Genomic DNA, 55,963 nt, shown 5'->3' with positions numbered 1-55,963 from the left:
ACCAGGTGCATGATCGCGAAGACGTAGCCGATGGGGCCGAGACCCGCGGCCAGCACCATGTAGCCGATCTGCGACATGGTCGAGCCGGCCAGCGCCTTCTTGATGTCGTCCTTGGCGCAACCGACGATCGCACCGAAGAGGAGCGTGACCGCACCGACCACCGTGACCGCGAGCTGGGCGTCCGGGGCGGCGTTGAAGATGGCTCCGGAGCGGACGATGAGATACACGCCCGCGGTCACCATCGTCGCCGCGTGGATCAGGGCCGAGACCGGGGTCGGGCCCTCCATGGCGTCGCCGAGCCAGGACTGCAGCGGCACCTGGGCGGACTTGCCGCAGGCGGCGAGCAGCAGCATCAGGCCGATCGCGGTGAGCTTGCCCTCGGAGGTGTCACCGGTGTGGCTGAGGACCGGGCCGAAGGCGAAGCTGCCGAAGGTGGTGAACATCAGCATGATCGCGATCGACAGGCCCATGTCGCCGACGCGGTTGACCAGGAAGGCCTTCTTCGCGGCCGTCGCGGCGCTGGGCTTGTGCTGCCAGAAACCGATCAGGAGGTACGAGGCGAGGCCGACGCCTTCCCAGCCGACGTACAGCAGCAGGTAGTTGTCGGCGAGGACGAGGAGCAGCATCGCCGCGAGGAACAGGTTCAGGTAGCCGAAGAAGCGGCGGCGCCGCTCGTCGTGCTCCATGTACCCGACCGAGTAGAGGTGGATCAGTGAGCCGACGCCCGTGATGAGCAGAACGAACGTCATCGACAGCTGGTCGAGGCGGAAGGTGACGTCCGCCTGGAAGCTGCCGACCGAGATCCACGTCCACAGGTGCTGGGTCAGGGTGCGGTGCTCGGCGTTCTTGCCGAGCAGGTCGGCGAAGAGGATCAGGCCGAACACGAAGGAGGCGGTGGACAGCAGCGTGCCGATCCAGTGGCCGACGGCGTCCAGCCGCCGGCCGCCGACCAGGAGGACGGCCGCTCCGAGCAGGGGCGCCGCGATGAGCAGCGCGATCAGGTTCTCCACGATTCTTCCGACCCCTTACAGCTTCATCAGGCTGGCGTCGTCGACCGAGGCCGAGTGGCGGGTACGGAACAGCGACACGATGATCGCGAGGCCCACCACGACCTCCGCGGCGGCGACGACCATCGTGAAGAAGGCGATGATCTGGCCGTCGAGATTGCCGTGCATCCGGGAGAAGGTGACGAACGCGAGGTTGCAGGCGTTGAGCATCAGCTCGATGCACATGAACACGACGATCGCGTTGCGCCGGATCAGAACTCCGGTCGCGCCGATGGTGAACAACAGGGCAGCGAGATAGAGGTAGTTGACGGGGTTCACTTCGACGCCTCCTCGGCCCGCTTGTACGTCGCCGGCTCGATCTGCTTGCGCTCCAGACGCTCCTCGGCGCGCTGCTCCAGCGCGCGGAGGTCGTTGAGCGCCTCCGCCGACACGTCACGGATCTGGCCACGCTCGCGCAGCGTCTTGTTGACGGTCAGCTCGGCGGGGGTGCCGTCGGGCAGCAGACCCGCGATGTCCACGGCGTTGTGCCGGGCGTAGACACCGGGGGCGGGCAGCGGCGGGACGTGCTTGCCCTCGCGGATGCGCTGCTCGGACAGCTCGCGCTGGGTCTTCGCGCGCTCGGTGCGCTCGCGGTGGGTGAGCACCATGGCGCCGACCGCGGCCGTGATCAGCAGGGCGCCGGTGACTTCGAACGCGAAGACGTACTTGCTGAAGATGAGGGAGGCGAGTCCCTGCACGTTGCCGTTCGCGTTCGCCTGGCCCGTGCCGTTGAACTCCTTCAGGGAGGCGTTCCCGATGCCCGCGAAAAGCAGGACGCCGAAGCCGACCCCGCACAGAAGGGCCAGCCAGCGCTGGCCCTTGATGGTCTCCTTCAGCGAGTCCGCGGCCGTCACGCCGACGAGCATCACCACGAACAGGAACAGCATCATGATCGCGCCGGTGTAGACGACGATCTGCACGATCCCCAGGAAGTAGGCGCCGTTGGCGAGGTAGAACACCGCCAGGACGATCATGGTTCCGGCGAGGCACAGCGCGCTGTGCACGGCCTTCCTCATGAAGACGGTGCCCAGGGCGCCGATCACCGCGACCGTGCCGAGGACCCAGAACTGGAAGGCCTCACCGGTGGAGGTGGTGTAGGCGGCAAGCTGCTGTGCGCTCATCGGCGGATCACCTTCTCCGACGCCGGCTCGGTCTCACCGAAGGTGGAGTCGGCCTCCTGCACCACCTCGCCCTTGGAGACGGCGACCTGCCGTACGGTGCCCGGCGCGGCCTCCGTCACCAGGCCCCGGTAGTAGTCCTGCTCGTCGGTCCCCGGGAAGATCGCGTGGGGCGTGTCGACCATGCCCTCCTCGAGGCCGGCGAGCAGCTGCTCCTTGGTGTAGATGAGGTTGGCGCGGCTGGAGTCGGCCAGTTCGAACTCGTTGGTCATCGTCAACGCGCGCGTGGGGCACGCCTCGATGCACAGGCCGCACAGGATGCAGCGGGCGTAGTTGATCTGGTAGACGCGGCCGTACCGCTCGCCCGGCGAGTAGCGCTCCTCGTCGGTGTTGTCGGCGCCCTCCACGTAGATGGCGTCGGCGGGGCAGGCCCAGGCGCACAGCTCGCAGCCGACGCACTTCTCCAGGCCGTCCGGATGGCGGTTGAGCTGGTGCCGTCCGTGGAACCGCGGGGCCGTGGTCTTCTTCTGCTCCGGGTACTGCTCGGTCAGCCGCTTCTTGAACATGGCCTTGAAGGTCACGCCGAAGCCGGCGACGGGGTTCAGGAAACCGGGCTTGGTGTCCTTCTGTTCCTCAGCCATCGGACGCCTCCTTTCCATCCGTAGATCCGTCACTGACAGTGTCGGGCCCACCACTGACAATCAGCTCCCGCTCCTGGCGCGAGCGGCGCCTGGGCACCGGGGGCAGCTCCTGTCCGGGCAGCGGCGGAACGGGGAATCCGCCCGCCATCGGGTCGAATCCGGCCGGCTGGGCGGGCGGTTCGGTCGTCTGCGCCTTCTCGCGGAACAGGTCGGCGACGAAGGAGATCAGCAGCAGGGCGAGGACCGCGCCGCCCACGTAGAGGGCGATGTCGGCGAAGTCGTAGTTCTCGTTGCGCAGGGCCCGGACGGTCGCGACCAGCATCAGCCAGGTCACGGAGACCGGGATGAGGACCTTCCAGCCGAGCTTCATCAGCTGGTCGTAGCGCACCCGCGGGAGGGTGCCGCGGAGCCAGATGAAGAAGAACAGCAGCAACTGGACCTTGATGACGAACCACAGCAGCGGCCACCAGCCGTGGTTCGCGCCCTCCCAGAAGGTGCTGATCGGCCAGGGCGCCCGCCAGCCGCCGAGGAACAGCGTGGTCGACACGGCCGAGACGGTCACCATGTTGACGTACTCGGCGAGCATGAACATCGCGAACTTGATGGACGAGTACTCGGTGTTGAAGCCGCCGACCAGGTCGCCCTCGGACTCCGGCATGTCGAAGGGGGCGCGGTTGGTCTCGCCGACCATCGTGACGATGTAGAGGATGAAGGAGACCGGCAGCAGGAGGATGTACCAGCGGTCATGCTGCTGCTCCACGATCGTGGAGGTCGACATCGACCCCGAGTAGAGGAACACGGAGGCGAACGCTGCGCCCATGGCGATCTCGTAGGAGATCATCTGCGCGCAGGAGCGGAGGCCACCGAGCAGCGGGTAGGTGGATCCAGAACTCCAACCCGCCAGGACGATGCCGTAGATCCCGACCGAGGCGACCGCGAGGATGTAGAGCATCGCGATCGGCAGGTCGGTGAGCTGCATCGTGGTGCGGTGGCCGAAGATCGAGATCTCGTTGCCGGCCGGTCCGAACGGGATCACCGCGATCGCCATGAAGGCCGGGATGGCCGCGACGATCGGCGCGAGGATGTAGACCACCTTGTCCGCGCGCTTGACGATGAGGTCTTCCTTGAGCATCAGCTTCACGCCGTCGGCGAGCGACTGGAGCATGCCCCAGGGGCCGTGCCGGTTGGGGCCGATGCGCAGCTGCATCCAGGCGACGACCTTGCGCTCCCAGACGATGGAGAACAGCACGGTCACCATCAGGAAGGCGAAGCAGAACACCGCTTTGACGACGACCAGCCACCAGGGGTCGCGGCCGAACATCGAGAGGTCTTCAGCGGCGAGGTACGGGCTCATGCCTCCACCTCCTTGGGGGCCTCTTCGGCGACTGCCGCCGGGCCGATGCGGACGAGGGAGCCGGGCACCGCTCCGGTGTCGGAGGCGACGCCCGAGCCGACGGAGTTCAGCGGGAGCCAGACCACGCGGTCGGGCATCTCGGTGATCTGGAGCGGGAGTTCGGTGGTGCCGGCCGGGCCGGTGACGGCGAGGACGTCGCCGTTCGCGACGCCCGACTCGGCGGCCGTCGCGGGCGACACACGCGCGCGTGCGGCGTGCCGGGTGCCGGCGAGCGCCTCGTCGCCCTCCTGCAGGACGCCGTGGTCGAGCAGCAGCCGGTGCCCGGCGAGTACGGCCTCACCGGCGGCCGGGCGGGGCAGCGCGCCCGCGGACTCCCTGGGCTCGGCGGCCCGCGGGCCGTCCCAGGCGCCGAGCCGGTCGATCTCCGCGCGCGTGGTGCGCAGGTCCGGCAGGCCCAGGTGGACGTCCATGGCGTCGGCCAGCATCTGCAGCACGCGTCCGTCGGTGGGGGCGATGCGGCGGGTCATCTGGTCGGGTTTGAGAGCGGCTTCGAAGAAGCGGACTCGGCCTTCCCAGTTGAGGAAGGTGCCCGCCTTCTCGGCGACCGCGGCGACCGGCAGGACGACGTCGGCGCGTTCGGTGACCTCGCTGGGCCGCAGTTCGAGCGACACCAGGAAGCCGACGCTGTCGAGCGCTTCACGCGCGCGTGCCGGGTCGGGCAGGTCGGCGACCTCTACACCGGCGACCACGAGAGCGGACAGTTCGCCGGTGGCGGCCGCCTCGACGATCTGGTGCGTGTCGCGGCCGTAGCGCAGCGGCAGTTCGGCGAGGCCCCAGGCGGCGGCGACCTCCTCCCGCGCGCGCGGGTCGGTCGCCGGGCGGCCGCCCGGCAGCAGCGAGGGCAGCGCGCCGGCCTCGACGGCGCCGCGCTCACCGGCGCGCCGCGGGATCCAGACCAGCCGGGCACCGGTCGCGGCAGCGGCCCGTACGGCGGCGGTGAGGCCACCGGAGACCGCCGCGAGCCGCTCGCCCACGACGATGACGGCGCCGTCGGTGCGCAGGGCCTCCGCGGCCTTGGTGCCGGGCTCCTCCAGGCCGACGCCGCTCGCGAGGGCGTCCAGCCACTCGGTCTCGGTGCCGGGGGCGGCCGGCAGCAGGGTGCCGCCCGCCTTCTCCAGGCCGCGAGTGGCGTGCGTGGCCAGGGCGTACACCTGCTGCTTGTGCTTGCGCCAGGCCTTGCGCAGCCGCAGGAAGACGCCGGGCGCCTCCTCCTCCGACTCGAATCCGACGAGCAGGACGGCGGGCGCCTTCTCCAGGGAGGTGTACGTGACGCCCGTACCGTCGAGGTCACGGCCGCGGCCCGCCACCCGGGACGCCAGGAAGTCGGCCTCCTCGCTGCTGTGCACGCGCGCGCGGAAGTCGATGTCGTTCGTGGCGAGCGCCACACGCGCGAACTTGCTGTAGGCGTAGGCGTCCTCGACGGTCAGCCGGCCGCCGACGAGGACGCCGGCCCGGGAGCGGGCGGCGGTCAGCCCGCGCGCGGCCGCTTCCAATGCCTCGGGCCAGGAGGCGGGCTCCAGGGCGCCGTCCGCGTTGCGTACGAGCGGGGTGTCGAGGCGGTCCTTGAGCTGTGCGTAGCGGAACGCGAAGCGTCCCTTGTCGCAGATCCACTCCTCGTTGACCTCGGGGTCGTTGGCGGCGAGCCGCCGCATGACCTTGCCGCGCCGGTGGTCGGTGCGGGTGGCGCAGCCGCCCGCGCAGTGCTCGCACACCGACGGCGAGGAGACCAGGTCGAACGGGCGGGAGCGGAACCGGTAGGCCGCCGAGGTGAGCGCGCCGACGGGGCAGATCTGGATGGTGTTGCCGGAGAAGTACGACTCGAACGGGTCGCCCTCGCCGGTGCCGACCTGCTGCAGCGCGCCCCGCTCGATCAGTTCGATCATGGGGTCGCCGGCGATCTGGTTGGAGAAGCGGGTGCAGCGGGCGCACAGCACGCACCGCTCGCGGTCGAGCAGCACCTGCGTCGAGATCGGCACGGGCTTCTCGTAGGTCCGCTTGCGGCCCTCGAACCGGGATTCGGCGTTGCCGTGGGACATGGCCTGGTTCTGCAGCGGGCACTCGCCGCCCTTGTCGCAGACCGGGCAGTCCAGCGGGTGGTTGATGAGGAGCAGCTCCATCACACCGTGCTGGGCCTTCTCGGCGACCGGCGAGGTGAGGTGGGTCTTCACCACCATGCCGTCCGTGCAGGTGATGGTGCACGACGCCATGGGCTTGCGCTGGCCCTCGACCTCGACGATGCACTGGCGGCAGGCGCCGGCCGGGTCCAGGAGGGGGTGGTCGCAGAACCGCGGGATCTCGATGCCGAGCTGTTCGGCGGCCCGGATGACCAGGGTGCCCTTGGGCACGCTGATCTCGGCGCCGTCGATCGTCAGCGTGACGAGGTCCTCCGGCGGGACCGCCGCCTCTCCCCCTCCTGTGGGGGCGCTGGTGGTCACGGTCATGCGTTCACCTCCGGGCGGTCCGCCCAGGCCGTCGACTTGGCCGGGTCGAAGGGGCAGCCCCGGCCCGTGATGTGCTGCTCGTACTCCTCGCGGAAGTACTTCAGCGAGGAGAAGATCGGGGATGCGGCGCCGTCACCGAGGGCGCAGAAGGACTTGCCGTTGATGTTGTCGGCGATGTCGTTCAACTTGTCGAGGTCGGACATGGTGCCCTTGCCGGCCTCGATGTCCCGCATCAACTGCACCAGCCAGTAGGTCCCTTCACGGCAGGGGGTGCACTTGCCGCAGGACTCGTGGGCGTAGAACTCGGTCCAGCGGGTCACCGCCCGCACCACGCAGGTCGTCTCGTCGAAGCACTGCAGGGCCTTGGTGCCGAGCATGGAACCCGCGGCGCCGACCCCTTCGTAGTCGAGGGGGACGTCGAGGTGCTCGTCGGTGAACATCGGCGTCGAGGAGCCGCCCGGCGTCCAGAACTTCAGCCGGTGGCCGGGGCGCATGCCGCCGCTCATGTCGAGGAGCTGGCGGAGCGTGATGCCGAGCGGGGCCTCGTACTGGCCGGGGCTCGCGACGTGGCCGCTGAGCGAGTAGAGCGTGAAGCCCGGGGACTTCTCGCTGCCCATCGACCTGAACCATTCTTTCCCGTTTTTCAGGATCGCGGGAACCGACGCGATGGACTCGACGTTGTTCACAACAGTCGGACAGGCGTAGAGGCCTTCCACCGCAGGGAAGGGGGGACGGAGCCGCGGTTGACCACGGCGGCCTTCGAGCGAGTCCAGCAGTGCGGTCTCCTCACCGCAGATGTACGCGCCCGCACCCGCGTGCACGGTGAGCTGGAGGTCGAGTCCGCTGCCCAGGATGTTCTCGCCGAGGTAGCCCGCCGCGTAGGCCTCGCGCACGGCCTCGTGCAACCGCCGCAGCACAGGGACGACTTCACCCCGCAGATAGATGAAGGCATGCGACGACCGGATGGCATAGCACGCGATCACAATGCCCTCGATGAGGCTGTGCGGGTTCGCGAAGAGGAGCGGGATGTCCTTGCAGGTCCCGGGCTCCGACTCGTCGGCGTTGACAACTAGATAGTGCGGTTTTCCATCCCCCTGGGGAATGAACTGCCACTTCATCCCCGTCGGGAATCCCGCGCCGCCGCGCCCGCGCAGACCCGAGTCCTTGACGTACGCGATCAGGTCGTCCGGCGACATGGCGAGCGCCTTGCGGAGTCCCTCGTACCCTTCGTGCCTCCGGTAGACGTCCAGAGTCCAGGACCGGTCCTCGTCCCAGAAGGCCGACAGCACGGGTGCGAGCAGCTTCTCGGGGCTCGTGTCCTTCAGGTCGGGTGCCACGGTCATCACTCCCCCTCCTCGGCGGTAGGCCCTGCCGGGTGGGCGGGGTCGGAGGCCGATGTCTCCTGCGGCGCGTCATGAGAACTGAGGTGCTCGGCCGGCGACGGCTCGTGCACCCGGTCCCGCGGTTCGTCATGCGGACCGCCGTCGCGCGGATGGACCACGCGCGCGGGTGCGGCCTCTCCCCTTGCCAGGCGAAGGCCCACCAGTGACGCGGGTCCCGCACTGCCGCCCTCCTCGACGGCCCCGGGCCGCTCGTCGGGGAAGCCGGCCAGAATCCGCGCGGTCTCCTTGAAGGTGCACAGGCGCGCCCCGCGCGTGGGCTCCACGGGCCTGCCCGCGCGCAGGTCGTCGACCAGGCGCTTGGCGCTGCCCGGCGTCTGGTTGTCGAAGAACTCCCAGTTGACCATCACGACGGGCGCGAAGTCGCAGGCCGCGTTGCACTCGATGTGCTCCAGGGTGATCTTGCCGTCGTCGGTGGTCTCACCGTTGCCGAGGCCCAGATGCTCCTGGAGCTCTTCGAAGATCGCGTCGCCGCCCATCACCGCGCACAGAGTGTTCGTGCACACACCCACCTGGTAGTCACCGGAGGGCCTGCGCCGGTACATCGAGTAGAACGTGGCGACGGCGGTGACCTCGGCCGTGGTAAGGCCGAGCATGTCCGCGCAGAACTGCATCCCGGTGCGCGTGACGTGGCCCTCCTCCGACTGCACGAGGTGGAGCAGCGGCAGCAGGGCGGACCGGGAGTCGGGGTAGCGCGCGATCACCTCGCGCGCGTCCGTCTCCAGCCGGGCGCGTACGTCGTCCGGGTACGCGGGGGCGGGCAGTTCGGGCATGCCCAGGCTGACGCCCCGCTCCGAGGAACTGGTGGTCACCGGTCGACGCCTCCCATCACGGGGTCGATGGACGCGACGGCGACGATCACGTCGGCGACCTGGCCGCCTTCGCACATCGCCGCCATGGCCTGCAGGTTGGTGAAGGACGGGTCGCGGAAGTGGACCCGGTAGGGGCGGGTGCCGCCGTCGGAGACGGCGTGCACACCGAGTTCGCCCTTGGGCGACTCGACAGCCGCGTACGCCTGTCCCGGCGGGACGCGGAATCCCTCGGTCACCAGCTTGAAGTGGTGGATCAGGGCCTCCATGGAGGTGCCCATGATCTTCTTGATGTGGTCGAGGGAGTTGCCCAGTCCGTCCGGTCCCAGGGCGAGCTGGGCGGGCCAGGCGATCTTCTTGTCGGCGACCATGACCGGGCCGGGCTGGAGCCGGTCCAGGCACTGTTCGACGATCCTGAGCGACTGGCGCATCTCCTCCAGGCGGATCAGGAAGCGTCCGTAGGCGTCGCAGGTGTCGGCGGTCGGGACGTCGAAGTCGTACGTCTCGTAGTCGCAGTACGGCTGTGCCTTGCGCAGGTCGTGCGGGAGGCCGGTGGAGCGCAGGATGGGGCCGGTCGCGCCGAGGGCCATGCAGCCGGCGAGGTCGAGGTAGCCGATGTCCTGCATGCGGGCCTTGAAGATGGGGTTCCCGGTGGCGAGCTTGTCGTACTCCGGGAGGTTCTTGTTCATCTTCTTCACGAACTCGCGGATCTGGTCCACCGCGCCGGGTGGCAGGTCCTGGGCGAGTCCGCCGGGCCGGATGTACGCGTGGTTCATCCGCAGGCCCGTGACCAGCTCGTAGATGTCGAGAATCATTTCACGATCACGGAATCCGTAGATCATGATCGTGGTGGCGCCGAGCTCCATGCCGCCGGTGGCGATGCACACCAGATGGGAGGAGAGCCGGTTCAGCTCCATCAGGAGCACCCGGATGATCTTGGCGCGCTCGGTGATCTGGTCCTCGATGCCGAGGAGCTTCTCGACGGCGAGGCAGTAGGCGGTCTCGTTGAAGAAGGACGTCAGGTAGTCCATGCGCGTGACGAAGGTGGTGCCCTGCGTCCACGTGCGGTACTCGAGGTTCTTCTCGATGCCGGTGTGCAGGTAGCCGATGCCGCAGCGGGCCTCGGTGACCGTCTCGCCCTCGATCTCCAGGATCAGCCGGAGCACCCCGTGGGTGGAGGGGTGCTGGGGACCCATGTTGACGACGATGCGCTCGTCGTCGGCGCGGGCCGCGGACTGGACGATCTCGTCCCAGTCGCCACCGGTGACCGTGTAGACGGTGCCCTCGGTGGTCTCGCGTGCCGAGGCGGCCGACGCGGCGGATTCGGCGGATGCTGACTGCGTGCTCACGAGTACGACCTCCGCTGGTCGGGAGCCGGGATCTGGGCGCCCTTGTACTCGACGGGGATGCCGCCGAGGGGGTAGTCCTTGCGCTGCGGATGGCCCTGCCAGTCGTCCGGCATCATGATCCGCGTCAGGGCCGGGTGACCGTCGAAGACGATCCCGAAGAAGTCGTAGGTCTCGCGCTCGTGCCAGTCGTTGGTCGGGTAGACGGAGACCAGGGACGGGACGCGCCGGTCGCTGTCGGGGGCGCTGACCTCGAGGCGGATGAGCCGGTTGTGGGTGATCGAGCGCAGGTGGTAGACGGCGTGCAGCTCGCGGCCCTTGTCGTGCGGGTAGTGGACGCCGCTGACCCCGGTGCACAGCTCGAAGCGCAGGGCGGGGTCGTCGCGCAGGGTGCGGGCGACGCGGAGCAGGTGCTCGCGCTCGATGTGGAAGGTGATCTCGCCGCGGTCGACGACCGTCTTCTCGATGGCGTTGTCCGGGAGGAGTCCCTGTTCCTCCAGGGCGCCCTCCAGCTCGTCGGCGACCTCGTCGAACCAGCCGCCGTAGGGCCTGCTCGCCGGTCCCGGGAGTCGGACCGAGCGGACCAGGCCGCCGTAGCCGGAGGTGTCGCCGCCGTTGTTGGCGCCGAACATGCCGCGCTGGACGCGGATCTCCTCGCCGCCCTGGCCGCGCCGGCCGGGGAGGTTGGAGGCGGCGAGGTCCTTCTCGGGGTTGACCCCGTTCGCGGACCCGTTCACGCCGTGGGTGCCGTTCGCGTCGCTCACCGCAGCAGCCCCTTCATCTCGATCGTGGGCAGGGCCTTGAGCGCCGCCTCCTCCGCCTCGCGGGCCGCTTCCTCGGCGTTGACGCCGAGCTTGGAGGACTGGATCTTCTGGTGGAGCTTGAGGATCGCGTCCATCAGCATCTCGGGCCGGGGCGGGCAGCCGGGGAGATAGATGTCGACCGGGACGATGTGGTCGACGCCCTGGACGATCGCGTAGTTGTTGAACATGCCGCCCGAGGAGGCGCAGACGCCCATGGAGATCACCCACTTCGGGTTGGGCATCTGGTCGTAGACCTGCCTCAGGACCGGCGCCATCTTCTGGCTGACCCGGCCTGCGACGATCATCAGGTCCGCCTGGCGCGGTGATCCGCGGAAGACCTCCATGCCGAAGCGCGCGAGGTCGTAGCGGCCTGCGCCGGTGGTCATCATCTCGATGGCGCAGCAGGCCAGGCCGAAGGTGGCCGGGAAGACGGACGCCTTGCGCACCCAGCCCGCGGCCTGCTCGACGGTGGTCAGCAGGAAGCCGCTCGGCAGCTTTTCTTCGAGTCCCATGTCTTATTGGCCCCTCAGTCCCATTCCAGGCCGCCGCGCCGCCATACGTACGCGTACGCGACGAAGACGGTGAGCACGAAGAGCAGCATCTCCACGAGCCCGAAAATCCCCAGGGCGTCGAAGGTGACGGCCCAGGGATAGAGGAAGACGATCTCGATGTCGAAGACGATGAAGAGCATCGCCGTCAGGTAGTACTTGATGGGGAAGCGCCCGCCGCCGGCCGGCGTGGGGGTCGGCTCGATACCGCACTCGTAGGCCTCGAGCTTGGCGCGGTTGTACCGCTTCGGACCGATCAGCGTGGCCATGACCACGGAGAAGATCGCAAAGCCTGCCCCGAGGGCTCCCAGTACGAGGATGGGCGCATACGCGTTCACCGCTCCTCGCTCCTCTCAGTCGGCACTGACTGCTGGCGGTTGCACTGGGCTCACGTCCGCCTCACGGGTCCCACGAACCCCGCTCGTCCCGGCGAAGATCGAGAACATGTGAAGCAGGTCACAAGCCCAACTGCCTCGCATCTTATGCCCGACGCTCTGTGATCTGCGACACGGGGTATTCCACAAGCTTTGTGATCTCCACCACCTGACGAAGGATCATGAAGTCGGATGATGGGTGATCTTCGTACGCGAAGCGTCCAGGTGATCACCAGAAGTGACAATTTCGCTTGTCATCGCAGGCAGGAGGGGTCGTCTCCATATCAAGAGGGTTCCGTTGCATGCAAATTGGCGCTGGACGCCGAGGCTTGGTAGGGGGGCGCATTCACACATCAGAGGGAGGCGCGGGGCGAGGTGTGGACGCGGGGCGGGCGCGTGCACGCGTTCACGAGCTGCCGCGCACGCGGGACGCCGCCCTTCCGGTAACCGTTCCGTGACCTCCGCCACATCCATGAGGGGTGCCTGAGAACGGGGCTTGGCCATCCACCCCAACCAGTGGTAGGTGCGGGGCAATCCGGACGAAATGATCAAACACCGTGATCAACGGCTTGATCGCGAGCGTCCGCAATGTCCGTTACGGCGTCAATAAAGAACGACGCGCCCGGGATTCCGGGTCTCGATTGAGCAACTGTGGCGGAGCACACGTTTCTTGAAGATATGAAGGAGCCCCTGGTACCGGTTGTTCCCATGTCCCACACCGCTCACATACGCAGCCACCGGAAACCCCGCCGCAGCGCGTCGACCCTCGCGATGCGGGCCGGAGTTGCCGGTGGCGTCCTCGGCACCCTGGCAGTCGCCGGGGCGTCCGGCTCGGCGAACGCGGCCGAGCCGGTGACGCAGACCCTTGAACTGCCCACCCTGACGGCCGACCTGGCCGCCCAGGTCGCCCAGTCCGCGGACGCCACGCAGCAGGCCGCCGCGAACTACGAGCTGCAGGCCGAGCGTGACGCGGCCGCCGCAAACGCCGCGAAGCAGGCGAAGGCGGACCTGGCGGACGCCAAGCAGAAGGCGGCCGAGGCGAAGAAGAAGGCCCAGGAGGCCGCCCGCAAGGCGGCTGCCGCGCGGGCCTCGCGCAACGCGGAGCGGACGACCCTCTCCACCACCGCGAGCACCAGCACCTCCACGAGCACCTCCACCTCCACCTCCACGGCGACGGGTTCGGCCGCGGCCGTCATCTCCTTCGTGAAGGCGCAGATCGGCAAGGCGTACGTCTCCGGGGCCACCGGCCCGTCCGCCTACGACTGCTCCGGCCTGGTGCAGACGGCCTTCAAGCAGGTGGGCATCAGCCTGCCGCGCGTCTCCCAGGACCAGTCCACGGCCGGCACCCAGGTGTCGCTGAGCAACCTGCAGCCGGGCGACATCCTGTACTGGGGCAGCGCGGGCAGCGCGTACCACGTGGCGGTGTACGTCGGCGACGGTATGTTCGTCGGCGCGCAGAACCCCTCCAGCGGCGTCGTGGAGAAGCCGCTGTCGTACGACCCGCCCACCGGCGCCGTGCGAGTGCTCTGAGCGCTCCGCACACCTCTCACGCGCGCAGGGCCGCAGCCGCTCGGGGGCAGCGGCCCTCGCGCCTTCCCCGGCGCCCGTTGCGTCTTCCCTGACCCCTCGCGTCTCCCCTGGCATGCTCGGCGCGGGCCGTCGTACGGCGGTCCGTCCACGAGCGAAGGAGACCGCGCGATGCCACGCGTGTTCGTCCAGGGAAATCCCGTCGGCCACTACCCCCGCCACGCGCCGGGGGCCGGGCGCGGGGCGGTGCGCCGGATCACCGAGGTGGGGGAGGACGTCCTGCACCGGCCCTGCCGGGACGTCACCGAGTTCGGGCCCGACCTCGCCGCACTGATCGACGACATGTTCTGCACCTTGTACGTCGCCGAGGGTGCCGGCCTGGCGGCGAATCAGGTCGGGGTCGATTTGCGGCTGTTCGTGTACGACTGCCTCGATGATGACGGAATCCGGCATGTCGGACACATTGTCAATCCGGTGCTGGAGGCACCCGTACCGGCCCGGCGGCGGCTGATCGACGACGGCGAGGGGTGCCTGTCGGTGCCGGGCGCCGTCATGGCCGTGGCGCGCCCGGAGCGGGCCGTCGTCCGCGGACAGGACAAGGACGGCACTTCACTCATCATTGAGGGAACGGGGTATTTCGCGCGCTGCCTCGCCCACGAGACCGACCACCTCGAGGGCTTCCTCTACCTGGACCGGCTCTCCCACCGGGAGAAGAAGGACGCGCTACGGCAGATGGCGGCCCGGCGGGACGAGGTGTACGCCCGCCGGGCCGCCAACGCTGCGGCGCTCAGTGCCTAGTCACGCCTTCGGCGCCACCTTGCTCAGGCCGTTGATGATGCGGTCCATCGCGTCGCCGCCGGTCGGGTCGGTGAGGTTCGCCAGCAGCTTCAGGGTGAACTTCATCAGCACCGGGTGGGTCAGGCCGCGCTGGGCGGCGATCTGCATGACCTTCGGGTTGCCGATGAGCTTCACGAAGGCGCGGCCGAGCGTGTAGTAGCCGCCGTAGGTGTCCTTGAGCACGCGCGGGTAGCGCTGCAGGGCGATCTCGCGCTGGGCGGGCGTGGCCCGCGCGTGGGCCTGGACGATGACGTCGGCGGCGAGCTGGCCGGACTCCATGGCGTAGGCGATGCCCTCGCCGTTGAAGGGGTTCACCAGGCCGCCGGCGTCGCCGACGAGCAGCAGCCCGCGCGTGTAGTGCGGCTGGCGGTTGAAGGCCATGGGCAGGGCGGCGCCGCGGATCGGCCCGGTCATGTTCTCCGGGGTGTAGCCCCAGTCCTCCGGCATGGACGCGCACCAGGCCTTGAGGATCTCGCGCCAGTCCAGCTCCTTGAAGGCGGCGGAGGTGTTGAGGACACCGAGGCCGACGTTGGAGGTGCCGTCGCCCATGCCGAAGATCCAGCCGTAGCCGGGCAGCAGGCGGTCCTGGGGGCCGCGGCGGTCCCACAGCTCCAGCCAGGACTCCAGATAGTCGTCGTCGTGGCGCGGGGAGGTGAAGTACGTGCGCACCGCGACGCCCATCGGGCGGTCCTCGCGGCGGTGCAGGCCCATCGCGAGGGACAGGCGGGTGGAGTTGCCGTCGGCGGCGACGACGAGCGGCGCGTGGAAGGTGACCTCGCGCTTGTCCTCGCCGAGCTTCGCGGTCACGCCGGTGATGCGGCCGGTGCGGTCGTCGACGACGGGGCCGGAGACGTTGCAGCGCTCGTAGAGGCGGGCGCCCGCCTTCTGGGCGTTGCGGGCGAGCTGCTCGTCGAAGTCGTCGCGCTTGCGGACCAGACCGTAGTCCGGGAAGGAGGCGAGATCCGGCCAGTCGAGCTGGAGGCGGACGCCGCCGCCGATGATGCGCAGGCCCTTGTTGCGCAGCCAGCCGGCCTCCTCGGAGATGTCGATGCCCATGGCCACGAGCTGCTTGACCGCGCGCGGGGTGAGGCCGTCACCGCAGACCTTCTCGCGCGGGAACTCGGTCTTCTCCAGCAGCAGGACGTCGAGTCCGGCCTTGGCGAGGTGGTACGCGGTGGTGGAGCCGGCCGGCCCCGCGCCGACGACGATCACATCGGCGGTGTTCTCGGAGAGGGGCTCAGTCACGACGGTCACGGCGGGATCTCCCCAAGGTTCGGAATGTGCGTGCCGACCGGCACTGGACATGGGCAGTCTATTCAGCAGTATTGATCACCCGGCTGAAGGGCTGCCCTGTGAACCGAGCTCTCCCCGCAGTACGGCTGCGTGTGCCCACCGACGAGGACGCGTTCACCTGGCACCGGGTCTTCGCCGACCCCGAGGTCATGGAGTTCCAGGGAGGCCGCGCCGCCGAGTTGTCGGCCTACCAGGAACTGACCGCGCGCCAGCGGCGGCACGACGCGGAGCGCGGCTTCTGCCTCTGGTCGGTGCTGGACGACGCCGGTGAGGTGGTCGGCTTCGCCGGGGCCCAGCCGTGGCCGCACGCGTGGGGGCCGGCGGGCGAGATCGAGATCGGCTGGCGGCTCGGCCGGCCGCACTGGGGGCGGGGGTACGCCACGGCCGCCGCCGAGGAGACCCTGAAGCGGCTGCGGGCGGCGGGAGTGCCGCACGTGGTGGCGATGGTCGACGCGCGCAACGCTCGCTCCATCGCGGTCACCCAGCGCCTGGGGATGCGGCTCGTGGAGACCTTCACGACGCCCGCTTCGGCGCGGGAGGGGCACTGCTACCGGCTGGAGTTGCAACCCGCGTAGCCAGTACCGAGCAACCCGGCAACCCGCACCCTGTAACCGTGAGTAATCAAGTGCTACAGAACGCGACATGACGCTTCCGGGGTGCCCAGCGGCGGAGTTACCCTGCACCTACCGCTGGGGGTGACATCTGTGCGCATAACACCCAAGACACCCGATGTGCGCGTTCCTCGTCTGGTCGGCCTGATGGCCGTGGACGCGCGCGAGACGGCCCGGGCGCGTGGCCTGTTCCTCAACGCGCCGGACCGCCCGGACTTCCACCACACGGTCGTCGACTACGTCGTACGCCAGTATCCGCAGGCCGGCGCCGAGGTTCCGCCGGACTCCATGGTGTACGTGTGGTTCGACTTCGGTGAGGGCGAGGGGGGCGGGGGTGTGCGGGAGCCGCGCATCCCGCGGCCGCCCACGGGCGGGCTGCAGCGCGAGCTGGGCGAGCCCGGGGACGCCTTCGAGATGATCAACCGTTGAGCGGCGGCGGGCTCAGCTCTCCTTGAAGCCGCGGTGCAGCGCGACCACACCGCCGGAGAGGTTGCGCCAGGCCACCTTGGACCAGCCCGCCTTGCGCAGCCGCTCGGCGAGCGCGGGCTGGTCGGGCCAGGCGCGGATGGACTCGGCGAGGTAGACGTAGGCGTCCGGGTTCGAGGAGACCGCGCGCGCGACCGGCGGCAGCGCCCGCATCAGGTACTCCGTGTACACGGTCCGGAACGGCGGCCACGTCGGGTGTGAGAACTCGCAGATCACCACGCGCCCGCCGGGCCGGGTCACCCGGTACATCTCGCGCAGGGCCGCGTCCGTGTCCTGGACGTTGCGCAGACCGAAGGAGATCGTGACGGCGTCGAAGGTGTCGTCGCGGAACGGCAGCCTCGTCGCGTCGCCCGCCGTGAACGGCAGCCACGGGTTGCGCTTCTTGCCGACCTGGAGCATCCCGGTGGAGAAGTCGCAGGGGACGACGTACGCGCCGGTCCGCGTGAAGGGCAGCGAGGAGGTCGCCGTACCGGCCGCCAGGTCGAGGACCTTCTGCGCGGGACGCGCGTCGACCGCCTTCGCCACCTCCTTGCGCCAGCGCCGGTCCTGGCCGAGCGACAGCACGTCGTTCGTCAGGTCGTACCGTTCCGCCACGTCGTCGAACATCGAGGCGACTTCGTGCGGCTGCTTGTTCAGGGAAGCGCGGGTCACGCCGCCATTCTTGCAGCCCGCCCGCGCGGAAGGGGCTTCGGCCCGACGAGGACCGGGATGCGGGAGAGCAGCAGTACCCGCGTTCGGTCAACGGCGGCGGAACAGGAGGCGGCCGTCGATGAGGGTCGCCACGCACGTACCGGCTCCGCGTTCGACGAGGGTCGCCTCGTCCGGCACGTCGAACACGGCGAACGTGGCGTCCAGGCCCTCGTACGGGAGCGGGGTGAGGATCGCCTCGGTGAGGGACCGCCGCCCGGCCAGCGGGTCGAGGTCCGGCGGTCCCACGGGGTCCTCGAACCGCTCCTCGCTCGTCATCCCGACGCGGTGCACCGCGTCCACCACGGCGGGCCGCCACAGGCACCCGGCCACCGCCACGGTGCCGTGTGCCAGCATCCGCTGCACGCCGCGCCGGGCGCTGGCGCCCCACCGCGCGTCGGTCATGCCGAGCCCGGCCAGGGCCTCGCCCGTGATCGGCGCGGTGCCGAGTTCGGCGGCCTCGCGCGGGTCGGGGTGGTAGGCCTGCTCCAGGAGTTCGGGGCCGCAGGGGTTCAGCAGGCCGGGGGTGATGAGCCCCGGCCAGCGTCGCACCCGGGCCCGCGGGTGTGCGGCTGCCAGCTCCTCGTACGGGCCGACGGAGGCGATCGCCCGGCCCTCGACGAGGATCGCGCCCCCGGGTATCGGCGACCGCCGCGGGTCGCCGGTGACCAGCAGGTCCGCGGTGTGGATGGTCAGCAACGCGCGCTCAGTTGGAGGCCAGCAGCTTCAGTTCGGGGTGAGCCGTGCCGCCCTCGATGGCCGTGGAGGAGATGTGGGAGACCACGCGGTCGTCGACGGGGTCGTCGGCCGGGTCGTCGTGGACGACCAGGTGCTCGTACGTCGTCGAGCGCTGCGCCGGGACGCGGCCCGCCTTGCGGATGAGGTCGATGATCTCCAGCCGGTTGGAGCGGTGCTTGGCGCCGGCGGAGGAGACGACGTTCTCCTCCAGCATGATCGAGCCGAGGTCGTCCGCGCCGTAGTGCAGGGACAGCTGACCGACCTCCTTGCCGGTGGTCAGCCAGGAGCCCTGGATGTGCCGGACGTTGTCGAGGAACAGACGGGCGATCGCGATCATCCGCAAGTACTCGAAGAGGGTCGCCTGGGTGCGGCCCTTCAGGTGGTTGTTCTCGGGCTGGTAGGTGTACGGGATGAAGGCGCGGAAGCCGCCCGTGCGGTCCTGGACGTCGCGGATCATGCGCAGGTGCTCGATGCGCTCGGCGTTGGTCTCGCCGGTGCCCATGAGCATGGTGGACGTCGACTCGACACCGAGGCGGTGCGCGGTCTCCATGATCTCCAGCCAGCGCTCGCCGGACTCCTTCAGCGGGGCGATGGCCTTGCGCGGGCGCTCGGGCAGGAGTTCGGCGCCGGCGCCGGCGAAGGAGTCCAGACCGGCCGCGTGGATACGGGTGATGGCCTCTTCGACCGACACGCCGCTGATCCGGGCCATGTGCTCGACCTCGCTCGCCCCCAGGCTGTGGATGACGAGCTGCGGGAACTCCTTCTTGATGGCGGCGAAGTGCTTCTCGTAGTACTCCACGCCGTAGTCCGGGTGGTGACCGCCCTGGAACATGATCTGGGTGCCGCCCAGCTCGACGGTCTCCGCGCAGCGGCGCAGGATGTCGTCGAGGTCGCGGGTCCAGCCCTTCTCGGTGTCCTTGGGGGCGGCGTAGAAGGCGCAGAACTTGCACGCCGTGACGCACACGTTCGTGTAGTTGATGTTGCGCTCGATGATGTACGTCGCGATGTGCTCGATGCCCGCGTACTTGCGGCGGCGTACGGCGTCGGCGGCGGCACCCAGCGCGTGCAGGGGCGCGTCGCGGTAGAGGACCAGCGCCTCCTCGGGCGTGATGCGTCCGCCCGCCGCCGCTCGGTCGAGCACGGCTGTGACATCAACGGAAGCGAGGTCGGCCTTCTCGGTCACCGGGCGTCCCTTTCGTCAAGGGTTGTGGACGGACCGAACCAGCCTACGCCAGCGGGTTCGGGCGGCCGCCGTCAGGCCGTGTACGCGCCGATCAGGAGTCCGGCGAAGGCTCCGGCGAGGAGGAACGGCCCGAAGGGGATCGCCGTTCCACGGTTCGCCCGCCGGGCCAGCACGAGCGCGCCGCCGTACAGCGCGCCCAGCAGGAACCCGGCGAAGGTGCCGAGCAGGACCGTCGGCCAGCCGTACCAGCCGAGGACGGCGCCCGTGCCGAGGGCGAGCTTCACGTCGCCGAAGCCCATGGCGCCCGGGTTGACGAGGTACAGGACGAAGTAGCCGGCGCCGAGGGCGAGGCCGCCGTACAGGGCGGTGAGCCAGTCTCCGGCGTGTTCGGGGAGCAGTGCGGCCAGGCCGAGCAGGGCGGGTGCGCCGGCCGCCAAGGAGAGGGTCAGCGGATCGGGCAGCCGGCGTACCCGCAGGTCGACGGCGGCCAGCAGCACCCACACCGGGGCGAGCAGCAGCCAGACGGCCAGCTCGGGACGGGTACCGGTGGCGACGGCGAGGAGGGCGCAGGTGAGGGCGGTGGCGGTGGCGAGGAGGGGTACGGAGACCGAGGGGGCGTGCGGCCGGCGGTGGGCGCACTCCGTGCAGATCCGGCGGCCGAGCCAGCCCCGCAGGGGGTGGCCCTCGGGGCAGTGGGAGTGCCAGGGGGCCTCGTCGGGGGCGGCGAAGCGGTAGGCGGCGCGGGGCAGCAGGGTGCCGGTGGCGGCGCCCCACAGGGCGGCTACGGCCAGTACGAGCAGGTCGGGCGGGGCGGTCACCTAGCCGACCTTCGACATGCGTGACTCCGGGTTGCCCTCCGCCGCGCTGTCGGAGGTGTACCGGAGGTCGTCGCCGACGGGGGTCAACTCCACGGGGTGCGGGGCGGGGTCGCAGCCGGCGTGGTTGTCCTTGGCGCCGGTCGAGGTGGCGACGATGCCGGTCTTCGTCACCTGCTTGAGGACGAGGATGTCGGTGCAGATGCCGCCGAGCTGGTCGGTCTGGGTGAGCCGGCCCAACTCCTCGCCGGTGGACGCCCGGTGGACGGTGAGCCGGAAGGTGCCCATGGGCAGGCTGCCGTCGAGGCCGGTGGCCTGGCCCTCCCAGGTGCCGAGGTAGCGGGCCGGGACGGCAGTCCCGGCGCCGCCGGTGGTGGTCGGCGCGGGAGACTCCTCTCCTCTCGTCGCACCGGGGGCCGGGGAGGTCGAGCCGTCCGTGGGGTCCGCCGAGTAGGCGTCGGCGGGGGAGGACGGGCCGGGCGTGCGGGTGGCGGCCGGTGCGCTGCCCGCCGTGTCGTTCTCGCTTCCGAACCAGGGGCGCAGCAACGCCCCGAGTCCTACGGCCCCCACGGCCAGGGCTCCGGCCACGGCCAGCGCGACGGTGCAGCTCACGCGTCGGCCCCTGCCGCTCTCCCCCGGCGCCGAGGCCGCCGCCACACTGACGCTCAGCTTGCCGCGGGGCGAGGAGTCGTGTGGGGAGGCGTCGTGAGGGGAGGCGTGGTGGAGGGGCGCGTCGTGGAGGGACGCGTCCCTGGGCGCGGGTACCGCGTCGGAACCGACGCCTGAGCCGGCTCCTGCCGGGCCGACGCCTGGACCGGCCCCGGCCGGACTCATCACGGGCGCGGGCCCGAACTCCCCGCTCACCGAACCGCCGGCAACTGCCTCGAACCTCCCGGCTGCGGAGCCCCCGGGATCGGACCCCCCGGGCAGCGCCCCGGAACTCGCCACGGCATCCGAGCCGGGCACCGCTTCCAAGGCAGCAGCACCCGCAGCAGCAGAAAACGCAGAGCCGGCAACCGCCGCAGAAGCAGGCACCCCCGAGCCGGCCCCCGCACTCGAGCCGGGCACCGCCTCGTGGCCGGACACCGCCGCCGAGCCGGCCGCCGGCTCGGCCGCCCCCGCCGGCTCGGCGCCGCCCACCGACCCGGGCACCGCCGCCCGGCTGAACGGCACCACCCCCGAAGGCGCCACCTCCCCCGTGTCCAGGTTCAGGAGGCTCACGGCGGCGCGGCTGACCTGTTCGACCAGGGGGCCCGGGAGCCAGCCGCCGGTGATGAGGTGGGCGGCGCCCTCCGGGGCGAGGCGGCGGGCCAGGGCGGCGGGGGTGGGGCGGGCCGCCGGGTTCTTGGCCAGGCAGGCGTCGGCCACCTCGCACAACTCGCCGCTCAGGGAGCCCAGTTCCGGCTCCTCGTGGACGACCTTGTAGAGCAGCGCGGCGGAGGAGTCGCCGGGGAAGGGCGGCTCACCGGTCGCTGCGTGGACCAGTACCGCACCGAGGGAGAAGACGTCGGCCGCCCCGGTGACGCCCTTGCCGAGGATCTGCTCGGGCGACATGTAGCCGGGCGAGCCGACCGAGACGCCGGTCGAGGTGAGGGAGGCGGTGCCGTCCGTCGCCCGGGCGATGCCGAAGTCGATGAGAAGGGGGCCGTCCAGGGTGAGCAGGACGTTGGACGGCTTGACGTCCCGGTGGACCAGTCCCAGTTCGTGGACCGCCGTCAGCGCCTCGGCGAGACCCGCGCCCAGGGCCCGTACGGTGTGCGCGGGCAGTGCGCCGGCGTCAGCGACGGCCGCCGCGAGCGAGGGGCCGGCCGCGTAGGCGGTGGCGACCCACGGCACGGCGGCCTCCGGGTCGGCGTCCAGGACGGGCGCGGTCCAGGCGCCCCCGACCCGGCGCGCGGCCTCGACCTCGCGCCGGAAGCGGGCGCGGAACTCCTCGTCCAGCGCGAAGTGCGGGTGGACGATCTTCACGGCGACCGTACGGCCCCCGGCGCTGCGGCCCAGGTAGACCCGGCCCATGCCGCCCGAGCCGAGCCGGCCGAGCAGCCGGTAGGGCCCGACGGCGACCGGCTCATCGGCTCCGAGCGGCTGCATGGCGTCCACCTCTCCCCCCAACGCCTCTCCCCCGTATGCCTATGCCTCTCCCCGGCGGGCGCTCCCCCGTAACGCCTCACCGTCCGCAGCGTAGTGCCGAGGTGACTACGGCTGGAGCAGATCCACCCGTACGTCCGCCGGGAAGCCCGTCGTCGGGCCGACGCGGCGGGCGAACTCGGCGACCGCCTCGAGTTGGGGCGTGCCGAAGCTGAAGTCGAGGGTGGTGAAGTACCGCTCCAGGGTGGCCTCGTCGAAGTCCTCCCAGCGGGCGGCCTGCTCGGCGACCTTGCCGACCTCCTCCAGGGAGAGGTTGCGGGAGGCGAGGAAGGCCTCGTGGACCGTGCGGGTGATGAGCGGCTCGCGCTCGACGTAGTCCCGCCGGGCGGCCCAGACCGCGAAGACGAACGGCAGGCCGGTCCACTCCTTCCAGAGCGCGCCGAGGTCGTGCACCTGGAGGCCGAAGCGCGGGCCGTCGACGAGGTTGGCGCGCAGGGCCGCGTCGCCGATGAGGACGGCGGCCTCGGCCTCCTGCATCATCAGGCTGAGGTCGGGCGGGCAGGTGTAGTAGTCGGGCTCGACGCCGAAGCGTTCCGCCAGCAGCAGCTGGGCCAGCCGGACCGAGGTGCGGGAGGTCGAGCCGAGGGCGACGCGGGCGCCGTCCAGCCGGTCGAGGGGGACCTGCGAGACGATCACGCAGGACATCACCGGGCCGTCGCAGCCGACGGCGATGTCCGGGAAGGCGACCAGATCGCCGGCGTTGCGCAGGAACTCCACGAGGGTGACCGGGCCGATGTCGAGGTCGCCGCGCACGATCTGCTCGCTGAGCTTCTCCGGGGTGTCCTTGGTGAGCTCGAAGTCGAGGAGGGTGCCGGTTCTCGCGAGCCCCCAGTAGAGGGGCAGGCAGTTCAGGAACTGGATGTGGCCGACGCGCGGCCGGGTGCGAGAATTGTCCACATCGCGAGACTAGACCCCGTGCGGTACCGTGCTGGGACCGGCCCCACCGTCAACGCACCCATCCGGGGTTCAAACATTCGGGTGACGTGATCTTGACCTCTATTGCTTTCGGCTGCCCGCGTGCTAGGCTCGCCGCAAGTTGCAGTTTGGTTTCCCTTGCAGTACAGAGCCTGCGGAGCATGTGACCGCGGGCTCTCGTCGTTTTCAGACGAATGCAGTTGTGCAGCACTTGGTTCGCACGTGCAGGTTCTGGAGCAGGGCAACCCTTTTGAGCCCAAGGAGGGCTTATGGCTACCGGAACCGTGAAGTGGTTCAACGCCGAAAAGGGCTTTGGCTTCATCGCCCAGGAGGGCGGCGGCCCCGACGTCTTCGTTCACTACTCCGCGATCAACGCCTCCGGCTTCCGCTCCCTCGAGGAGAACCAGCAGGTGAGCTTCGACGTGACCCAGGGCCCGAAGGGCCCGCAGGCGGAGAACGTCACTCCCGTCTGAATCACTGCCTGATCGCAGAACCTGAGTGCAGTACCCAAGGAGCCCCGCGCCTGCCGGCGACGGGGCTCCTGCCTTTTGCGCCGGAATTCATCTCCGGTTCACTTGCTGTCCCGCCGAACGATCCCAGTCGGCTGATTCCGGCCGGACGCGGGGAATCTCCGGCCGAGAAGTCGCCCCAGCCGGCGCTCGTCCGGCGGTCAGCGGGCGTACAGGCCCTCCACCTCCTCGGAGAAGTCGCGCATGATCTGTTCGCGCCGGAGTTTCATCGAGGGGGTGAGGTGGCCCGCCTCCTCGGTGAAGTCCACCGGCAGCACGGTGAAGCGGCGGATGGACTCGGGACGGGAGACGAGTTTGTTGGCCTCGTCCACGGCCCGCTGGAGGACCGCCTCCAGCTCGGGGTCGCCGAGCAGCAGCTCCGGCGGCACCGGATGCTTGCCGTTCATCAGGCGCCAGTGGGTGATGCCGTCGGGGTCCAGGGTGAACAGGGCGGCGACGTAGGGGCGGGCGTCGCCGACGAGCATGCACTGGGAGACGAGGGGGTGCTGGCGCAGCCAGTTCTCCAGCGGAGCCGGGGCCACCGACTTGCCGCCCGCCGTGATCAGCAGCTCCTTCTTGCGGCCGGTGATGGTGAGATACCCCTCGTCGTCCAGCTCGCCGAGGTCGCCGGTGGCCAGCCAGCCGTCCTGGGTGGCGGGGACGACCCCGCCGGCCTGCGGGTCCCAGTAACCGCGCAGCACGTGGTCGCCGGCGATGAGGATCTCGCCGTCGGCGGCGATGCGCACCCGGGTGCCGGGCAGGGGCCAGCCGACGGTGCCGAGGCGGGGTTTGAGGGGCGGGGTGACGGTGGAGGCGCCGGTGGTCTCCGTGAGGCCGTAGCCCTCGAAGATCTCGATGCCGGCGCCGGCGTAGAAGGCGGCCAGGCGCCGGCCGAGGGGTGAGCCGCCGCAGATGGCGTACCGGACGCGGCCGCCCATGGCGGCCCGGATGCGCCGGTAGACGAGCGGGTCGTAGAAGGAGCGCTGGGTCTTCAGCGCCCGGCTGGGCCCGCCGCCCGAGCCGGTCTGCCGGGCCTCCAGCGCCTCGCCGTACCGTACGGCCACCGAGGCCGCGCGGTCGAAGACGCCGGCCCGCCCGCCGGCCTCGGACTTGGCGCGGGCGGAGTTGTAGACCTTCTCCAGCATGTAGGGGATGGTCAGCAGGCAGGTGGGCTTGAAGGCGGCGAGGTCCGGGAGCAGATCGTCGGCCGCGAGGCTGGGCGCGTGGCCGAGGCGGACCCGGGCGCGGATGCAGGCGATCGCCACCATGCGGCCGAAGACGTGGGACATCGGCAGGAAGAGCAGGACGGAGGGCTCGTCGTCCTTCGCCTTGAAGATCGGGTAGAGCAGCTCGATGGCGTTGTCGACCTCGGCGAAGAAGTTGCCGTGCGAGAGGGCGCAGCCCTTGGGGCGGCCGGTGGTGCCGGAGGTGTAGATGAGGGTGGCGAGGGTGTCGGGGACGAGCATGCCCCGCCGGACGCCGACCTCGCCGTCGGGCACCGGGGCGCCCAGCTCGGCCAGCCGCTCCACGTGCCCCTTCTCCATCACCCACAGGTGGCGGAGGTCGGGGATGTGCTCGAGTTCCGGGCCCATGGCGGCGGCCTGGCCCTGGGTCTCGGTGACCAGGGCCACCGCGCCGGAGTCGTGCAGGATCCAGCGGGTCTGGAAGACCGAGGAGGTGGGGTAGACCGGGACGGTGACCAGGCCGGCCGCCCAGGCGGCGAAGTCGAGCAGCGTCCACTCGTACGTCGTGCGGGACATCACGGCGATGCGATCGCCCGGCACCAGGCCTTCCGCGATCAGCCCCTTGGCCACCGCGAGCACCTGCGCGGCGAACTCGGCCGCCGTCACGTCGGTCCAGCCGCCGTCGGGCAGCCTGCGGCTGAGCACGGTGGCGCCGGGGTCCGCCTCGGCGTTGTCGAACGGCAGGTCCGCGAGCGAGCCGTGGGTCACCGGCGGCGCGAACGGCGGGACATGCGCCTCGCGCACGGCGCCGTCCAGCCGCCGGGTCTCCGGCTCGATCAGGACCGGGTGGCCGTCGTAGTCGGTGGCCACGACCGGCGTTCCGGGGGAGGCGGGGGTTCCGGAGGAGGCGGGGGCATTCGGGTACGGGGTGGACACGGGCGGCTCCTCGGGCGTGCAGCGGTGAACTGCTTGCTGCATGAACTACGTGCCTCGAGTGGCGAGGCGTTCACCGTCGGTGGCCGAAGAAGAGGTTACCGACGGTTAGTCAGGAGATCGTACGAGGCCGCTGTGGGGGCCTTGTGCGCGTTCCGGGATGGTACGGGGCCGGGGATGTGCAGCCTCGGGGGTTTGGTGAGTGGTGCTCACCTTCGTCCGGCCTCGTACGGACGGGCAGGTCAGAGGCGTTGACGGTGTGTCAGGGCCGTTCCAGGACCGCCGTGACGCCCTGACCGCCCGCCGCGCAGACGGAGATCAGCCCGCGCCCCGGCCCCTTCCGCTCCGCCAGCAGCTCGGCGAGGGTCGCCACGAGCCGGGCGCCGGTGGCGGCGAAGGGGTGCCCGGTGGCTAGCGAGGAGCCCGCCACGTTCAGCCGGTCCCGGTCCACGGGCGACAGCCCCCGCTTCTCCCAGGCGGCCAGCGTGGCCAGCACCTGGGAGGCGAAGGCCTCGTGGATCTCGACGAGGTCGAAGTCGGCCAGGTCCAGTCCGGCGCGCTCCAGCATGCGCGGCACCGCGTACGCCGGGGCCATCAGCAGGCCGTCCTCGCCGCCGGTCACGTCGCCGTGCACGAAGTCGACGGCCGCCGTCTCGTACGCCGTGAGGTACGCAAGGGGTTCAAGTCCACGCGCCTCGGCCCACGCCTCGCTCGCCAGCAGGACCACGGCGGCCCCGTCGGTCAGCGGCGTCGAATTGCCCGCTGTCATGGTCGGATTCGGCGCGCTGAGCCCGAACACGGGCTTCAGCCGGGCGAGTTTCTCGGGAGTCGAGCCCGGCCGCAGGTTCTGGTCCCGCTCCAGGCCCCGGAAGGGGACGACCAGGTCCCGGAAGAAGCCCCGCTCGTACGCCGCCGCCAGCCGCTGGTGACTGGTCGCGGCCAGCTCGTCCTGCGCCTCCCGGGTGATGCCCCAGGCGCGGGCGGTCACGGCCGCGTGCTCCCCCATCGACAGCCCGGTGCGCGGCTCGGCGTTGCGCGGGATGTCGGGGACGAGGTGGGACGGGCGGATCCTCGCGAGGGCGGCCAGCCGGGCGCCTGCCGACTTCGCCCGGCGGGCCTCCAGCAGGATGCGGCGCAGCCGGTCGTTGACGCCGAGGGGCGCGTCGCTCGCGGTGTCGGCGCCGCCGGCGACCGCCGACTCGGTCTGGCCGAGGGCGATCTTGTTGGCGGCGGCGATGATCGCCTGGAGTCCGGTGCCGCAGGCCTGCTGGATGTCGTAGGCGGGGGTGCGCGGGTCCAGGCGGGAGCCGAGGACCGTCTCGCGGGCGAGGTTGAAGTCGCGGCTGTGCTTGAGGACGGCACCGGCGACGAACTCGCCGACCGAGCCGGGCTCGTGCAGGTGGTGGCGCTCGGCGAGGCCGTCCAGGGCCGCCGTCAGCATCTCCTGGTTGGAGGCGGTGGCGTACGGGCCGTCGGAGCGGGCGAAGGGGATGCGGGTGCCGCCGATCACCGCGACCCGACGCGTCCGGGGTGGCTCAAGGGGACTCATCTCGACCTGCTCCTCACCGGTGACATCCATGGGATTACCGCTGGTAACCTTACTCCAGAGTAAGGACTTCGGACCGAGTCGCGCGGGAGTTGGCACATGGCGGACCGCTACCTGAGCTTCACCGGCACGGCACCCGGCCGGTTCCTCACCCGGCGCCTGGGCCTGCCCCAGCCGGCCGCGCTGAGCCGGTGGGCGCCCGAACAGCGCTGTCTGCGCGGCCACTTGCTGCACCTCACGGCAGGGAGGCCGACCCTCGGCCTCTCCCCCGTCCTGGCCCGCACCGGTCTCGCCCAGGGCGAGACCGACCCCGCCGCCGTCGTCCTGGACGCGACCGGCGTACGGGACCTGGACGCGCTGGCCGAGGTGCACGCGGCCCTGCACCCGGTCGTCCGCTCCGTGACTCCGAGCGGCCGCGTCGTCGTCCTCGGCGCCCCGCTCGACCCCGCCGACCACCACCAGTCGGCCGCCCAGCAGGCCCTGGAGGGCTTCACGCGCTCCCTCGGCAAGGAGATCGGCCGGGGCAGGACCGTCAACCTGGTCCGGGTGAGCGACGCGGCCGCCGCCGAGTCCACCCTGCGCTTCCTGCTCTCCCCCCGGTCCGCCTACGTCAGCGGCCAGGTGATCGAGGTCGGCAGCAGCCCGGTCACCGCCCCCGCCGACTGGGAGGAGCCGCTCGCCGGCCGCACCGCCCTGGTGACCGGGGCCGCGCGGGGGATCGGCGAAGCGGTGGCCGAAACCCTGGCCCGGGACGGCGCCCATGTCGTCGTCCTCGACGTACCGGCCGCCGAGGCGGACGCGCGCCGGGTCGCCGAACGGCTCGGCGGCACCGCCCTCGCCCTCGACATCACGGCCGACGACGCGGGCGAGCGCATCGCCGACGCGGTGCCCGGCGGCCTGGACGCCCTCATCCACAACGCGGGCATCACCCGGGACCGCCGACTGGTCAACATGCCTGCCGAGCGCTGGAGTCCGGTCCTGGAGGTGAACCTCGGCAGCGTCCTGCGCACCACCGACACGCTGCTCGCCAAGGGCGCGCTGCGCCCCGGCGGCCGGATCGTCGCCACCGCCTCGATCGCGGGCCTCGCGGGCAACGCGGGCCAGACCAACTACGGCGCCGCCAAGGCGGGGGTGGTGGGCCTGGTCCGGTGCCTGGCGCCGCGCGCGCTCGCCGAGCACGGGGTCACCGTGAACGCGGTCGCGCCCGGGTTCATCGAGACGAGGATGACAGCCGCGATCCCGCTGTTCATCCGGGAGGCCGGGCGCCGGATGAACTCCCTGGCACAGGGCGGGCTGCCCGTCGACGTCGCCGAGACCACGGCCTGGCTCGCCCACCCGGCCTCCGGCGCGGTCAACGGCCAGATCGTCCGCGTCTGCGGCCAGAGCCTGCTGGGGGCGTGATGGCCGCCGTCATCCCGACTCCCGCACCCGCGCCGATGCACCTGCCGGCCGGGCGCCCCTGCCGCCACCTGGAGGCCCGATGACCGCCCTCACCCTCACCTCCGCCCCCGCGCTGGCACCCCTGCTGGCCCGGGGTGCCCTGCGCTCGCCCTTCAAGCGGCCCTCCGCGCAGGCGGACTTTCCGCACACCCGTCTGGTGCTGCCCGGCCTGCGCGCCGACTCCGCCCGGCTGGCCGCCTACGAGAGGGTCTGCGGGTTCGCCCCCGCCCCGGCCGCCGACGGCACGGACACGCTGCCGGTCACCTACCCGCACGTCCTCGGCTTCCCGCTGGCCATGCGGCTGATGAGCGCGCGGGACTTCCCGCTGCCGCTGCTGGGGCTGGTGCACACGTCGGTGCAGATCGTGCAGCGGGGTGCGGTGCCGTCGGCCGGGGAGTACGAACTCGCCGTGCACATCGCCGGCTTGGCCCCGCACCGCCGCGGGACCGAGGCGACGGTGGTGACGGAGCTGCGCGGCGGAGGTGAGGTGCTGTGGGAGTCGCGGAGCACGTATCTGGCGCGGCATCGCACCGAGCGGCCCGGCGAGGAGCCCCGGGAGGAACCGCCGCCCGTGCTGCCGGTGGTGGCCGAGTGGCGGCTGGCCGAGGATGTCGGGCGGCGGTACGGGGCCGCGTCCGGTGACCGCAACCCCATCCATCTCCACCCCCTCACCGCCCGCCTCTTCGGCTTCCCGCGCGCCATCGCCCACGGCATGTGGACCGTGGCCCGCTGCCTCGCCGCCCACGGCACGGACGGCCCCACCGCGGTACGCGCCCGGTTCCGGGCACCTGTGCTGCTGCCGGGGACGGTGACCTACGGCGCGGACGACACCGGCCGCTTCGAACTGCGCGGCCGGGACGGCAGACTGCACCTGACCGGGGAGGCAGGGGCGCTGCCCGGTGCGGGGCAGGGCGAGGCGCCGTAGGGGATCGTCGCCGTGGCCGGGTGCGCGGGGCGGCCACGCCCACACGGCGGAGCCGCGCCTGGATACGGCCCCGCGCCCCTCAGGCGCGTCCTGCCTGCGGTGTCCATGAGTTGCCGCTCATCAGGTTGCCCAGGCCCGACCAGGCGAAGTTCATCAAGGTGGTGGCCGCCTGGTGGGTGGTGACCGCGGGGGTGGCGTTGGCCCAGGCGGCCAGGGACTCGGCGGCGCCGACCAGGGCCTCGGCGAGGCCGGCGACCTCGTGTTCGGGGAGGTCGGGGTCGCGGTGGGCCTCGCGGGCGGCGATCGCGATGAGCTGGGTCACGAACGCGACGATCTCCTCGCGCATCGCGGTGACCTCGGCGGCGAAGCTCTCCCCGTGGGTACGGGCCTGCAGGTGCAGCACGGACCAGCCGTCGGGATGCTCGGCGGTGTGCGCGAAGAACGCCTGGAGCCCCTCCCACAGCTGCCGGTCGGCGGGCAGCCCGGGGCGGACACCGGCGCGGACGGCCGCCGTGAGGGCCGCGGCCTCGCGGCGGATGCAGGCGGTGAAGAGGTCTTCCTTGGAATTGAGGTACAGATAGACCAACGGCTTGGAGACGCCCGCGAGTTCGGCTATCTCGTCCATGGAGGCGGCCATGTAGCCACGCTGGCCGAAGATCTGCACGGCGGCGTCGAGCATCTGCTGCTCACGGACCGCCCGCGGCATCCGTTTGGTCTTCACGGCACCCATGGGGCAAGCCTATTGGCCCCGAAGCCGGCCGGAGTCCGTCAGGAGGGCCGGCCGTGGGCGCGGGCGGTGTCGTCGGCCTCGTCCTCCTGGCTGCGGTTGGCCTCCAGGTTGGCCTTCATCCGGTCGACCCGGGTCACGATCCGCACCGAGGCCCGGTCCCGCTCCTTGCGCAGCGCCACCCAGCTGATCGGCGCCGAGAGCACCAGGGCGAGCAGCAGCACCCACAGGCCGTTGGAGTTGCCGAAGCCGCGCGGGAAGATGCCGGAGTAGACGGCTCCCCAGACGACCACGAGGCAGCCGGCGAAGATGCCGAGGCGCATCAGCGTGTAGCGGAGCATCTCAATCCACTCGTCCGATTCCAAAAGGGGTCATCGTCCAGTGAAGCACGAACGGAGGGCGATCTTGCATGGGGGTCAGCGCAGCGGCAGCAGCATGAAGACGTCGTCGCGGTGGTCGTCGGGGGCGACGCGGATGGCGTCGGGCACCCGGCCGACCTCCTGGTAGCCGCAGGAGCCGTAGAACCGCTCCAGGCCGAGGCCGCCCCGGCAGGTGAGCCGGATCGCGTCGATGCCCTCGAAGCCCCGGGCCGCGTCGGCGGCGGCCGCGAGCAGGTCCCGGCCGTAGCCCCGGCCCTGGTGCTTGGGGTGGACCATCACCGTGTACAGCCACACCCAGTGCGTCATCAGCCGGTGGGCGTTGAAGGCGAAGAACGCGGTGGCGGCGACCCGCCCCTCCTCGTCGTGCCCGACCAGCAGGCGGTGGCGCCCCTCGGCCATGCCGACGAGGTGACGGACCAGCTCGGGCCGCACGTCCTCCTGGGTCACCGGCGGTACGAAGCCGACGGCTCCGCCCGCGTTGGTGACGTCCGTCCAGAGGTCGAGTATGCCGTCGCGCAGGGCAGGGCCGACGGAGGGGTCGAGCGTGAAGGTAAGGGGCATGGGGTGATGTTATGCCTTACCCGAGCGCGTGTGCAGCCACTTCCAGGTCGGCCAGCAGCCCCCGGTACGCCCCGTCACGGTCCTCCGCCCGCAGCACCGCCGACGGATGGACCGTGGGCACGACCCGCTCCGGCCGCCCGTGGATCTCCCGCTCCAGCACGGTCCCGCGCACCTCGGTCACCCGGAACGAGGACCCGAACAGCGCCTTCCCCGCGGTGGCGCCCAGCACCACGATCAGTTCGGGCTCGACCAGCGTCAGCTCGGCCGCCAGCCAGGGCGCGCACGCGGTCATCTCCCTCAGGCTCGGCGATTTGTGGATGCGCCGCTTGCGGGGCTCGGCCCGGGTGAACTTGAAGTGCTTGACGGCGTTGGTGACGTAGGTCTCCGACGGGTCGATGCCGGCCTCGGCGAGCGCCCTGTCCAGCAGCTTGCCCGCCGGGCCGACGAACGGCCTGCCCTGCCGGTCCTCCTGGTCGCCGGGCTGCTCCCCCACGAGCATCACGCGCGCGGTCGCGCTGCCCGCGCCGAACACGGTCTGGGTGGCGTCGCGGTGCAGGGGGCAGCCCCTGCACCCCGCCGCAGCGCTGCGGAGGGCGTCCAGGTCGGCGCCGTCCGGGACGAAGGGGGCTGCTGTGTACCGGTCCTCCGGGGCCTTTGTCTCAGCCATGCAGGACGAGTACCCGTTTCAGACCCGCATCGGCTGGGGCGACTCCCGGCGCGACGGGTCGGGGCCCTCGTACTCGCGGATGATCTCGTACCGCGTGTTGCGCTCCACCGGCCGGAACCCCGCGTCGCGGATCAGCTCCAGCAGGTCGTCCCGCGTCAGCTTGTTCGGCGTGCCGAAGTTGTCCGCGTCATGGGTGATCTTGTATTCGACGACCGAGCCGTCCATGTCGTCGGCGCCGTGCTGCAGGGCCAGCTGGGCGGTCTGGACGCCGTGCATCACCCAGAACACCTTGACGTGCGGGACGTTGTCGAACAGCAGCCTCGACACCGCGAACGTCTTGAGCGCCTCCGCGCCCGTCGCCATCTGCGTGCGCGCCTGGAGCCGGTTGCGTACCTTGCCGTCCTTCATGTCCACGAAGTCGTGCTGGTAGCGCAGCGGGATGAAGACCTGGAAGCCGCCCGTCTCGTCCTGCAGCTCGCGGAGCCTGAGCACATGGTCGACGCGGTGCCGGGGCTCCTCGATGTGGCCGTACAGCATGGTGCACGGGGTCTTCAGACCCTTCTCGTGCGCCAGCCGGTGGATGCGGGACCAGTCCTCCCAGTGGGTGCGGTGGTCCACGATGTGCTGCCGGACCTCCCAGTCGAAGATCTCGGCGCCGCCGCCGGTCAGGGACTCCAGACCGGCGTCGATCAGCTCGTCCAGGATCTCCGACGCCGACAGACCCGAGATCGTCTCGAAGTGGTGGATCTCGGTCGCCGTGAACGCCTTCAGGGAGACGTTCGGGAGGGCGGCCTTCAGTTCCCGCAGGGAACGCGGGTAGTAGCGCCAGGGCAGGTTCGGATGCAGCCCGTTGACGATGTGCAGCTCGGTGAGGTTCTCGCTCTCCATCTGCCGGGCGAGCTTCACCGCCTCCTCGATGCGCATCGTGTACGCGTCCTTCTCCCCCGGCTTGCGCTGGAAGGAGCAGTAGGCGCAGGAGGCCGTGCACACGTTGGTCATGTTCAGGTGGCGGTTGACGTTGAAGTGCACGACGTCGCCGTTCTTGCGCGTCCGCACCTCGTGCGCCAGGCCGCCGAGCCAGGCCAGGTCGTCCGACTCGTACAGCGCGATGCCGTCCTCACGGGTGAGGCGGACGCCCGCCCTGACCTTCTCCTCCAGCTCGCGCTTGAGCCCGACGTCCATGCCCTCACCTTTCTACGACAACTCGCCCAACCCTATGCCTAGACCTCTTCGGGAAGCTCCCCGACCCGGTTCTCCCACTTGGTGGAGAGCACGATGGTGGTACGCGTCCGCGAGACGCCCTTGGTTCCGCTGAGCCGCCGGATGATCCGCTCCAGGCCGTCCACATCCGTCGCACGCACCTTGAGCATGTACGAGTCGTCGCCGGCGATGAACCAGCAGTCCTCGATCTCGGGCAGGTCCCGCAGCCGCTGGGCCACGTCCTCGTGGTCGGCGGCGTCGGAGAGCGAGATGCCGATCAGCGCGGTCACGCCGAGACCGAGGGAGGCCGCGTTCACGGTCGCGCGGTAGCCGGTGATGACACCGGCGGCCTCCAGCCGGTTGATGCGGTCGGTGACGCTGGGCCCCGACAGGCCGACGAGGCGCCCCAGCTCGGCGTAGGAGGCCCGGCCGTTCTCCCTCAGGGCCTGAATGAGCTGCCTGTCCACCGCGTCCATGCGATCGAAGCCTTCCGCTGAAGAGTTGCCTGAGTCCTGAAGTGCTGAAGTGCTGAAGTGCTGAAGTCTGAGGTGCCGAAGTCTGAGGTGCTGAAGTCTGGAGTCCGAAGTGCTGAAGTTCTGCGGTGCCGAACTGCTGAAGCGAGCAAGTGGTGCCGGGCCGGGCCCGGGCTAGCTCGGTGTTCCGCCGCCCAGTTCGCCCCTCCAGCGCCGGTACAGGCCGTGCCCGACACCCGCCGCGTCCAGCACCCGCCCGGCGACGAAGTCGACCAGGTCCTGGATGTGGGTGGCGCCCGCGTAGAAGGCCGGGGAAGCCGGCACCACGCTTGCGCCGGCGTCGTCCAGCGCGACGAGGTGGCGCAGGGTCTGGCCGTTCAAGGGGGTCTCCCGTACGGCCACGACGAGCGGCCGGCGCTCCTTCAGTGTGACGCCGGCCGCGCGCTGCAGCAGATCCTTGGACAGGCCGAGCGCCACACCGGCCACGCAGGCCGTGGACGCCGGCACGATGAGCATGCCCTTCGCCGGGTACGACCCCGAGGACGGTCCCGCGGCGAGATCCCCCGCGCTCCAGTACCGCACCCCGCTGACGTCCGCGTCGAAGACGCCGGGCTTGCCGTCGGCGCCTCGGCCCAGCCATTCCCGCAGGTCGTCCTGCCAGTGCGCGTCCCGGAACGAGATCCCCGTCTCGTCCAGCAGCGTCAGCCGCGAGGCCCGGCTGACCACCAGGTCCACCGCCTCGCCCGCCCCCAGCAGCGCCCGCAGCACGGCAGCCGCATAGGGCGTCCCGGACGCTCCGGACACCCCCACGATCCAAGGCACGCGCTGCGTTTCTCCTGCGTTCACACCTTGAGCGTACCGGTGGGTCGCCTGCTCCTCAGGCCGGGTGGCCAGGGGCCGCTCACACGGTCAGACCGCGAACCAGCAGATCCAGCAGCGCGCACACGAACAGGGCAATGCCGATGAACCCGTTGACACTGAAGAACGCCCTGTTCAGGCGGGACAGGTCGTGCGGGCGGACGATGCGGTGCTCGTAGCCGAAGGCGGCCGCGACGATCAGCAGACCCAGCCAGAAGAAGACGCCGGCGTGGGTGGCCACTCCGTACCAGACGAACAGCGCCGTGGTGAGGGTGTGGCAGACGCGGGCGCCCCGGATCGCGGCCGGGATGCCGAAGCGGGCCGGGACCGACATGACGCCGATCTCGCGGTCGGTCTCGACGTCCTGGCAGGCGTAGATCAGGTCGAAGCCACCGATCCAGATGCCGACGGCGAGGCCGAGGATCACCGCGTCCCAGGACCAGGAGCCGGAGACGGCGAGCCAGCCGCCGACCGGGCCCATCGCCTGGGCGAGGCCCAGGATGGCCTGCGGGAAGTTCGTGAAGCGCTTCCCGTACGGATAGACCACCATCGGGATCACGGCGACGGGGGCGAGGGCGAGGCAGAGGGGGTTGAGCAGGGCGGCCGAGCCCAGGAAGACCGCGACCGCGATCAGCGCGCCGGTCCAGGCGTGCTTCACCGACATCGCGCCGGTCACCAGCTCCCGGTGCGCGGTGCGCGGGTTGCGGGCGTCGATCTCGCGGTCGATGATCCGGTTGACCGCCATGGCGAAGGTACGCAGGCCCACCATGCAGATGGTGACCAGCAGCAGCCGGCCCCAGTGGATGTTCCTGTCCTCCTGGTACATCGCGGTGAGGGAGGCGATGTAGGCGAAGGGGAGCGCGAAGACCGAGTGCTCGATCATCACCAGGCGCAGGAACGCCCTGGTGCGTCCTGGCTGCGGAAGTGCCGCGGAGGCGCTGGTCACAGGCCGTACTCCTTCCAGCGGCGGTCCACCAGGGCCGCCGTGCCGGGGTCGGACAGGACCATGTCCGGCCAGCCTCCGTCGCGGGTGTAGCCCTCCTCGGGCCACTTCTTCGTCGCGTCGATCCCCGCCTTGCCGCCCCAGAACTGCTGGTAGGACGCGTGGTCGAGGTGGTCGACGGGGCCTTCGACGACCGTGAGGTCTCGGGCGTAGTCGGTGTTGCCGAGGGCGCGCCAGGCGACCTCGTGCAGATCGTGGACGTCGCAGTCGGCGTCCACGACCACGATGAGCTTGGTCAGGGACATCATGTGTGCCCCCCAGACCGCGTGCATCACCTTCTGCGCGTGCTTGGGGTACTTCTTGTCGATCGAGACGATCGCGCAGTTGTGGAAGCCGCCGGCCTCGGGCAGGTGGTAGTCCACGATGTCCGGGACGATGATCTTGAGGAGGGGCAGGAAGAAGCGCTCCGTCGCGCGGCCGAGCGGGCCGTCCTCGGTCGGGGGTCGGCCGACGACGATCGACTGCAGCAGCGGGCGCCTGCGCATCGTCACGCAGTCGATGGTCAGCGCGGGGAACGGTTCCTGCGGGGTGTAGAAGCCGGTGTGGTCGCCGAAGGGGCCCTCGGGCAGCATCTCGCCGGGCTCCAGCCAGCCCTCCAGCACCACCTCGGCGTGGGCCGGGACCTGGAGCGGGACCGTCTTGCAGTCGACCATCTCGATCCGCTTGCCCGCGATGAAGCCGGCGAAGAGGTACTCGTCGATGTCGCCGGGCAGGGGGGCGGTGGAGGCGTAGGTCACGGCGGGCGGGCAGCCGAAGGCGATGGCGACCGGCAGCCGCTCGCCCCTGCGGGCGGCCACCTGGTAGTGGTTCCGGCTGTCCTTGTGGATCTGCCAGTGCATGCCGATGGTCCGCCTGTCGTGGCGCTGCAGCCGGTACAGGCCGAGGTTGCGGATGCCGGTCTCGGGGTCCTTGGTGTGGGTGAGTCCGAGGTTGAAGAAGGAGCCGCCGTCCTGGGGCCAGGTGAACAGCGCCGGGAGCCGGTCGAGGTCCACGTCGTCGCCGTGCAGGACGACCTCCTGCACCGGAGCCTCTTTGACCTTCCTGGGCGGCACGTGCGCCATGGCGCCGAGCTTGCCGAACGCCTCGCGCACGCCGACGAACCCGTGCGGCAGCTCGGGCCGCAGCAGCCCGCCGATCTTGTCGCTGATCTCGCCGTACGACTTCAGGCCCAGCGCCTTCAGCAGCCGCCGGTCGGTGCCGAAGACGTTCATGGCCAGCGGCATCGCCGAGCCCTTGACGTTCTCGAAGAGGAGCGCCGGTCCGCCGGACTTCTGCACCCGGTCGACGATCTCCCCGACCTCCAGATACGGGTCGACCTCGGCCTTGATGCGCTTGAGGTCGCCCTCGCGCTCCAGCGCCCGCAGCAGGGAGCGAAGATCGTCATAAGCCATGCGGTCAAGTATCGCCGACGTGCCGCCCGGGACCGTGGCCGGGTGCGGTGAGCCGTGGCGGCTCGTGCCGTTCCCCGCGCCCTTCCGAATGCGGGCACCCGCTACCCTGGCCCGGTCACCGGGGCCGTCTCACTTCGTCGGGGGATCGCACGCCATGCTCAGGTATCTGCCGTTCCTGCTGGTACTGGCGGTGTGGATCTACGCCTTCGTGGACTGCCTGAACACCCCGGAGGACGAGGTGCGCCACCTGCCGAAGGTGGCGTGGATCATCATCGTCCTGCTGTTCGGCGAGGTGCTGGTCGGCCCGGTCGCCTGGCTGCTCACCGGCAAGGTGCGGCACGCTCCGGCGGGTGGCTCGACGCCCTCGCAGTGGCACCGCGACGCGGCCGCGCGGTGGGTCGCCCCCGACGACAACCCCGAGTTCCTCAAGTCCCTCGACAAGGACGACCCCGAGAAGGGCTGATGGAACTCCGGCTGCTCGTCACCTTCGACAAGGTCGCCGCCGTGCTGAGCTTCACCCGGGCCGCGGCCGAGCTGTCGTACGCGCAGTCCAGCGTGACCGGTCAGATCCGGGCCCTGGAATCCTCCCTGGGCGTCGAGCTGTTCGACCGGCTCGGCGGGCACATCCGGCTCACCGAGGCGGGCGAGCGGCTGGTGCCCTACGCCCGGCAGATCATCGAACTGGCCGAGGAGGCCCGGGCGGTGGTCACGGAGCCGGAGGAGCCCTCCGGGACGCTGACCGTCGGCACCATGGAGTCCCTGACCTCCTACCGGCTGCCCCCACTGCTGGAGTACTTCCACCACCGCCACCCGAAGGTCCGGCTCGCCCTGCGCACCACCATCGGCGACGAGACCCGGCAGGCGCTGCGCCAGGGGACGTACGACGTCGGCTTCCTGATGGAGGAGGAGACCGGGCACCCGGGCCTGGAGTGCGCGGTGCTCGCGGTGGAGCCGCTGGCGCTGGTGGCCGAGCCCGGGCACGCCCTGGCGGGACGGCCGTTGGTCACCGCCGACCTGACGGAGCAGTCGCTGCTGGCGACCGAGCCGGGGTGTGCGTACCGGGACCTGTTCGAGCGGGAGCTGACCGCGCTGCAGCCGGTGGAGTTCATGGAGTTCGGCACGATCGAGGCCACGAAGCGCGCGGCGGCGGCCGGCCTCGGCATCGCGCTGCTGCCCGAGGTGACGGTCGCCGCCGAACTCGCGCGGGGCACTCTCGTACGGCTGGGCTGGGAGCCGCCGTTCACGCTTCGGACGCAGCTGGCGTGGCGGGCCGGGAAGCGGCTTCCGGCGCATGCCCGGCTGTTCGTGGAGCGGGCGATGCGGCTGGTCGCCGAGCAAGGGTGACCTTGAGGCTCGCGGTCACGATCAGCGGGACGCCGAGCGCCTGGACGAGCCCGATGTGGTGGCCGTAGACCGCCCAGTCCATCACCATCGCCACGGCCGGGTAGACGAAGGCCAGGACGGCGATCTTCGTGGTGGGCAGCTTGGCGTAGGCGGCGTACATCAGGACGTACATGAGCCCGGTGTGGATCAGGCCGAGTCCGGCCAGCCAGCCCCAGCCGGCGCCGGTGCCCCGCATGGCGCCGAAGTCGGCGAAGGGCAGCAGCAGCGGGATGCCGACCAGGACCTGGACCAGGGCGATCAGATGCGGGCGTACGCCGGTGATCCGCTTGGTGACGACGGTGGACAGGCCGTAGAGCAGCGCGGCGAGGAGGGCCTGGCCGATGCCGGTGAGGTAGGTGCCGCCGCTTCGGAAGTCGGCGGGCGTGACGCCCGACACCAGGATCAGTCCGGCGAAGGCGAGGCCGATCCAGCCGATCCGCGCCGCGGTGAGGCGCTCACGGAACAGCAGGGCGCCGAGGAGGACCACGTAGAACGGCTGTGTGTGGTAGACGACGGTGGCGACCGAGATCGAGGTGTTCTCGTACGACTGGAAGAGCAGCACCCAGTTGAAGACGATGAACACCCCGCCGAGCACGGCGAGTCCGAAGGTGCGCGGGGTGAATCCGTGGTCGCGCAGCCACCCGCGGGCGAGGACGTAGCCGCCGAGCGCGAGGGCGCCGAACAGGACGCGGAAGAAGACGACGTCGAAGGGCGGGGCGCCGGACTCGACGACGAAGACACCGAGGGTGCCGGACAGCATCATCGCGGCGGTCAGCTGGGCGGTGCCCGTGCTCTGTGAGGTCATGGCGAGGACGCTACGGACGCGCGTCGGCGCAGGTCCACGCGCTGGTGGGGCGCGTTGCCGATGGGGTCATCGGCGCTGCCGATGGGTGCAGGCGGGCGGCGTGGGACCGGTCAGTCGCCGCGGAGCACCAGGGCGAGCAGGCCGGGGAAACGGGCGTCGAACTCCGCCCGGCGCAGCCGGTTCACCCGCTTCGGCCCCTCGTCCCGCTGCTCGACGAGGCCGGCGCCGCGCAGCACCGCGAAGTGGTGGCTGAGGGCCGCCTTGCCGACGGGCACGTCGAAGCTGCCGCAGCTTCGGGTCCAGTCGGCGGAGCCGGCCAGCTCGCGGACCAGGGTGAGGCGTACGGGGTCGGCGAGGGCGGCGAGCGCGGTGAGGACGGGCACGTCGTCGGGGTGGGTGTGCTCGGGGGCGGCCCGATGACTGCCGGCGGTCATGCCGTCTCCCCTTGAAGGTTGCCGAGCGTTCGACGGTTGCCGAGCGTTCGACGGTTGCCGAGTGTTCGATGAAAACCATACACTCACGAGTGTTCGCTTTTCATTGAACACTTGAGCGGGGAGTCTGCCATGCGCACAGTCGAGTTCCAGCAGTACGGCGGGCCCGAGGTGCTGCGGGTGGCGGCGGCCGAGGTGCCCGAGCCCGGCCCCGGGCAGGTCAGCGTCGACGTCGCCTACACCGGCGTGAACTTCGCGGACCTGAAGGCGCGGGCGGAGGGCTACCGGGTGCCCCGGCTGCCGTTCGTCCCCGGCCTCGAGGTCTCCGGGCGGGTCCGGGCACTGGGCCCGGGGGTCACCGGGCTGAGCGTCGGCCAGGAGGTGGCGGCCCTGACCGGGGGCGGGGCCTACGCGGAGGTCGCCCTGGCCGAGGCGGCCACCGTCTTCCCGCTCCCCGCCGGCATGGACCTGCGCACGGCGGCCACCCTGCCGACGGTGCTGCCGACCGCGTACGCCCTGATCCACACCGTGGGCCGGCTCCAGCCGGGCGAGACGGTGCTGGTCCAGGGAGCGGCGGGCGGGGTCGGCACGGTGGCGGGCCAGTTGGCGCGGGCGGCGGGCGCGGGGGCGGTGTACGGCGTGGTGTCCTCGGCGGCGAAGGCCGCGTACGCCAAGGAGCACGGCTACGACGAGGTCTTCACCGGCGCCTTCCAGGAGCCGGTGCGGGAGGCGACCGGCGGCCGGGGCGTCGACCTGGTCCTCGATCCCGTCGGCGGCGACACCCTGCGCGCGGGGCTCGCCTCCCTGGCCGTCTACGGCCGGCTGGTCTCGTTCGGCAACGCGAGCTCGGCCGAGCCGTGGACCGTGGGCCAGCCCGAGCTGTACCCGCTCGGCATCTCCGTCTCCGGCTTCTCCGTCCTCACCCTCGCCGGCACGGCCCCGGCCGCCCTGCGCCACCTCGCCGAACAGGCCTTCGCCAAGGCGGCCGACGGCACGGTGACCCTCCCGGTGACCGCCGAGTTCCCGCTGGAGGAGGCGGCGGAGGCGCACCGCCTGATGGGCTCCCGCACGAGCACGGGCAAGCTGCTGCTGCGGGTCCGGGGAGCCTAGGTCCTGTCGTTGCCACGGCGTCCGCCGTGCCGCACCCTGATCCCATGGATCAGGAACTGGCCCGCTCCTGGCTCGGGACGGCTCTCGGCGAGGCCCGGGCCGGGCTGGCCGAGGGCGGCATTCCGATCGGGGCGGCGCTGTACGGGCCGGACGGTGCGCTGCTCGGGTGGGGGCACAACCGCCGGGTTCAGGACGGGGATCCCTCGCTGCACGCGGAGACGGCCGCGTTCCGGGCGGCGGGACGGCGGCGTTCGTACCGTGGGACGACGATGGTGACGACGCTCTCCCCGTGCTGGTACTGCAGCGGGCTGGTCCGGCAGTTCGGGATCTCCCGGGTGGTGATCGGCGAGGCCGTCACCTTCCGGGGCGGCCACGACTGGCTGGCCGGGCACGGAGTGGAGATCGTGCTGCTCGACGACGCCGAGTGCGTCGCACTGATGCGGGACTTCATCGGGAAGCATCCGGAACTGTGGAACGAGGACATCGGTGAGTGAATCCCGGATTCCGACCGTCGATCTGCGGCCCTGGCGCGACGCGGACGCGCAGGCCCGCCGGCGCCTCGCCCGTACCGTCGACACGGCTCTGCAGAGCGCCGGCTTCCTGCTGGTCACCGGGCACGGGGTGGAGCCGGGTCTGCGTGCCGCCGTCCGGGAGGCGGCCCGGCGGTTCTTCCTGCTGCCCGTCGAGGCGAAGCGGGCGTACGAGGCCCGGGTCGGCGGACGCGGGTGGCTGGGCCCCGGGGCCGAGGCCAACGGGTACGCCGAGGGGACCGCGACACCTCCCGACCTGAAGGAGTCGCTGACCTTCGCCACGCACGAGCCCTTCGAGGACCCGGCCGTCAACGCCGAGTGGTGCCTGCCCAACGTGTGGCCGGCGGAGGTGCCCGAACTGCGGCCGCTGTGCGAGGAGTACCTGGCGCGGATGGACCGGCTGTCGCGGGAGCTGCTGACGCTGCTCGGACACGCCCTCGGGCTGGAACCCGACTTCTTCTCCCGGCACATGGACCACCCGACGTACGGCTTCAACATCAACTGGTACCCGGGGACGGACGTCGTCGGCGCACCGCAGCCGGGGCAGTTCCGGATCGGGCCGCACACCGACTTCGGCACCGTCACCATCCTCGACCGGCAGGCGGGCAAGGGCGGCCTGCAGGTGTACACGGACGACGGCGGCTGGCAGGACGCGCCCTACGACCCGGCCGCCTTCACCATCAACATCGGGGACCTGATGGCCCGTTGGACCGGTGACCGGTGGCGGTCGGGGCGGCACCGGGTACTGCCGCCGCCCGTCGACGCGCCCGCCGAGGAGCTGATGTCCCTCGTCTACTTCGGCGAGTGCACCCCGGGCACCCGCGTGGAGTCCGTGCCGGCGCCGGTGGGGCGGGTGGCGTACCCGCCGGTCGACTCCCATGTCTATCTGCGCGAGAAGCTGGACTCGATCACTGTCGGTTCCTGAACCGCCCGCACCCCGCACTTTCCGTACTCCCTGCGACCGTTTCGTGACCCAATGGTCATCACTGACTCTGGTCCGGAGCAACTTCCCCTTCCTACACTGCTGTTAGGGGGGTGCGGTGGGCAGACGATTGCATGGGCGCGGCGCGCTGTTCGATGTCGACCCGGCCGGTCTTGCGCCCCGGCTCGTGGGCCTGCGCCCCCACCACCACCGCGGTCATCCGCTGGAGCACCCCGACGAGCTGCCCTTCGTGGTGCTCACCGGTGCCCGGGGTCTGGGCAAGAGCGCGGTGCTGGACGAGCTGCGGGACGCCTACCGGGGGCACACGCCGGTCGCGCTGATCGACTGCGCGGAGGAGCAGTTCGCGGGCCCGCCCGCCGAGCGGCCCGCCGAGTCCTGGTCGCCGGTCGCCCAAGGCCTGCTGGTGATCGCCGAGCAGTTGGCCGCGCCGGTCACGGGTGCCGGGCGGATCACCTTCCCGCGGCTGATGTCGGGCCTGGTGGCGGTGGCCGCGGGGGGCTGGGGCGACGCCGACTCCGAGCGGATCCGCCGGGAGGTCGAGCGGATCCTGCTGCTGAACGAGAGCGGCTCCTGGATCAGCGGCCTGGCCGGACGCTGGGCCGGAAAGGTGGCGGCCAAGGTCGTGGCCGCGGCCACCGGCACCGGCCCGCTGCTCTCCGGTGCGATCGAGGCGACCCTGGAGTCCATCGCCGAGGGCTTCACCAGCCGGCGCCACCAGAAGGCCTCGGTGTGGTACCGGACGTATCCGAACGCGGGCGGCCACGCCCAGCGCGGCCTGATGCTGCTGTCCGGCCACTTCCGCGCGGGCGGCACCTCCCGCGAGCACGCCGAGCGCTACCTGGTACGGGCGCTCCTCGCCGACCTCACGGAGGCCTACGCGGGCGTCCTGCCCCGTATGCAGCGCCTCGGCCGGCCCCTGGTGCTGATCGACAACGCGCAGACCGCGCCCGGCCCCGGGCTCGTGGAGGCCGTGCTGCGCGACCGCGCCGAGGGCGTCGCCGACCAGGTGGCGTTCGTCGCCGCCCGGCGCGGCGAGGCCCGCGAGAGCCTGCACAACGCGGTGCGGCGGGAGCTCGCGGAGGTCGCCCGGCGCAGCGACTGGGCCCCGGACACCGCCCCCTCCTCACGGGCGCTGCTCGTCGCCCTCGCACCGCTCAGCCCCGACGACACCCTGCACCTCATCGGCGCGGTCTGCGCCGACACCGCCGTACCACCCCAACTCCCGCACGCCACGCACCGGCTGACGGGCGGCAACCCGCTGGGCATCGTGCTGCTCGCCGAGTCGGCCGCGCAGAACCTGCCCGGGGCGTCCTCGCTGGGCGAGCTGCTCACGGCGGACGTGCGGCCGGGCGAGGACCGGCCGGCCGCGCCCGCCTACCGGGCGCTGCTCGACCGGCTGGTGCCGGCAGAGCACCTGGAGGAGCTGACCGTGCTGGCCGCCGCCCACGACCACGACTCGGCGTGCGCGCTGGCCACCGCCCTGCTGCCGGACACCTTCGGGCCGGCCGACGTACGGGCCCTGCAGACCCGGCTGGCCGAGGAGGGGCTGCCGACCGTGCCGGGCCGGTTCGTGGGCGACCCCTTCGTGCGCACCCTGCTGCTGCTCCGGCTGCATCTGCGCGACGCCGACCACGCCTCGTGGCGTACGGCGCACGAGACGCTGATCGAGCACTACACCGGCCCGGAGCAGGCCCTGTACCGGCTCCACCACGAACTCGCCCTGGGCAGCACCGAGTCGGCGGTCGCCCACCTGCGCGACACCTTCCTCACCCTGGACACCCGCGCCTGGCTGCGCACCCTGCGCTTCGTGGCGTCCGCGCCGTACTTCCACGCGCACGACGCCGAGGGCCGTGACTCCACCGGCCCCGGCGACCACCGGACCGCCGTGGCGCTCGGCGGCACCGACGCCGGCCAGGAGCCGCCGCAGGGCGTGGACGCCGTCCTCCATCTGCGGGTACGGCGGCTGCTGCACGCGGTGTGGCAGCTGTCCGATCCGCTGGTGCTGCCCGACCCGAAGGTGGGCGACCGGCTGCGCTTCGAGCTGGAGCAGCTGTCCAACCTGCGGCCGGCGGGCAACGCGCTGCTGTGGCGGGCGTCCCGGGACTGGCCGGCGGCGGCGCTCGCCGGGCGCCCGCTGGACGGCCCCGAGGACCCCGGCGACACCGACGACGGGCCGGACGACCGGAGCGGGGAGGCGTGATGGCGCGCAGGGGCATGGGCACATGGATGCGTGAGAGCGTGTGGGAGATCCCGCTGCGCCGCTATCTGGCCCTGCTGGTGACGGCCGCCCTGGTGGCCGGGCTGGTGTTCGCGGTCCGCTCGCTGCTGCACGAGAACCGCTCCTGCGCGCCGGGGGTGTCCCGGCCACCGGGCAGCGAGGAGTGCGTGGGCGTGGCGACGGGCTCGTACGCCTTCGGACACGCTCAGCTGGAGAGCGTCGTACGGGCGATCTGGCGGGAGAACGACCGTCTCAAGCCGGGCAGTTACGTGACCGTGGCGCTGATGCTGCCGTACAGCTCCACCTCGGCGACCAACCTCAACGACATCCAGCACCAGTTGCAGGGCGCCTACCTGGCGCAGTACCAGGCCAACCACGACTCCAACGGGGAGGCGCCGGCGATCCGGCTGGTGCTCGCCAACCCGGGGGCGACCGGGGACCACTGGCAGCAGACGGTGGATCAGCTGGCACGGATGACGTCGGGCACTGACCGGCTGCGGGCGGTCGCGGGCATCGGGCAGAGCACCGACAACAACAAGAAGGCCGTCCGGGAGCTGACCCGGCGCCACATCCCGGTCGTCGGCTCCTCCATCACCGCCGACGACCTGGCCAACGGCCGGCAGGGCAAGGACCCCTACCCGGGACTGGCCCGGGTGTCGCCGACCAACACCGACGAGGCCCGGGCGCTCGCCTCCTTCGCCAAGGTGAGCGCGGGCAGGGCGCTGCTGGTGTACGACAAGCCCGGCGACCCGTACACACGCACACTGCAGAAGTCGTTCGCGGCGCTGATCAAGGGCTCGCCGTACGAGCCGCAGCCGTTCACGCCGCCCGCCGACCGCAGCGAGGAGGGCACGACCGCGAACACGTTCCGGCAGATCACCCATCTGGTGTGCGACACCTCCCGGGAGACCGACACGATCCTGTTCGCGGGCCGGCACACCCAGCTGCGGCAGTTCATCAACGCGCTGGGCGGGCGCGGCTGCCAGGACCGCGCCTTCACGGTGCTGACCGGCGACGAGGCCTCGTACCTGACCCACGAGGACGATCTGGACCGGGCCGCGCTGCGCCACAAGCTGGCCGTGCGCTACACCTCGCTCGCCCACCCGGACGCCTGGACGAAGGACCCGGCGCGGACGGGCGGCTCGGCGGCGGACTTCGAGACGCTGCAGAAGCTGCTGACCACCGCCGCCCGGGGGCCGGTCGGGCCGGTCGGGTCCGTCGCCCTGGACGACGGGCAGCTCATCATCGGCTACGACGCGCTGCGGCTGGCGGTGCACGGCATCCGCGAGGCGGTGCCGGACGGCGGGAAGATTCCGGCGCCGGCGGACGTGGGTCTGCAGTGGCCGCAGGTCAAGGGCTCGCTGCGGGTGGACGGCGCGAGCGGCTGGATCTGCCTGGACGTGCACGGCAACCCGTACGACAAGGCCGTACCGATCGTGGAGCTGACCCCGGAGGGCGGCTCGCGGTTCGTGCGGATCGCCTGGCCGGAGGGGAAGCCGCCGGCGAAGGAGTGCCTGCCGCCGTCGTAGGACGGCACAGCGCCACGTCGCCTCAGGTGAACTGGCCGGGCAGGAGCTGTTCCTGGCCCGGGGTGTCCTCGGACGGCTCCAGGTTGGCGATCAGGCGTTCGAATCTGGCGCGCCAGCGCGCCTCGGACTCCCCCTCGCCCCGGAACTCGTGGGTGAAGCGCAGCACGCACCCCTCCTCCCCGTCCCGCTCCAGATGGAACCGGATCCGGCCGCCGTCCCCGACGGTGTACTCGGCGACCCGGTCCACGTCCCAGGCGGTGACCCGCCCGCCGCCCAGCTCACGCAGGGTGACCGCGCCGTCGAGCCGGGGCTCGAGAACGTCGACGGCGGTGCACCAGCCCCCGAGTCCTGCGGGGGTGGCCACCGCCGTCCAGACGTCCTCCATGCGCCGCGGGATCCGCACCAGGAAGTGGAGTATGTGCGTGTTCCCGTGTGTCTGGCTGGTGCCCTGTTCGATGGAACCGCTCATGACACCAGTGTCACCGACCGGCGACTCACACGCCCGCGTACGAGTGCTTGCCGCTGACGAAGATGTTGACGCCGTAGTAGTTGAACAGCCAGCAACCGAAGGCGATCATCGCCAGGTAGGCGGCCTTGCGGCCCTTCCAGCCGGCCGTGGCACGTGCGTGCAGGTAGCAGGCGTAGGCGACCCAGGTGATGAAGGACCAGGTCTCCTTCGGGTCCCAGTTCCAGTACCGGCCCCAGGCGTCGCCCGCCCAGATCGCGCCCGCGATGATCGTGAACGTCCACAGCGGGAAGACGGCCGCGTTGACCCGGTAGGCGAACTTGTCCAGCGAGGCGGAGGCGGGCAGCCGCTCCAGCACCGAGGTCGCGAAGGAGCCGGGCTTGCCGCCGGTCTGCAGCTTGTTCTCGTAGGCGTCCTTGAACAGGTACAGGATCGTGGCGACCGCGCCGACGTAGAACACCGCGCCGCAGAAGATCGCGGTGGAGACGTGGATGTACAGCCAGTACGAGTGCAGCGCCGGGACCAGCTGGTCGCTGGCGGTGTACAGGACGGTGACCGCCAGGCCCAGGTCGAGCAGGACCGTGGTGATCAGGAACAGACCGAGCCAGCGCACGTTCTTCTTCAGCGCCAGCAGCCCGAGGTACACGCCGACGGCGACCGTGGAGAACGTGATGTTGAACTCGTACATGTTGCCCCACGGCGCCCGCTCCACCGAGGCCGCGCGGGCGACGACGCCGCCCAGCTCCACCAGGAACGCGAGCACCGTGAGCGAGATCGCGATGCGCCCGTAGAGGTCGCCCTGCTCGTCGCCGCCGTGCGCGCCGGGACCGTCCGGCACGTCCCGGGCACCGGACGCGGAGCGCACGACCACCCTCGGCCGCTCCAGTACGGCGGTCCCGCCGGCCTTCTGCACGGTGACCGCCGGTCCCGCCTTCTGCCCGGCCCCGGAGGTCAGCGCGGCGGCCGTCCGGCCGACCCTGCTGCGGCTGCCGAGCAGCCACTCGGCGATGTACGCGAAGAAGGCCAGCGTGTAGACGGCCATCGAGGAGTAGATCAGCGTGTTGCTGATGCTCGCGAGGTGTTCGTTGGTCGCGACGGCGAGCTCGGTTGCGGCGGCGAGAGTCACTTCTCAGCCCCTTCAGCAGGTACGACGGGGGATTCGGGGGTGTCGTCGTCGGCGTCGGGTGCCCCCGGCGCCTGGTCGTAGAGGGTGCCGGCGAGGTCGCCCAGTTCCTCGGGGACCTTGGCGGACTCGCTGCGGCCGAGGCCGGCCATCTCGACCACGGTGACGCCGTCGGCGCCGCGCACCGCACGCACCCAGACCCGGCGGCGCTGGATGAACAGCGAGCCGGCCAGACCGAAGATCGCGGCCAGCGCACCGCCGAGCGCCCAGCCGCTGCCCGGCTCCTGGACGATCTCGAAGCCGGCCCACTCCTTGACGTCCTTCTCGAAGGTGATGGACCCGGCGCCGTTCGGCAGCTGCATCGTGTCGCCCGGCCGGAGCAGCTTCTTCAGCAGCTTGCCCTTGGAGTCCTTGAACGCCTTCATGTGCTGCGTGTCCAGCTGGTACACGTTCTGCGCCACGCCCGAGTTCACGCCCAGGTTGCCGTGGTAGGCGTTCACCGCGAGCAGCGGGTTCAGCAGCGAGGGGAACTGGGAGAGCATCGTGCCGCTCTGCGGGTCGAAGGTCGGCACGAAGAAGGCCTGGAAACCGAGCTGGTCCTTCTTGCCCTGCGCGTCGCGGTAGCCGTCCATCACCTTGATCACGCCGTTGGAGGTGACGTTGCCGTCCAGCGGCAGCAGCGGCGTGGCGGCGTGGTAGACCACGTTCCCCTTGCCGTCCCGGACGGTGACGACGGGCGCGTAGCCGTGGCTGACCAGGTAGACCTTGGAGTCGTCGATGTGCAGGGGCTGGTTGACCTTGATGGTGGTCGCCTGCTCCTTGCCGTCCGCGCCCTTGCTGTACGTGATCTTCGCCTCGTAGGTGCGCGGGGTGCCCCGGTTGGGGCCGCTGACCTCGTAGGTGCCCCGGAAGTCCTTCAGGTCGAAGCTGAACGGCACCAGGTCGTCGGTGTCGAAGAGGCTGCCGGAGCGGAAGTCGTCGTACATCGGCAGCACGTTGGAGAAGCCGTCGCCCTCCACCATCAGCTTGGTGCCGTCCGACTTGTAGAGCTGGCCCGAGGCGAAGGCGACCAGCAGCACGATCAGCGCGATGTGGAAGACGAGGTTGCCCAGCTCCCGCAGGTACCCCTTCTCCGCGGCCACGGCGTCGCCCGCGACATGGGCGCGGAAGCGGCGCTTCTTCAGCAGCGCGAGCGCGGCCTCGCGCACCTGCTCGGGGTCGGCGGTCGTGCGCCAGGTCGTGTAGGCGGGCAGCCGGGTCAGCCGCTTGGGCGCGGCCGGCGGACGGCCGCGCAGCTGGCCGACGAACTGCCAGGTGCGCGGAACGATGCAGCCGATGAGGGAGACGAACAGCAGGATGTAGATCGCGGAGAACCACACCGAGCTGTAGACGTGGAACAGGCCGAGCTTGTCGTAGATCGGCGCGAGCGTCGGGTGGGCCTTGCGGAAGTCGTCGACCTTGTTGATGTCGGCGCCGCTCTGCGGGATCAGCGAGCCGGGGATGGCGCCGAGCGAGAGCAGCAGGAGCAGCAGCAGCGCCACCCGCATGGAGGTGAGCTGCCGCCAGAACCAGCGGGCCCAGCCGATGACGCCGAGGCCGGGCGCGGGTCCGGCCGTCAGCTCCTCCTGGGGGGCGGTGGAGAGCTGGGAGCCGGCCGCCCCCAGGTCCTCCTGGTCCCGGCTCTTGTCGGTGTCGGTCGTACTCATCGATCAGATCCCCACAGAGAAGCCGTCGGACCAGGTCTGCATCTGCTGCACCAGGGCGTCCCAGGCGCCGGTCAGCAGCAGCACACCGGTCACGATCATCATCGTGCCGCCGATGCGCATCACCCACACATAGTGGCGCTTGACCCAGGCGAAGGCGCCGAGGGCCTTGCGGAAGGCGACCGCGGTGAGGACGAAGGGGACGCCGAGGCCGAGGCAGTAGACGATCATCAGCAGTGAGCCGCGGGCGGCGCTCGACTCCTGGAAGGAGAGGATGTTCACCGCCGACAGCGTCGGGCCCATGCAGGGCGTCCAGCCTATGCCGAAGAGGGCACCGAGCAGGGGGGCGCCCAGCAGCCCGCCCGTCGGCCGCCGGTGGAAGCGGAACTCGCGCATGGTGAACCAGGGCAGCAGCCCCATGAAGAACACGCCCATGACGACCATGAGCACGCCGAGCACCTTGGTGAGCACGTCCTTGTGCGTCTGCAGCGTCCAGCCGAAGGAGCCGAACAGTGCCCCGCCGGAGATGAACACCGCGCTGAAGCCGAGGACGAACAGGGAGGCCCCGGCGACCATCCGCCCCTTCCTGGCCTCGGCCAGGTCGGTGCCGGCGACTCCGGTGACGTAGGAGAGGTAGCCGGGGACGAGCGGGAGCACGCAGGGCGAGAAGAAGGAGACGAGCCCGGCGAGCAGGGCGATCGGCAGCGAGATCAGCAGCGCGCCGTGCAGCACGGTCTCGTTCTGGCCCGTCTGAGCGGCCAGCGGCAGGAGGGCGCTCACGTCACTTCTCCGCCAGGACCGGCTTGAGCATGTTCACCAGCGCCGTGTCGTCGAGCGCCTCCAGCGCCCGGGCGGCGACCTTGCCGTCCTTGTCGATGATGAGCGTGGAGGGGATCAGCTGCGGGTTCAGGGTGCCCTTCTTGAAGCGCAGCATCAGCCGGCCCGTCGGGTCGTACAGGCTCGGGTAGTCGATCCCGTGCTCCTTCTCGAAGGCGAGGGCGGGGGTCGTGCTGGTATCGCGGGTGTTGATCCCGACGAACTGCACGCCCTTGCCCTGGTAGGCCTTGGAGACCTTGGAGAAGTACTGGGCCTCCTCCCGGCAGGGGCCGCACCAGGAGCCCCAGACGTTGATGACGACGACCTTGCCCTTGTACGCGGCGACGTCCAGGGTCTTGCCGTCGATCGTCTTGCCGGACAGGTCCGGGGCCGGGGCGCGCTTGCCCTGCGGAACGGTGTCGATGCCGTTGTTGCCGGTGACGAAGTTGGTGTTGCCGCCTCCGCCGGAGGTGCCGCCGTTACCGCACGCGGACAGGGTCAGGGCCGCCATGGCGGCCACGGCACTGAGCAGGACGGCGCGGCTACGGGTACTCATGTGAAAAGTTTCGCATGCCTGTTCCGGGGATCTTTCCCGCCCCCCTGCCGGGCGGAAAACCGCATTTCAGGAGCTTTTTACACGGGACAATTCGGTCATTTGCTCAGGCGGCGTCGCCGGTGGCCGACTTGGTATCCCGCAGGAAGGCCTTCCAGCCGCCCGCCGGCTTCTGCCCGACCTCGAGGGTACGCAGCCTGGCGAGGACCTCGGGCTTCTGCACGTCCATCCAGTCCACGAACTGCCGGAAGGAGACCAGGCGCACATCGGCCCCCTTCTCCTTCTCGCGCGCGATGTACTTGAAGGCCTCCTCGACGGAGTCCATGTAGATGCCGCCGTTCCACTGCTCGAAGTGGTTGCCGACGAAGAAGGGCGCCCGGTTCGTCTCGTACGCCCGCCGGAACCCCTGGATGTAGGCCTGCGCGGACTGCCTGCGCCAGTGCGGGTAGTTGTAGGCCGGGGCCTTGGTCGAGTTGACCGACTGGTTGGCGAGCATGTTGTAGTCCATGGACAGGACCTCGAAGGAACGTCCGGGGAAAGGTATCTGCTGCAGGGGCAGGTCCCATATGCCCATCCGCTTGACCGGCCAGACCTGGCGCCCGCCCGGCGAGGAGGCGTCGTAGCGCCAGCCCAGCTCGCGGGCGGTGGGCAGCAGGTTGTCCTGGCCGAGCAGACAGGGCGTCCGGCCGCCGACCAGCTCCTTGTCGTAGTCGAACGGCAGGGACGGCAGCTCGGTCCAGCCCGTGTTGGTCCGCCACTGCTTGACGAACGCCTTGGCCTGCTGGATCTCGCTGCGCCACTGCTGCGGGGTCCAGCGGGCGACGGAACCGGATCCGGCGCAGAAGTGGCCGTTGAAGTGGGTGCCGATCTCGTGGCCCTCGAGCCAGGCCCGGCGCACGTTGGCCAGCGTGGCCTTGACGTGCGGGTCGCTGAGGTAGCCGATGTCGGAGGCGCCGCGCGGGTTGTTCGGGGGCTCGTACAGCCGCTTCTTCGACTCGGGCAGCAGATACAGCCCCGAGAGGAAGAAGGTCATGCTCGCGCCGTGCTCCTTGGCGAGGTCCAGGAAGCGCGGGAAGAGGCCGTTGCCGACCTCGCCGGCACCGTCCCAGGAGAAGATCACGAACTGCGGCGGGGTCTGGCCCGGCTCCAGCGGCTCCGGCTCGGCGGGCTGGTGCGGCTGCCGGCCGGTGAAGGAGGTGGAGCCGTCGCCGATGGGCCGGGCGGGACGCGGGGCGCTGCGCCCGCCGCCACCCGGTCCCTTGCCGCTTCCGCTTCCCTTGCCGCTTCCGCTTCCGTGGCGGGAACCGTCCGGGTGGCCGCCGCCGTCCGAGGACGTGAGGCTCCCGCAGCCGGCGAGTCCGGCGGCGGCAGCCGCGCCCGCGCCGAGGCCGAGCATGCCCCTCCGGGAGAGGGGCCGGGTGAAGGTGCGCATGGAGAACCCCGATTCGTCACGCCGTCTGGTGGTCACCCAGTCAGAGGGCGCGACGGTCCGGAAGGTTCCGCTATTTTCTTATGTTTTTCACAACAGAAGCGGCACAGGTGTACCAAGTCCTGCCAAACGGGGCGTAAGTGACAGGGTGTCAGACCTGGCCGGGCGGGTCAGGCCCCGAAGGCCTTCCCCTGGGCGGTGCCCTTCCCCTTCTGCGGCTTGGCACCGGCCCGGAGGTGGACCGGGACGAGGTCGATGGCGGGCTCGGTGTAGCCGACGGAGACGATCCTGTCCCCCAGATAGGTGAACGTCGTCAGGGAGGCCAGGGTGCACTGCCGCTTACGCGGGTCGTGCCACAGCCGCCGCTTCTCGACGTACGACCGCACGATCCAGATCGGCAGCTGATGGCTGACCAGCACCGCCTCGTGCCCGCGCGCCCGGTCCTTGGCCGCGTTCAGCGCGCCCATCATCCGCACGACCTGGTCGACGTACGGCTCGCCCCAGGACGGCCGGAACGGGTTGACCAGGTGCTTCCAGTTGTCGGGCTTGCGCAGCGCGCCGTCCCCGACGCCGAAGGTCTTGCCCTGGAAGACGTTGTCGGCCTCGATGAGCCGCTCGTCCGTGGCGAGGTCGAGACCGTGCGCCTTGGCGATCGGGGTCGCGGTCTCCTGTGCGCGCTCCAGCGGGGAGGCGCACACGTAGGTGATGTCCCGGGGGGCGAGGTGCTCGGCGACCCGGTCGGCCATCTTCCGGCCCAGTTCGGACAGGTGGTACCCGGGCAGCCGGCCGTAGAGGATCCCGTCCGGGTTGGCGACCTCGCCGTGCCGCATGAGGTGGACGACGGTGATGTCCTTGCTGTTGTCACTCACGCGGTGGCCTCCGCGGCCGCTCGGGCCGCCGCCGGGAGGGCGTCGGCGATCTTCTGGACGGCCCGCTCGTCGTGGGCCGTGGACACGAACCAGGACTCGAAGGACGACGGCGGCAGGTAGACGCCGTTCGACAGCAGCGAGTGGAAGAACGCGGTGTAGCGGAAGGACTCCTGCCGCTTGGCGTCCTCGTAGTCCCGCACCTGCCGGTCGGTGAAGAACACGGAGAACATGTTGGACGCCGTCTGCAGCCGGTGCGCGACGCCCTCCTTGGTGAGCGCCTCGGTGACGAGGGTCTGGATCTGCGCGGAGGCGGCGTTCACCGTCTCGTACGCGGCGTCGTCCAGGAGCCGCAGCTGGGCGAGCCCGGCGGCGGTGGCGACGGGGTTCCCGGAGAGGGTGCCGGCCTGGTAGACGGGCCCGGCGGGGGCGAGGTGGGCCATGACGTCGGCCCGGCCGCCGAAGGCCGCGGCGGGGAACCCACCGCCCATGACCTTCCCGAAGGTCATGAGGTCGGGCGTGACGCCCTCGATGCCGTACCAGCCGGAGCGGCTGGTCCGGAACCCGGTCATGACCTCGTCGGAGATGAACAGGGCGCCGTTCTTCTGGCAGGCGTCCTTCAGCCCCTGGTTGAACCCGGGGGCGGGCGGCACGACGCCCATGTTCCCGGGCGAGGCCTCGGTGATCACGCAGGCGATCTCCCCCGGGTGCCGGTGGAAGGCCTCCTGCACGGCCTCCAGGTCGTTGTACGGCAGCACGATCGTGTCGCCGGCCTGGGCGCCGGTGACACCGGGTGTGTCGGGCAGCGCGAAGGTGGCGACCCCGGAGCCGGCGGCGGCGAGCAGGGAGTCCACGTGCCCGTGGTAGCACCCGGCGAACTTGATCACCTTGGACCGGCGGGTGAAGCCGCGGGCCAGCCGGATCGCCGACATGGTCGCCTCGGTGCCGCTGCTGACCAGCCGCACCTGCTCCACGGGCGCCACCCGGGCGACGATCTCCTCGGCGAGCGCGACCTCGCCCTCACCGGGCGTGCCGAAGGACGTACCGCGGGCGACGGCCTCCTGGACGGCGGCGATCACCTCGGGGTGCGCGTGCCCGAGGATCATGGGTCCCCAGGAGCAGACGAGGTCGACGTACTCGCGCCCGTCGGCGTCGGTGAGGTAGGCGCCCTGCCCCGACACCATGAACCGGGGCGTGCCGCCCACGGCGCGGAAGGCACGCACCGGGGAGTTCACACCGCCCGGGGTGACGGCGGAGGCACGGTCGAAGAGCGCCTGCGACACGGGCGCTTCGTACGGATAGGGCTGTTCGCTGGGGGCACTCATGACGTGCGGTTTCTCCGGCTTCTCGGACTCCGGGTTGCGTGGTGACCTCCTCAGGGTAGGCCGCGTCGGCCGCGGCCCGGACAATCACCCGGCCCCTGCCGCGGCATCTGCGAGACTGAGAACTGATACACACAGCTCATACGGCACGTAGTGATCAGTGACCGGGAAGCTCCCGCGGACTCGATGGTTCACCGCACGTTTCGGCGGGCGGCCGTGGGGGAGGTCACTGACACGATGATCGGGTTGCGCGGCGGGGGCCGCGCATCCTAGAAAAGCAGTCGGGTGGAGATATGCATCGCGGTGGCGGACTGGGCGAGGGGACTGATGACCTGGGTCCTCGACGTGCCCGGCGGGGAAGGCACCGGCGCGAGGCGGAGGAAGCGACCGAAGCACGGCAGACAGGTGTACCGGGTGAGCCCGAGCGGTTCGACCGGCAGATCGACCGGGAGTTCGAGCAGCGGCTGGACCGGCCGCTGGAGCGGCCGGCCGACCGCCGGTCCGACTTCCGGGCCGACCGCCTGCGGGCGGGGAGCAGGAATGGTGGTCGGGTGGGGGTGACGTACAAATACTTCGGCGCGCCGGACGGAGCGACCGCGGCCCGCGTCCCCATCTCGATGCGCCCCGAGGAACTCGGCGGCGACGAGCTGGGCATGAACGGCATGTTCACCAAGATCAAGCCGGAGACGATGGCCGCGATGGTCCTCACCGGCATCGAAGGCGTACCCCTGCACAAGGTCCCGCCGCTCGAACTGGTCGTCCTGCACCCCGACTACGCGGTCGTCAAGCTCCCCATGACCGTCGTGGACCCCCTGCGGGGCATCGGCGAGGAGGCGGTGGGCGCGGCGGCCTTCATCTGGTCGACGGTGCCCGACCGGGGCGGCCCCCGGGACGCGTTCAATGTGTACCAGCTGCTGCACGAGTGGCAGGACTTCTCGCACCGGCTGCATGAGGCGGGGCATCAGCCTTATTGCCTGGTGTGGCCCTGAGCTGGGGTTTCATGGGGTTCGGGCGGGGTCTTCGGGTCCCGCCCTCTTCCGTGCCGGAGAGGGCCCGCTCGGGTGGAGCCGGCCGATGCCCCGGCCGCGCCCGGTGACGCAGCGGACGCGGTCCTTCAGGAGGCGCCGGAGCCGGTACGGAAGGCGAAAGCGGTGAAGGTCCCGGTCGCGTGGGTCTGATCGGGAGTACCGGAGACGCACTCCGAGGTCAGCCCGGGACGACCTCTCGGCAGCGGTGGGCTCACCAGGTCTTCGCAGCGGCGAGCAGATGCTCCCGGACGAGCGTGACGTGAGGACTGCTGGAACTGCCTGGGCGTTGGACGAGGTAGGCGGTGTTGATCGGGGGGTCCTCCGGCTGGTGCAGTAGCCGGAGGGCGCCGGAGGCCAGTTCGGTCCGGCACAGGTAGCTGGGCAGGACGCTCCAGCCGGCGCCGACCGTGAGAGCAGTGAGGACGCTGCGCAGGTCCGGGATGGTGATCGCGGCCTGGGTGTGCAGGCGGCGGTCGAAGACGTGGCGCCAGTAGCGGCGGGCGATGGGCAGGTCCTCGGCATAGGCGATCAGTGGCAGGCTTTCCAGGGCAGTGGGCAGTTCCTGTCCCTCGAGCCGTTCGGCCCAGACGGGGGCAGCGACCAGGACGAACTCCTCGTCGGTGAGGAGGTCGGTGTGCAGTGACCGGCCCCGGGGCCGACGGGTGGCGACGACGAGATCGTGGCGTCCGGCCCGCAGTTCCTCGAGCAGCGGTTCGGTCAGTCCAATGGCC

Annotated in this window: 55 protein-coding genes and 1 pseudogene (2 of these 56 only partly in view); 15 read left to right on the top strand and 41 right to left on the bottom strand. The window is 71.0% G+C overall.

Annotation, left to right across the window (positions count from 1 at the left end; all coding sequences use genetic code 11):
* The 12 genes in view from nuoL to ACZ404_RS33475 are tightly spaced (at most 15 nt apart) and all read right to left on the bottom strand, a layout consistent with a single transcriptional unit that may run on beyond the window.
* Positions 1-1,010 carry the 5' portion of an NADH-quinone oxidoreductase subunit L gene (nuoL, locus tag ACZ404_RS33530; RefSeq protein ID WP_468446562.1) on the bottom strand. The gene continues 937 nt to the left of window position 1, outside the view, so the window shows 1,010 of its 1,947 coding nt (coding positions 1-1,010); the start codon lies at positions 1,008-1,010; its stop codon lies beyond the left edge, outside the window.
* Positions 1,011-1,025: 15 nt separating this feature from the next.
* Positions 1,026-1,325, bottom strand: coding sequence for an NADH-quinone oxidoreductase subunit NuoK (nuoK, locus tag ACZ404_RS33525; protein WP_023547474.1), 300 nt, complete (start codon positions 1,323-1,325; stop codon positions 1,026-1,028).
* Positions 1,322-2,167 (bottom strand): NADH-quinone oxidoreductase subunit J, encoded by an 846-nt coding sequence (locus tag ACZ404_RS33520; protein ID WP_468446560.1) that lies wholly within the window; start codon positions 2,165-2,167, stop codon positions 1,322-1,324. Before ACZ404_RS33520 ends, nuoK begins: the two co-directional genes overlap by 4 nt.
* Positions 2,164-2,805, bottom strand: a complete 642-nt coding sequence (nuoI, locus tag ACZ404_RS33515) for an NADH-quinone oxidoreductase subunit NuoI (protein WP_468446558.1) — start codon at positions 2,803-2,805, stop codon at positions 2,164-2,166. Before nuoI ends, ACZ404_RS33520 begins: the two co-directional genes overlap by 4 nt.
* The gene (nuoH, locus tag ACZ404_RS33510; protein ID WP_468446556.1) at positions 2,798-4,159 is read right to left on the bottom strand and encodes an NADH-quinone oxidoreductase subunit NuoH; all 1,362 of its coding nucleotides are present in this window, start codon (positions 4,157-4,159) and stop codon (positions 2,798-2,800) included. The genes nuoI and nuoH overlap by 8 nt, the downstream gene beginning before the upstream one ends.
* Positions 4,156-6,660 (bottom strand): NADH-quinone oxidoreductase subunit G, encoded by a 2,505-nt coding sequence (locus ACZ404_RS33505; RefSeq protein WP_468446554.1) that lies wholly within the window; start codon positions 6,658-6,660, stop codon positions 4,156-4,158. Before ACZ404_RS33505 ends, nuoH begins: the two co-directional genes overlap by 4 nt.
* Entirely contained in the window at positions 6,657-8,003 is a 1,347-nt protein-coding gene (gene nuoF, locus ACZ404_RS33500; protein ID WP_468446552.1) for an NADH-quinone oxidoreductase subunit NuoF, read from the bottom strand. Before nuoF ends, ACZ404_RS33505 begins: the two co-directional genes overlap by 4 nt.
* The gene (gene nuoE, locus ACZ404_RS33495; protein WP_468446550.1) at positions 8,003-8,872 is read right to left on the bottom strand and encodes an NADH-quinone oxidoreductase subunit NuoE; all 870 of its coding nucleotides are present in this window, start codon (positions 8,870-8,872) and stop codon (positions 8,003-8,005) included. Before nuoE ends, nuoF begins: the two co-directional genes overlap by 1 nt.
* On the bottom strand, positions 8,869-10,218 hold the full coding sequence (locus ACZ404_RS33490; protein ID WP_468446548.1) for an NADH-quinone oxidoreductase subunit D: 1,350 nt from the start codon (positions 10,216-10,218) through the stop codon (positions 8,869-8,871). The genes nuoE and ACZ404_RS33490 overlap by 4 nt, the downstream gene beginning before the upstream one ends.
* Complete coding sequence (locus ACZ404_RS33485) at positions 10,215-10,979, bottom strand: NADH-quinone oxidoreductase subunit C (protein WP_468446546.1); 765 nt, start codon at positions 10,977-10,979, stop codon at positions 10,215-10,217. Before ACZ404_RS33485 ends, ACZ404_RS33490 begins: the two co-directional genes overlap by 4 nt.
* On the bottom strand, positions 10,976-11,530 hold the full coding sequence (locus tag ACZ404_RS33480; RefSeq protein ID WP_007383964.1) for a NuoB/complex I 20 kDa subunit family protein: 555 nt from the start codon (positions 11,528-11,530) through the stop codon (positions 10,976-10,978). The genes ACZ404_RS33485 and ACZ404_RS33480 overlap by 4 nt, the downstream gene beginning before the upstream one ends.
* A 14-nt stretch (positions 11,531-11,544) precedes the next feature.
* Positions 11,545-11,904: an NADH-quinone oxidoreductase subunit A gene (locus ACZ404_RS33475; protein WP_003992243.1), complete on the bottom strand. Its 360-nt coding sequence runs from the start codon at positions 11,902-11,904 to the stop codon at positions 11,545-11,547.
* A 744-nt stretch (positions 11,905-12,648) separates the two neighbouring features.
* Here ACZ404_RS33475 and ACZ404_RS33470 point away from each other — a divergent pair.
* Both ACZ404_RS33470 and def read left to right on the top strand, forming a co-directional pair.
* Positions 12,649-13,470, top strand: a complete 822-nt coding sequence (locus ACZ404_RS33470; protein WP_468446544.1) for a C40 family peptidase — start codon at positions 12,649-12,651, stop codon at positions 13,468-13,470.
* A gap of 168 nt (positions 13,471-13,638) precedes the next feature.
* Positions 13,639-14,265, top strand: coding sequence for a peptide deformylase (def, locus tag ACZ404_RS33465; RefSeq protein ID WP_468446542.1), 627 nt, complete (start codon positions 13,639-13,641; stop codon positions 14,263-14,265).
* Here the strand turns inward: def and ACZ404_RS33460 are convergent, their stop codons facing one another.
* On the bottom strand, positions 14,266-15,558 hold the full coding sequence (locus ACZ404_RS33460) for a geranylgeranyl reductase family protein (protein WP_468446540.1): 1,293 nt from the start codon (positions 15,556-15,558) through the stop codon (positions 14,266-14,268).
* A gap of 98 nt (positions 15,559-15,656) precedes the next feature.
* Between ACZ404_RS33460 and ACZ404_RS33455 the strand changes: the two genes are divergently transcribed.
* Positions 15,657-16,172, top strand: coding sequence for a GNAT family N-acetyltransferase (locus ACZ404_RS33455; RefSeq protein WP_468446538.1), 516 nt, complete (start codon positions 15,657-15,659; stop codon positions 16,170-16,172).
* A 156-nt stretch (positions 16,173-16,328) separates the two neighbouring features.
* Positions 16,329-16,637, top strand: coding sequence for a PASTA domain-containing protein (locus ACZ404_RS33450; protein WP_468446620.1), 309 nt, complete (start codon positions 16,329-16,331; stop codon positions 16,635-16,637).
* 12 nt (positions 16,638-16,649) lie between these two features.
* On the opposite strand, the gene ACZ404_RS33445 is transcribed toward ACZ404_RS33450, so the two are convergent.
* From ACZ404_RS33445 to ACZ404_RS33420, 6 genes are all read right to left on the bottom strand, one after another.
* Positions 16,650-17,345, bottom strand: coding sequence for a demethylmenaquinone methyltransferase (locus ACZ404_RS33445; RefSeq protein WP_468446536.1), 696 nt, complete (start codon positions 17,343-17,345; stop codon positions 16,650-16,652).
* A gap of 87 nt (positions 17,346-17,432) precedes the next feature.
* Positions 17,433-18,080, bottom strand: coding sequence for an amidohydrolase family protein (locus tag ACZ404_RS33440; protein ID WP_468446534.1), 648 nt, complete (start codon positions 18,078-18,080; stop codon positions 17,433-17,435).
* 7 nt (positions 18,081-18,087) lie between these two features.
* Entirely contained in the window at positions 18,088-19,302 is a 1,215-nt protein-coding gene (gene mqnC, locus ACZ404_RS33435) for a cyclic dehypoxanthinyl futalosine synthase (RefSeq protein WP_468446532.1), read from the bottom strand.
* A 71-nt stretch (positions 19,303-19,373) separates the two neighbouring features.
* A complete protein-coding gene (locus tag ACZ404_RS33430; protein WP_468446531.1) occupies positions 19,374-20,120 on the bottom strand; it encodes a prepilin peptidase in 747 nt (248 codons plus the stop codon).
* Positions 20,121-22,208, bottom strand: coding sequence for a serine/threonine-protein kinase (locus ACZ404_RS33425; RefSeq protein ID WP_468446529.1), 2,088 nt, complete (start codon positions 22,206-22,208; stop codon positions 20,121-20,123). It lies immediately after the preceding gene.
* A gap of 105 nt (positions 22,209-22,313) precedes the next feature.
* Complete coding sequence (locus ACZ404_RS33420) at positions 22,314-23,162, bottom strand: menaquinone biosynthetic enzyme MqnA/MqnD family protein (RefSeq protein ID WP_468446527.1); 849 nt, start codon at positions 23,160-23,162, stop codon at positions 22,314-22,316.
* Between the two features lie 287 nt (positions 23,163-23,449).
* On the opposite strand from ACZ404_RS33420, the gene ACZ404_RS33415 reads away from it, so the two are divergent.
* Positions 23,450-23,653: a cold-shock protein gene (locus tag ACZ404_RS33415; protein ID WP_003992177.1), complete on the top strand. Its 204-nt coding sequence runs from the start codon at positions 23,450-23,452 to the stop codon at positions 23,651-23,653.
* Positions 23,654-23,850: 197 nt separating this feature from the next.
* On the opposite strand, the gene ACZ404_RS33410 is transcribed toward ACZ404_RS33415, so the two are convergent.
* Positions 23,851-25,809 carry an AMP-dependent synthetase/ligase gene (locus ACZ404_RS33410; RefSeq protein ID WP_468446525.1) on the bottom strand — a complete coding sequence of 653 codons (1,959 nt, stop codon included), beginning with the start codon at positions 25,807-25,809 and terminating at the stop codon, positions 23,851-23,853.
* Positions 25,810-26,068: 259 nt separating this feature from the next.
* On the bottom strand, positions 26,069-27,355 hold the full coding sequence (locus ACZ404_RS33405) for an acetyl-CoA C-acetyltransferase (protein ID WP_468446523.1): 1,287 nt from the start codon (positions 27,353-27,355) through the stop codon (positions 26,069-26,071).
* A 96-nt stretch (positions 27,356-27,451) separates the two neighbouring features.
* Between ACZ404_RS33405 and ACZ404_RS33400 the strand changes: the two genes are divergently transcribed.
* Together ACZ404_RS33400 and ACZ404_RS33395 are read left to right on the top strand one after the other, a co-directional pair.
* Positions 27,452-28,753 carry a 3-oxoacyl-ACP reductase gene (locus ACZ404_RS33400; protein ID WP_468446521.1) on the top strand — a complete coding sequence of 434 codons (1,302 nt, stop codon included), beginning with the start codon at positions 27,452-27,454 and terminating at the stop codon, positions 28,751-28,753.
* A 79-nt stretch (positions 28,754-28,832) separates the two neighbouring features.
* Positions 28,833-29,717: a MaoC family dehydratase gene (locus tag ACZ404_RS33395; RefSeq protein ID WP_468446519.1), complete on the top strand. Its 885-nt coding sequence runs from the start codon at positions 28,833-28,835 to the stop codon at positions 29,715-29,717.
* A 79-nt stretch (positions 29,718-29,796) separates the two neighbouring features.
* Here ACZ404_RS33395 and ACZ404_RS33390 read toward each other — a convergent pair whose 3' ends face one another.
* From ACZ404_RS33390 to ACZ404_RS33350, 9 genes are all read right to left on the bottom strand, one after another.
* Positions 29,797-30,447 (bottom strand): TetR/AcrR family transcriptional regulator, encoded by a 651-nt coding sequence (locus ACZ404_RS33390; protein ID WP_468446517.1) that lies wholly within the window; start codon positions 30,445-30,447, stop codon positions 29,797-29,799.
* A gap of 38 nt (positions 30,448-30,485) precedes the next feature.
* Positions 30,486-30,785 (bottom strand): DUF4229 domain-containing protein, encoded by a 300-nt coding sequence (locus tag ACZ404_RS33385; protein ID WP_468446515.1) that lies wholly within the window; start codon positions 30,783-30,785, stop codon positions 30,486-30,488.
* Positions 30,786-30,860: 75 nt separating this feature from the next.
* Positions 30,861-31,385 (bottom strand): GNAT family N-acetyltransferase, encoded by a 525-nt coding sequence (locus ACZ404_RS33380; protein WP_468446513.1) that lies wholly within the window; start codon positions 31,383-31,385, stop codon positions 30,861-30,863.
* Positions 31,386-31,401: 16 nt separating this feature from the next.
* Entirely contained in the window at positions 31,402-32,052 is a 651-nt protein-coding gene (locus ACZ404_RS33375; RefSeq protein WP_468446511.1) for a UdgX family uracil-DNA binding protein, read from the bottom strand.
* A gap of 18 nt (positions 32,053-32,070) precedes the next feature.
* Entirely contained in the window at positions 32,071-33,234 is a 1,164-nt protein-coding gene (gene mqnE, locus ACZ404_RS33370) for an aminofutalosine synthase MqnE (protein ID WP_468446509.1), read from the bottom strand.
* A 38-nt stretch (positions 33,235-33,272) separates the two neighbouring features.
* On the bottom strand, positions 33,273-33,728 hold the full coding sequence (locus tag ACZ404_RS33365; protein WP_059251851.1) for an Lrp/AsnC family transcriptional regulator: 456 nt from the start codon (positions 33,726-33,728) through the stop codon (positions 33,273-33,275).
* 171 nt (positions 33,729-33,899) lie between these two features.
* Positions 33,900-34,547 (bottom strand): UbiX family flavin prenyltransferase, encoded by a 648-nt coding sequence (locus ACZ404_RS33360; protein WP_468446618.1) that lies wholly within the window; start codon positions 34,545-34,547, stop codon positions 33,900-33,902.
* Between the two features lie 79 nt (positions 34,548-34,626).
* On the bottom strand, positions 34,627-35,529 hold the full coding sequence (mqnP, locus tag ACZ404_RS33355; RefSeq protein WP_468446507.1) for a menaquinone biosynthesis prenyltransferase MqnP: 903 nt from the start codon (positions 35,527-35,529) through the stop codon (positions 34,627-34,629).
* Positions 35,526-36,977 (bottom strand): menaquinone biosynthesis decarboxylase, encoded by a 1,452-nt coding sequence (locus tag ACZ404_RS33350; protein ID WP_468446505.1) that lies wholly within the window; start codon positions 36,975-36,977, stop codon positions 35,526-35,528. The genes mqnP and ACZ404_RS33350 overlap by 4 nt, the downstream gene beginning before the upstream one ends.
* A 154-nt stretch (positions 36,978-37,131) precedes the next feature.
* On the opposite strand from ACZ404_RS33350, the pseudogene ACZ404_RS33345 reads away from it, so the two are divergent.
* Together ACZ404_RS33345 and ACZ404_RS33340 are read left to right on the top strand one after the other, a co-directional pair.
* Positions 37,132-37,425, top strand: a pseudogene (locus tag ACZ404_RS33345) (PLD nuclease N-terminal domain-containing protein); the annotation flags it as partial.
* Between the two features lie 14 nt (positions 37,426-37,439).
* On the top strand, positions 37,440-38,321 hold the full coding sequence (locus tag ACZ404_RS33340) for a LysR family transcriptional regulator (RefSeq protein ID WP_468446503.1): 882 nt from the start codon (positions 37,440-37,442) through the stop codon (positions 38,319-38,321).
* Here the strand turns inward: ACZ404_RS33340 and ACZ404_RS33335 are convergent.
* Both ACZ404_RS33335 and ACZ404_RS33330 read right to left on the bottom strand, forming a co-directional pair.
* Positions 38,218-39,165: a DMT family transporter gene (locus ACZ404_RS33335; protein ID WP_468446501.1), complete on the bottom strand. Its 948-nt coding sequence runs from the start codon at positions 39,163-39,165 to the stop codon at positions 38,218-38,220. The genes ACZ404_RS33340 and ACZ404_RS33335 overlap by 104 nt on opposite strands.
* Positions 39,166-39,275: 110 nt before the next feature.
* The gene (locus ACZ404_RS33330) at positions 39,276-39,599 is read right to left on the bottom strand and encodes an ArsR/SmtB family transcription factor (protein ID WP_468446499.1); all 324 of its coding nucleotides are present in this window, start codon (positions 39,597-39,599) and stop codon (positions 39,276-39,278) included.
* Positions 39,600-39,728: 129 nt separating this feature from the next.
* Between ACZ404_RS33330 and ACZ404_RS33325 the strand changes: the two genes are divergently transcribed.
* The 5 genes from ACZ404_RS33325 (at position 39,729) to ACZ404_RS33305 (ending at position 45,926) form a co-directional block, all read left to right on the top strand.
* Entirely contained in the window at positions 39,729-40,706 is a 978-nt protein-coding gene (locus ACZ404_RS33325; protein WP_468446497.1) for a quinone oxidoreductase family protein, read from the top strand.
* Between the two features lie 44 nt (positions 40,707-40,750).
* Positions 40,751-41,200 carry a nucleoside deaminase gene (locus ACZ404_RS33320; protein WP_468446495.1) on the top strand — a complete coding sequence of 150 codons (450 nt, stop codon included), beginning with the start codon at positions 40,751-40,753 and terminating at the stop codon, positions 41,198-41,200.
* Positions 41,193-42,161, top strand: coding sequence for an isopenicillin N synthase family dioxygenase (locus tag ACZ404_RS33315; RefSeq protein ID WP_468446493.1), 969 nt, complete (start codon positions 41,193-41,195; stop codon positions 42,159-42,161). Before ACZ404_RS33320 ends, ACZ404_RS33315 begins: the two co-directional genes overlap by 8 nt.
* 115 nt (positions 42,162-42,276) lie before the next feature.
* Positions 42,277-44,379 carry a hypothetical protein gene (locus ACZ404_RS33310; protein ID WP_468446491.1) on the top strand — a complete coding sequence of 701 codons (2,103 nt, stop codon included), beginning with the start codon at positions 42,277-42,279 and terminating at the stop codon, positions 44,377-44,379.
* Positions 44,379-45,926, top strand: a complete 1,548-nt coding sequence (locus ACZ404_RS33305; protein WP_468446489.1) for a type 1 periplasmic-binding domain-containing protein — start codon at positions 44,379-44,381, stop codon at positions 45,924-45,926. The genes ACZ404_RS33310 and ACZ404_RS33305 overlap by 1 nt, the downstream gene beginning before the upstream one ends.
* A 22-nt stretch (positions 45,927-45,948) precedes the next feature.
* On the opposite strand, the gene ACZ404_RS33300 is transcribed toward ACZ404_RS33305, so the two are convergent.
* The 8 genes from ACZ404_RS33300 to hemL all read right to left on the bottom strand — a co-directional run bounded on the left by ACZ404_RS33300 (position 45,949) and on the right by hemL (position 54,207).
* Positions 45,949-46,395, bottom strand: coding sequence for an SRPBCC family protein (locus ACZ404_RS33300; protein ID WP_468446487.1), 447 nt, complete (start codon positions 46,393-46,395; stop codon positions 45,949-45,951).
* Between the two features lie 25 nt (positions 46,396-46,420).
* Positions 46,421-47,518: a c-type cytochrome biogenesis protein CcsB gene (ccsB, locus tag ACZ404_RS33295; RefSeq protein WP_468446485.1), complete on the bottom strand. Its 1,098-nt coding sequence runs from the start codon at positions 47,516-47,518 to the stop codon at positions 46,421-46,423.
* A complete protein-coding gene (gene resB, locus ACZ404_RS33290) occupies positions 47,515-49,221 on the bottom strand; it encodes a cytochrome c biogenesis protein ResB (protein WP_468446483.1) in 1,707 nt (568 codons plus the stop codon). The genes ccsB and resB overlap by 4 nt, the downstream gene beginning before the upstream one ends.
* A 3-nt stretch (positions 49,222-49,224) precedes the next feature.
* Positions 49,225-49,998, bottom strand: a complete 774-nt coding sequence (locus ACZ404_RS33285; RefSeq protein WP_468446481.1) for a cytochrome c biogenesis CcdA family protein — start codon at positions 49,996-49,998, stop codon at positions 49,225-49,227.
* A 1-nt stretch (position 49,999) separates the two neighbouring features.
* Positions 50,000-50,590, bottom strand: coding sequence for a TlpA family protein disulfide reductase (locus tag ACZ404_RS33280; protein ID WP_468446479.1), 591 nt, complete (start codon positions 50,588-50,590; stop codon positions 50,000-50,002).
* Positions 50,591-50,693: 103 nt separating this feature from the next.
* Positions 50,694-52,019, bottom strand: a complete 1,326-nt coding sequence (locus tag ACZ404_RS33275; protein WP_468446616.1) for a polysaccharide deacetylase family protein — start codon at positions 52,017-52,019, stop codon at positions 50,694-50,696.
* A gap of 167 nt (positions 52,020-52,186) precedes the next feature.
* Complete coding sequence (locus ACZ404_RS33270) at positions 52,187-52,846, bottom strand: histidine phosphatase family protein (RefSeq protein WP_468446614.1); 660 nt, start codon at positions 52,844-52,846, stop codon at positions 52,187-52,189.
* Between the two features lie 35 nt (positions 52,847-52,881).
* On the bottom strand, positions 52,882-54,207 hold the full coding sequence (gene hemL, locus ACZ404_RS33265; RefSeq protein WP_468446477.1) for a glutamate-1-semialdehyde 2,1-aminomutase: 1,326 nt from the start codon (positions 54,205-54,207) through the stop codon (positions 52,882-52,884).
* Between the two features lie 548 nt (positions 54,208-54,755).
* On the opposite strand from hemL, the gene ACZ404_RS33260 reads away from it, so the two are divergent.
* Positions 54,756-55,193 (top strand): hypothetical protein, encoded by a 438-nt coding sequence (locus tag ACZ404_RS33260; RefSeq protein WP_003974483.1) that lies wholly within the window; start codon positions 54,756-54,758, stop codon positions 55,191-55,193.
* A gap of 250 nt (positions 55,194-55,443) precedes the next feature.
* Here ACZ404_RS33260 and ACZ404_RS33255 read toward each other — a convergent pair whose 3' ends face one another.
* Positions 55,444-55,963: the 3' portion of a LysR family transcriptional regulator gene (locus tag ACZ404_RS33255; protein ID WP_468446475.1), read on the bottom strand. Its footprint extends 389 nt past the window's final position; only the last 520 of its 909 coding nucleotides appear in the window; the start codon falls outside the window, past its right edge; the stop codon is at positions 55,444-55,446.

The organism is Streptomyces sp. NPDC030798, assembly GCF_055572275.1.
This window is presented reverse-complemented; position numbering and strand designations above follow the sequence as displayed.

Excerpts from the sequence above, each read along its gene's own strand:
- ACZ404_RS33520 (WP_468446560.1), bottom strand. The coding sequence starts at position 2,167 with ATGAGCGCACAGCAGCTTGCCGCCTACACCACCTCCACCGGTGAGGCC.
- nuoI (WP_468446558.1), bottom strand. The coding sequence starts at position 2,805 with ATGGCTGAGGAACAGAAGGACACCAAGCCCGGTTTCCTGAACCCCGTC.
- nuoH (WP_468446556.1), bottom strand. The coding sequence starts at position 4,159 with ATGAGCCCGTACCTCGCCGCTGAAGACCTCTCGATGTTCGGCCGCGAC.
- ACZ404_RS33505 (WP_468446554.1), bottom strand. The coding sequence starts at position 6,660 with ATGACCGTGACCACCAGCGCCCCCACAGGAGGGGGAGAGGCGGCGGTC.
- nuoF (WP_468446552.1), bottom strand. The coding sequence starts at position 8,003 with ATGACCGTGGCACCCGACCTGAAGGACACGAGCCCCGAGAAGCTGCTC.
- ACZ404_RS33480 (WP_007383964.1), bottom strand. The coding sequence starts at position 11,530 with ATGGGACTCGAAGAAAAGCTGCCGAGCGGCTTCCTGCTGACCACCGTC.
- ACZ404_RS33470 (WP_468446544.1), top strand. The coding sequence starts at position 12,649 with ATGTCCCACACCGCTCACATACGCAGCCACCGGAAACCCCGCCGCAGC.
- def (WP_468446542.1), top strand. The coding sequence starts at position 13,639 with ATGCCACGCGTGTTCGTCCAGGGAAATCCCGTCGGCCACTACCCCCGC.
- ACZ404_RS33425 (WP_468446529.1), bottom strand. The coding sequence starts at position 22,208 with ATGCAGCCGCTCGGAGCCGATGAGCCGGTCGCCGTCGGGCCCTACCGG.
- ACZ404_RS33415 (WP_003992177.1), top strand. The coding sequence starts at position 23,450 with ATGGCTACCGGAACCGTGAAGTGGTTCAACGCCGAAAAGGGCTTTGGC.
- ACZ404_RS33405 (WP_468446523.1), bottom strand. The coding sequence starts at position 27,355 with ATGAGTCCCCTTGAGCCACCCCGGACGCGTCGGGTCGCGGTGATCGGC.
- ACZ404_RS33400 (WP_468446521.1), top strand. The coding sequence starts at position 27,452 with ATGGCGGACCGCTACCTGAGCTTCACCGGCACGGCACCCGGCCGGTTC.
- ACZ404_RS33395 (WP_468446519.1), top strand. The coding sequence starts at position 28,833 with ATGACCGCCCTCACCCTCACCTCCGCCCCCGCGCTGGCACCCCTGCTG.
- ACZ404_RS33390 (WP_468446517.1), bottom strand. The coding sequence starts at position 30,447 with ATGGGTGCCGTGAAGACCAAACGGATGCCGCGGGCGGTCCGTGAGCAG.
- ACZ404_RS33385 (WP_468446515.1), bottom strand. The coding sequence starts at position 30,785 with ATGCTCCGCTACACGCTGATGCGCCTCGGCATCTTCGCCGGCTGCCTC.
- ACZ404_RS33380 (WP_468446513.1), bottom strand. The coding sequence starts at position 31,385 with ATGCCCCTTACCTTCACGCTCGACCCCTCCGTCGGCCCTGCCCTGCGC.
- ACZ404_RS33375 (WP_468446511.1), bottom strand. The coding sequence starts at position 32,052 with ATGGCTGAGACAAAGGCCCCGGAGGACCGGTACACAGCAGCCCCCTTC.
- mqnE (WP_468446509.1), bottom strand. The coding sequence starts at position 33,234 with ATGGACGTCGGGCTCAAGCGCGAGCTGGAGGAGAAGGTCAGGGCGGGC.
- ACZ404_RS33365 (WP_059251851.1), bottom strand. The coding sequence starts at position 33,728 with ATGGACGCGGTGGACAGGCAGCTCATTCAGGCCCTGAGGGAGAACGGC.
- ACZ404_RS33350 (WP_468446505.1), bottom strand. The coding sequence starts at position 36,977 with ATGGCTTATGACGATCTTCGCTCCCTGCTGCGGGCGCTGGAGCGCGAG.
- ACZ404_RS33340 (WP_468446503.1), top strand. The coding sequence starts at position 37,440 with ATGGAACTCCGGCTGCTCGTCACCTTCGACAAGGTCGCCGCCGTGCTG.
- ACZ404_RS33335 (WP_468446501.1), bottom strand. The coding sequence starts at position 39,165 with ATGACCTCACAGAGCACGGGCACCGCCCAGCTGACCGCCGCGATGATG.
- ACZ404_RS33330 (WP_468446499.1), bottom strand. The coding sequence starts at position 39,599 with ATGACCGCCGGCAGTCATCGGGCCGCCCCCGAGCACACCCACCCCGAC.
- ACZ404_RS33325 (WP_468446497.1), top strand. The coding sequence starts at position 39,729 with ATGCGCACAGTCGAGTTCCAGCAGTACGGCGGGCCCGAGGTGCTGCGG.
- ACZ404_RS33320 (WP_468446495.1), top strand. The coding sequence starts at position 40,751 with ATGGATCAGGAACTGGCCCGCTCCTGGCTCGGGACGGCTCTCGGCGAG.
- ACZ404_RS33305 (WP_468446489.1), top strand. The coding sequence starts at position 44,379 with ATGGCGCGCAGGGGCATGGGCACATGGATGCGTGAGAGCGTGTGGGAG.
- ACZ404_RS33300 (WP_468446487.1), bottom strand. The coding sequence starts at position 46,395 with ATGAGCGGTTCCATCGAACAGGGCACCAGCCAGACACACGGGAACACG.
- resB (WP_468446483.1), bottom strand. The coding sequence starts at position 49,221 with ATGAGTACGACCGACACCGACAAGAGCCGGGACCAGGAGGACCTGGGG.
- ACZ404_RS33280 (WP_468446479.1), bottom strand. The coding sequence starts at position 50,590 with ATGAGTACCCGTAGCCGCGCCGTCCTGCTCAGTGCCGTGGCCGCCATG.
- ACZ404_RS33275 (WP_468446616.1), bottom strand. The coding sequence starts at position 52,019 with ATGCGCACCTTCACCCGGCCCCTCTCCCGGAGGGGCATGCTCGGCCTC.
- ACZ404_RS33270 (WP_468446614.1), bottom strand. The coding sequence starts at position 52,846 with ATGCGGCACGGCGAGGTCGCCAACCCGGACGGGATCCTCTACGGCCGG.
- hemL (WP_468446477.1), bottom strand. The coding sequence starts at position 54,207 with ATGAGTGCCCCCAGCGAACAGCCCTATCCGTACGAAGCGCCCGTGTCG.